The organism is Lentzea alba, assembly GCF_011067745.1.
Classification (GTDB): Bacteria; Actinomycetota; Actinomycetes; order Mycobacteriales; family Pseudonocardiaceae; genus Lentzea; species Lentzea alba.
In genome coordinates this window covers 628,873-686,543 of sequence record NZ_JAAMPJ010000004.1, presented here as the reverse complement: position 1 = coordinate 686,543, position 57,671 = coordinate 628,873, and the positions used below count along the sequence as shown (strand labels likewise).

The window sequence follows — 57,671 nt, the reverse complement described above, 5'->3', positions numbered from 1 at the left end:
AGCAGTGGCTGGAGGCCGGCGCCGAGTGGCTGCAGGACCCCGACGACTGGAAGAAGCTGCTCGCGGAGTACAAGGCGGGCAAGATCGGCTATTACCACCACGAGCTGTTCCTCCTCGCTCCTGATGACGAGGTGCGCCCCCTGCTCGCGGACTGGCAGCCGGTCTTCAGCTACGGCGTCGAGGAGTGGGGCAAGAACATCGCCGCGCGGTTCGGCGTCGACGCCGCGCCCGCGCTCCTGCGGCACGTCCAGAGCTCCCCCGGCGGCACCGGCGTGGTGCTGCTGCCCTTCGCCACGCCCGATGTGGCCGCCGTGATGGCCGACTGGTTCGCCCGGACCAAGCAGCCCCGCCGCTGGGGCGTCGAGTGGCTGGCGCGCCACCGCGACCACGCCGCCCGCCTGCTCATCCCCGCGGCCGCCAGCAAGCCGGGCATTCCTCGTCGCAACGCCGAGACGGCGCTGCGCCACCTCAAGAGCCTCGGCGTGGACGTGGCCGCCATCGCCGAGGAGTGCGGCGCGCGGGCGGCGATCGACGTCGTGCTGTCCGTCGACCCGCTCGACGTGCTGCCCGCGAAGCTGCCGGTGATCGGCGAGTGGGCCGACACCCGCCTGCTTCCCCAGGTCCTGCTGAAAGACCGCAAGCACGCCCTGTCCCCCGAGGCCACTGGTCACCTGCTGATGACGGCCGCGCTGTCCAAGCCCGGTGACGTCTACGCCGGCCTGCCGATCGTCCGCGAGGCGCTCGACCCCGCGTCACTGGCGGCGTTCGCGTGGGCCGTGTTCGAGCAGTGGCAGAAGGCGGGCGGCCCGTCGAAGGAGAACTGGGCGCTGACCGCGCTCGGCTGGTTCGGCAACGACGACACGGTCCGCGCGCTGGCCCCGGTGATCCGCAACTGGCCGGGCGAGAGCCAGCACGCCAGGGCGGTCACGGGCCTGGACGTGCTCGCGGACATCGGCACCGAGGTCGCGCTGTCCCACCTGAACAGCATCGCGGAGAAGGTGCCGTTCAAGGGCCTCAAGACCCGTGCCCAGGAGAAGGTCTCGCAGATCGCCGCGGAGCTGGGCCTGAGCCGCGACCAGCTGTCCGACCGCCTGGTCCCGCGCCTCGGCCTCGACGACGCCGCGACCCTGGTCATCGACTACGGCCCGCGCAAGTTCACCGTCGGCTTCGACGAGCAGCTCAAGCCGTTCGTCCTCGACCCAGACGGCAAGCGCCGCAAGGACCTCCCGAAGCCGGGCACGAAGGACGACCAGGAACTGGCCCCGCTGGAGCACAAGCGGTTCACGGGGCTGAAGAAGGACGTCCGCACCATCGCGTCCGACCAGATCCAGCGCCTCGAACGGGCCATGGTCGACCAGCGCACCTGGACGGCCGAGGAGTTCCATACCGTGTTGGCCGCGCACCCGTTGCTGTGGCACCTGGTCCGCCGCCTGGTATGGATCACGGCCGACGGCGAGTCGTTCCGCCTGGCCGAAGACCGCACGCTCGCAAGCGCCGAGGACGACGAGTTCACGTTGCCCGAGAGCGCAAGCGTTCGCGTCGCTCACCCGGTGGACCTCCAGGACGCCGCGCACGCCTGGGGTGAGGTGTTCGCGGACTACGAGATCCTGCAGCCCTTCCCGCAGCTGGGTCGCCCGGTGCACCTCGTGCCGACCGCGGATCTCCTTCCCCACCTGAAGAAGTACTGCGACATCGCCCACCCCATCGGCAAGATCCTCGGCCTCACCAAGAAGGGCTGGGTCCGCGGCGAACCGCAGGACGCCGGTGTCGAGTGCTGGATCACCCGCCCGTTCCCCGGCGGCGGCGCGCTCGTCGCGCGCCTCGACCCCGGCATCGCCGTCGGCGCGATCGACGTCTTCCCCGAGGTCAGCTTCACCGACGTGTGGTTCTCGCCCAGCGGCCACGGCGCGTGGTCCGCGCCCCAGAACGCGCCGAGCACCTTCGACGTCGACCCGATCACCGTCTCCGAGCTCCTTTCCGAACTGGAGTCCTTGCGGTCATGACCAGCACTCAGACCATGCAGCGCCCGCCCGCCGAGGTGCGCTACGCCGACGAGCTCGCCCGGCTGCGCGACGGCGACACCGCGCCCAAGCCGCCGGGCTGGGCGTTGAGCCTCGACGCCGCCCGCAGGTTCGTGGTGGGCGACGAGAAACGCGGTATCACCAAGAAGTTCGTGGGCGATCCGTCCCTTGTGGACAGAGCGCTGGTCACGCTGGCCACCAGCCGCGGCCTGATGCTCGTCGGCGAGCCCGGCACCGCGAAGTCCCTGCTGTCCGAACTGATCGCGGCGGCGGTCTGCGGCGAGTCGACGCTGACGATCCAGGGTGGCGCGGCGACCACCGAGGACCAGATCAAGTACTCGTGGAACTACGCGTTGCTGGTCGCGGAAGGGCCGTCGCCGCGGTCGCTCGTGCCGGCGCCGATGCTGCGGGGCATGGCCGAGGGCAAGATCGTGCGGTTCGAGGAGATCACCCGCTGTCCGCTGGAGGTGCAGGACTGCATGCTGTCGATGCTGTCCGACCGCGTGATGGCGATCGGGGAGCTGAACGGCCCGGACGGCATGGTGTTCGCGCAGGACGGGTTCAACGTGATCGCGACGGCGAACACGCGCGACCGCGGCGTCAACGAGATGAGTGCGGCGCTCAAGCGGCGGTTCAACTTCGAGACGGTGTTCCCGATCGCGGACTTCGACACCGAGCTCGCGCTGGTCGAGCAGGAGGCGGCGAAGCTGCTGGAACGCTCCGGGGTGGAGCTCGCCCCGAAGCGGGACGTGCTGGAGGTGCTCGTCAAGACGTTCCGCGATCTGCGGGAGGGCAACGACCGGCTCACCACCGTCATGAGCACGGCGGAGGCGGTGTCGGTGGCGCACGCGGTCGGGCTGCGCGGCTGGTTCCTGCGCGGCGAGGCGGGATCGGCCGCGGACGTCGTCGAGTGCCTGGCGGGCACGGCGGCCAAGGACAACGCCGAGGACCTGGCGCGGCTGCGCCGGTACCTGGAGCAGCACGCGCCGCGCCGCAAGGGGAAGCAGTGGCAGGAGCTGCACCGGGCCCGGCACCTGCTGCCCGGCTGATGGGGGCCGTGTTCGTCGGCGTCCGGCACCACAGTCCCGCCTGTGCCCGGCTGGTCGCCGACACCATCCAGACCCAACGGCCCGCGTACGTGCTGATCGAGGGGCCGGCCGACTTCAACGAGCGCATCGACGAGTTGCTGCTGGGCCACGAGCTGCCGGTGGCGTTGTTCAGCTACTCGGACGAGCACTCGTCGTGGTCGCCGTTCTGCGACTACTCGCCGGAGTGGGTGGCGATCACCGAGGCACGCCGGTGCGGGGCGGAGGTCAGGTTCATCGACCTGCCCGCGTGGCACGAGGCGTTCCGGGACGTCAGCAACCGCTACGCCGACGCGGAGCTGCGGTACGCCGAGGTCGTCGAGCGGTTGTGCCGGGAGTTCGCGGTCGACAACGTGGACGTGCTGTGGGATCACCTCTTCGAGTGCGAGGACGAGCCGAAGGGCATGGCCGAGTACTTCGACCTGCTGCGCGGCACGGCCACGGCCGACGACGGCGACTCGGCGCGCGAGGAGTACATGGCGCGCTGGGTGCGGGCGGCGGTGCGGCACGCGGGTGACCGGCCGGTGGTCGTGGTGACCGGCGGCTTCCACACGCCCGCGCTCAAGGCCAAGCTCGACGGCAGCACCGAATGGCCGGACGTACCGGAACGCGACAGGGGTGCGAGCTACCTCGTGCCGTACTCGCACGCACGGCTGGACGCGTTCACCGGCTACCAGTCGGGCATGCCGTCGCCCGGCTACTACCAGCAGGTCTGGGAGAACGGGGCGCGGCGCGCGGCGGACTGGCTGGTGGAGTCGGTCGCCACGAGGCTGCGCAGGCGGCAGCAGCCGGTGTCGACGGCGGACCTGATCGCGGCACACACCCAGGCCGGCGCGCTGGCGCGGTTGCGCGGGCACGAGAACCTGGCGCGCACCGACGTGCTGGACGGGCTGACCAGCGCGTTGATCTCCGAGGACCTGACGCAGCCACCGCCGTGGACGCGGCGTGGCACGCTGCAGCCCGGAGCGCATCCCGCGTTGATCGAGATGATCGGGGCGTTGCGGGGCGGCAAGGTCGGCCGGCTGCACCCGGACACGCCGGCACCACCGCTGGTCGGCGCCGTGCAGGAGCTGCTGCGGGCGCACGGGCTCGACCAGGAGGGCAAGGTCGCGCTCGACCTGACGGACGCGGAAGCGTTGGAGCGCAGCAGGATCCTGCACCGGCTGCGGGTGCTGCGGATCCCCGGCTTCGAGCGCACGAGCGGGCCGTCGGAGGGCGCCCAACCCCGGCTGGACGAGCAATGGGTGCTCCGCCCGACCGACGAACGGCTGGCGGCGTTGATCGAGGCCGCCGAGAACGGTGCCACGCTGGAGGAAGCGGCCGGGGTGGCGCTGGAACGCCGGTCGCGGGATGCCGACCTACGGCAGCTCGCCGGGATCCTGTTCGACGCGGTGCTCTGCGGGATCTCCACGCTGTCCGGCCGGGTCACGCTGTCGCTCACCGAGGGCGTCCGGGAGACCGGCGACCTCGCGGCGCTGGGTCACGTGCTCAGCGGGGCGCTGGGCCTGTGGCGGCACGACAGGTTGTTCGGCACGAAGAAGGATCCGTTGCTGGGCAGCGTGATCGACACGGGCACCGCCAGGGTGCTGTGGCTGGTCGAGGGCCTGCACGGCGGTCCGGCACCGGCTGATCCGCACCGGCTCAAGGCGATGGCGGCGACCAGGGACGCGGTGCTGCACGCGAAGTCCGCGCTGTCCCTGGACACGGCGGACGTCACGGGCGTGGCGACCCGCGTGAGCAACGACGTGCAGGCACCGCCGGATCTGCGCGGTGCCGCGCTCGGGCTTGCGTGGACGCTGGGCTCCCAGCCGGACGTGCGGAAGGTCCGCGGCATCGAGGCGCTCGGCGACTGGCTGGCCGGGTTGTTCGCGGTGGCGCGCGAAGAGGTGCTGGCGAGCCCCGGCCTGGTCGGGGTGCTGGACGAGCTGGTCAGCGCGATGACCGAGGACGAGTTCCTGGTGGCGCTGCCCGCGTTGCGGCTCGCCTTCAGCTACTTCCCGCCCAGGGAACGGGAGACCATCGCGGCCACAGTCCTCGACCACCGCGGCGTCGAGGGCGACGCGAGGGGTCTCACGAAGCTCGACGTTGATCCGATGATCGTGGCGGAGGCACTGGCTGTGGAACGACGCGTCGACGCGCTGCTCACCAAGGGCGGGCTGGCATGACGGATCCAGTGCCACGACCACCAACCATCGCCGCGTCTTCCGGCGCTCAGCAGGGCACCTCGCGGCACCCGTCTGAACGTCGAAATACGAGGCGAAGGCTGACGGACATGGAACGCTGGCGGCTGATCCTCGGCGAACCCGCGTCGCGGTGCGCCGGCGGCCTGCAGGGCGAGGCGGCGCGCCGGGACGCCGCGCTGGAGTGGCTCTACGGGCGCGATCCCGAGCTCGCCGAACGCGGTGTGCGCAAGGGCGGCAGCGAGGACTCGGTGCTGCAGACCGTGGACTGGCTGGACGAGGTGCACACCCTGTTCCCGAGGGAGACGATCGAACGGCTGGAGCGCGACGCGGTCGAGCGGTACGAGATCACCGACATCGTCACGGATCCCGATGTGCTGCAACGGATCGAGCCGAACCCGGCACTGCTGCGCGCGGTGCTGCGGACCAAGCACCTGATGAACCCGGACGTGCTCGCGATGGCCCGCAGGATCGTCGAGGCGGTGGTCAAGCAGCTGATGGAGAAGCTGAAAACCGAGGTGCGCACGGCGTTCAGCGGGACGCGGTCGCGGCGGCCGAGCATTCACAAGAACTCGCGCAACTTCGACTTCCGCGCCACGATCAGGGCGAACCTCCAGCGCTACCAACCGGAGGAGCGCAAGCTCGCGATCGAGCACCCGAAGTTCGTCTCGCGCACCAAGCGGCACGTCGAGCAGTGGCAGGTCGTGCTGCTGGTCGACCAGTCCGGGTCGATGACCAGCTCGGTGATCCACTCGGCGGTCACGGCGGCCTGCCTGTGGGGGTTGCCCGGCCTCAGGACGCACCTCGTCGCCTTCGACACCAACGTGGTCGACCTGACGTCCGACGTCACCGACCCGGTCGAGCTGTTGATGAAGGTGCAGCTCGGCGGTGGCACGGACATCGCGAAGGCCGTGGCGTACGGGGCCGGGCTCGTCGACAGTCCGCGCCGGGCGATCGTCGCGATCATCAGCGACTTCTACGAGGGCGGCAACGAGGCGCACCTCGTCCGCACGGTGAAGGGCATGTGCGAGCAGGGCACCCACGTCCTGTGCCTGGCGGCGCTGGACGACGAGGCGAACCCGGTCTACGACAAGGCACTCGGGCAACGCCTCGCGAACGTCGGCGCCCACGTCGGCGCGATGACCCCCGGCCAGCTCGCCGAATTCGTCGCGGAGAAGCTCAGATGACCAGACCCGACCTGCTGGCCCTCACCCCGGACGCGCTCGCGGCGCTGGCCAACCGCGGGCTGGTGAAGCGCGCCGCCAAGGAGCTCGACGCGGGTGTCGTCCCGGCGCTCGACACCGACCCGGCCGGTGCCGTTCAGGGCAAGTTCCCGGACGGCACCACGACCACGTTGCCGCCGAACACCACCCTCGACGCGGCGCGGTGCAGCTGTGGCGCGACTGGGGTGTGCCGGCATCGCATCGCGGTCGTCCTCGCGTACCAACGCACTCAGGAGACCACCGCACCGGCCGAGCTGTGGTCGCCGGGCGCCGTCACCGACGAGGACCTGACGGCGTTGATGGGCGAACGCACGCTGCGCCGCGCCCGCCGGGCGTTGCAGGCCGGCTACCGCGCGAAGCTCCGCCATCCGACCGCGGCAGACCAGACCGCCCAGGCCGAACTCCCGACGTGCACGGTGACGTTCCTGGTGCCCGGCGACCTGTCCTACGTCCACACCGACGCGGTGAACAAGGACGAGGCGACGGCGCTGGCGGTGTGGGCGTTCCGCGAAGCCGACGCTCAGAGCGGTGACACCAAGAACAGGGACACCGTGGACGTGGGTGGATCTCCCACCACCGCAACGGATCTGACCGCCGTCACCGATCTGCTCGACCAGTTGCTGCTCGACGGCGCGACCAACGCGAGCGAGGTGCTGGACGTCGCGTGGCAACGCCTGCACCGCGACCTCACCGCCCAGCGCCTGCACTGGCCGGCCGCGGTGATCACCGACCTGCTCGCCCAGTTGGCCGCCTATCGCCGACGCGGCGCGGACTACGAGGCAGAACACTTCGCCGCCCTGCTGACCGAACTGCACGCCCGCACCACGGCGACCGGAGCGCGCGCCGAGGTCCTCGGTCCGGACGAACCCGCGGAGACGCCGCTCAAACGGGTCCGCCTCACCGCGCTGGGCGCTCGGCTGCGCACCGCCACCACCGCCGACGTCTACTTCGCCTCCGGTGACGTCGTGCTGGTGCAACGCGACACCGCCGTGCGCACCGGTCAGCGCCTGGCCGCGTCGAACGTGGTCTCCGAGTCGGCGACCCGCAGCGCGAGCCGCGCGGTCACACTGAAGACCAGCCGGGTCGCCAAGACCTCGCTCACGCCGGTCGGCACGGCGTGGGACCACCTGCCGCAGGCGCTGGTCATCAGCGACTACGACGCGACCGCCGCACATCTGGCCGAACTGCCGCCACGGCAGGTGCGCGCGAGGGTCGAGGCGGAGCTGGTCCGCGCGGTCCGCGTCACCGAGGTGTCCGACCTGGCCTACGATCCCGCCGCCCAACGCCTGACAGCGACGCTGCACCACGCCGGCACCACGTGCGTTCTGGAAGCGACCCATCGGGCGGTGGCACCGAACGCGCTCGACGCGCTGGCGGCGGCGTTGCACGCCGGCCCGACGACGATCACCGGTGCGGTGCGACGGCATCGTGGCACGCTCGTCGTGGCACCGCTGGGCGTGCACACCTCCGCCGGAGTCGTGGTGCCGGACCTGGCGACGGACACGTCACCGCAGCCGTTGCCGCCGGGTGTCACGGCGACCGATCCGTTGAGCGCGGCGGTCGACAGCGCGGTGGCGGTGTTAGCCGAGGCCGTGCATCGAGGCCTGGACCACCTCCCGCACGGCCTGCTCGCCCGCACGCGCGAGGTCGCCGCGCGCCTGCACCGCACGGGGCTGCGTTCGGCGGCGGCCCAAGTCACGGCGTTCGCCGACGCCCCGGCCTCGACCACCTGGCTCAGCGCGTACCTGAGACTTCTGGTCACCGCCGATGCCCGGTAGCGCGACCGAGGACGTGGGGTCGATGCGTTGCGACAACACGTAGTCCTCGGCGGCCTCGGACACCCGTCCGAGCCGTTCCAACACGAACCCGCGGAGGTAAGCCGCTCGAGCCGCACCACAACCACCCAATGACACCCCACGGCCGTAGGCCTCCAGGGCGTCCTCCAGGTGTCCACTCGCCGCCAGCGCGTCGCCGAGCAGTGCCCACGTCCTGTCGTCACCGGGGCTGAGCTCGACGAGCTCGTCGGCGTACCCGACCGCGCGCTGTCCCAGGCCGACGGTCAGGTGGGTCCGCACGAGGAAGCAGTACAGGGCATAGGCCTCGTCGGCCCAGGCCAGCCGGTCAATCTCGGCGGAGCCCGGCGTGATCGCGGTCAGGCCGTCCAGCGCCCGCCCGAGCAACCGGTGTGTCTCCACGACGTCCCGCCGCACGAAGGGAACGGCGGCGATCGCCCGGTGCAGCCGCACCTGCTGGAGCGCTGCGGTGAACCCGGACGACGGCAGTTCCGACGCCGCCTTCATCGCGAGCGCGGCGGCGGCCTGCATCGACGTGGAGTCGGCACCGCGGGCGGCGTTGCGGAACACCACCAGCAACGCCAGATCCCGCCGGGTCTCGGCGGGAAGTCCGGACCGGGCGCCGCGCAACGCCATCGCCTCCACCGCGGAGGCCGGCAGATGGCACCGCAGCACCGCGAGCTCTTCCAGGGCGAGCTCGGGCGAGAGCACGTGCTTGCGCGGGTCGATCACCGACAGGCCGATCACCGTGGCGGCGCGCTGGGGATATCCCAGGCGCAGCAACAGATCACAGGCGACGCGGCGTTCGGCCGTGCGCAACGAACCGAGGGTGCGTTCGTGGACGCGCCACCACAGTTCGGAGGCCAGGTCGACGGGGAACGTCGTCATGTCGGCGCCGACGCCGTCGAGCCGGCCCCAGCTCGCCGCGGTGAGCAGCCGGAGCTGGGCGGACGGCGGGGGTTCGAAGCGCGGCACGCCCGCCGACGCGCCGACGACGAACGCCGACGCCATCGCGTGGGTGATCCGCGCGTGCAACGAGGAGGTGGGGCCAGGACTGGAAAGACCCGCGTAGACACCGCAGGCGACCGGGACCTGAGCGGTGCGCAGGGCGCGCAGCCGGGTGGCCAGCGCGCGGGGACTCGGGTCGGTGCGGTACCGCGGCATCGCGGTCATGCGGGCCTCCCAGGTTCAGTTCAGCAGTTCCCAGCCGCGTCTGGTCAGGCGGTGGCGGACCGACCTGCCGTTGCGGTGGGTGGAGACGAATCCCGCGGTGCGCAGGGCGGTCGCGTGCTGCGACGCCGTCGGCAGGCTGATGCCCACGTGCTTGGCGAGTTCGGTGGTGGTGCGTTCGGAGGTCAGCGCCCGCAGCACCAGCGTCCGGGTGCGCCCGAGGGCCAGTTCGAGGCTGGCCCCGCTCGGCTGCGGTGTCGCCACCGGGTAGAACAGCAGCGGCTGCGGTTCGGCGAACATCGACACCGCCGGGCGGGTCAGCCCGTTGAGCACCGGCACGATGAGCATCCCCGAGCCGCGCAACGAGATCTCGGTGTCCCAGCCCAGTTCGACGTGCAGCGCGGGCGAGGTCCACGAGATCGACGGGTGCAGGTGGCCGAGCAGGTCCCCCAGCCCGCGCGTCACCGCCTGCGACGACCGCAGCCGCACCTCGGCGTCGAACGCCTGGCGCGTCTGCGGCCAGTTGTTCCCGAGCAGGTCGCGGAAACCCGAGTTGAACGCCGACCGCAGGTCCTGGCGCGAGGTCGGGGTGCCGGCCGCGAACGACCGCAGCCACGGCGACGTCGTGCCCAGCATGCTCGCGATCTGGTCGCGCACCCGGTTCGAGGGCACGTCGAGCACCTGCCGCACGGCCTCGTCGAAGTCGGGGCGCGCGGAGTTGAAGAAGTCGGGAATGAACCGGCCCGGCCGGACCAGTTCGGCGAGCGGGCGGATCTGCGGCAGCAGCAGGCGGTCCCAGTTACCGCTGTGCACGGTGAACACCAGTTCGTACATCGGCAGCGGTGCCGACGCGAACCGGGTGCGCGCCAGATCTTCCAACTCGAAGAGAATCGTCAACCCGCGGCCCTTGGGCGCGGATTCGGACAACACGATCGGCATTTGCTTCCCCCCGGAGTGCAACCACTTCCGACGGTACGCAGATCTCGTTGTCCGGTGTCAGCGCTGTTCCACTTGACAACGTTCGGCGGACAAACTCAAACAACCGGCCCGGTCTGCTCGGTGAGCTTCAGCAGCAGGTCACGGGTCTGCGCGCGTTCTTCGGACGTCTCCTGGTCCCGCCACAGCAGATCGGCGAGCGTCACCCCGTCGAGTGCACGTGAAATGAGATCGGCACGCTGCGGATGCAACCCGTCGGAATCGGTTTGCTGCCGCCAGCGGGTCGCCGCGACGTCCAGCCGCTGCTGCAGTTCCGGGACGCCGAGCAGCGCCGTTACGACAGACGGGTGAGACCACAGACCGGCCGGTTCGAACGTCGCCCGGATGTGCGCGCGGGTCCACCGGCCGGGGGTGTCCTCCGGTTCCAGGAGTCGCGCGACGGTCGCGTCGTAGTGCTCGAACCACTCGTCGATCAGGCCGACGATCAACGCCTGCTTGCTGCGGAAGTGATGCAGCAGCCCGCCTTTGGACACGCCGGCTTCCTTGGCCACCGCGTCGAGGCTGACGGCGGGGCCGTGCGTGATCAACGCGCGCGCGGCCGCCTCGATCACTTCACGGCGGGTACGGGGTGCGTTGCGCTGTTCTCCGGGCACGCGATCAACCTATCCGTTTGCCTAACCGACCGTCTGGACGGTACGTTACTTTACGGACCAGATGGTCGGCAAAGGGAGAGTGCCATGCGGAAGTGGGCAGGACTGGGCGTGCTCGCACTCGCGTTGTTGTTGATCGCCGTCGACGGCACGGTGCTGGCTCTGGCGCTGCCCGCGCTGCAGCAGGACCTGGCGCCCTCCGCCGCGCAGGTGCTGTGGATCGGCGACATCTACTCGTTCGTGCTCGGCGGCCTGCTCGTCACGATGGGCACCCTGGGCGACCGCATCGGACGCAAGAAACTGCTGCTGACGGGCGCCGCGGGGTTCGGCGCGGCGTCACTGCTGGCCGCCTTCGCCCCGTCGGCCGAGTGGCTGATCGTCGCTCGCGCCCTGCTCGGCGTGGCGGGCGCGACGATCATGCCGTCGACGCTGTCGATCATCCGCAACCTGTTCACCGACCCGGTCGAGCGCACGCGCGCGGTGGCGGTGTGGGCGGCGATGGCCACGGCGGGCGCCGCGCTGGGCCCGTTGGTCGGCGGCGTGTTGCTGGAGCACTTCTGGTGGGGCTCGGTGTTCGTCATCAACCTGCCGGTGATGGCGCTGCTGCTCGTGTTCGGCGCGTGGTGGCTGCCGGAGTCGCGCGACCCGTCACCCGGACCGTTCGACCTGGTGTCGGCCCTGCTGTCGGCCGTAGGCGTGGTGCCGCTGGTGTACGCGATCAAGGAGGTCGCGCTGGTCGGTCCGACGTGGACCGCACTGTTGGCCGGGCTGGTGGGCGTGGCCGGGCTGTGGCTGTTCGTGCGACGGCAGCAGTCGTCCGCGCACCCGATGATCGACGTGGCGCTGTTTCGCAAGCCCGCGTTCAGCGGTGCCGTGGGCGCGACCATGATCGCGGTGTTCGCCCTGACCGGCCTGGTGTTCTTCCTGTCGCAGTACTTCCAGAACGTGCTGGGCTACTCGCCGCTGGAAGCCGGGCTGCGGGAACTCCCGCTCGGACTCGCCGGCATGGCCGTGATCGCGGTGATCGGCCCGGTGGTGCGGCTGCTCGGCACGGGTCGGGCGATCGCCGCCGGTCTGCTCGTCAGCGCCGGCGGGCTCACGATCGTCGGCTTCTCCGCGGGGTACGGCGCGATCGCGGTGGCGCTGGTGGTGCTGGGCGCCGGCGTCGGCCTCGCGTTGACGCTGACGACGGACGCGGTGGTGTCAGCAGTGCCCGCGGACAAGGCCGGTGCGGCGTCGGCGGTGTCGGAGACCGCCTACGAGCTGGGCGCGGCCCTGGGCATCGCGGTGCTCGGGACGGTGCTGTCGGCGTGGGCTCGCGCGGGCACGTTCACCGAGGCGATGCAGGGAACGTCGCTGGTGGCGGCCGCACTGCTGGCTCTCGCCTCGTTCGTCGCGTACCGGCTCATCCCGAGCTCCACCAGCCGGCCGATCAAGGTCGGGGTGAGCTGAGGACGTCGTCGCCGATCATGAGCACGGCCGCCGGCTCGATCCGGGCCAGGACGTCGAGCACCGGAGTCCACTTGCCGAGGCGCAGCACGGCGGCGATGAGCCTGCGCGCCTCGGACCACGGGCTCCGCGCCGCGATCCCTGCCAGCACTTGCGCGCTCAGTTCGGCGTCGTTGATCGTCCCGGCGATGGCTCGCGCCCGCGCCAGGTCCACCGCGGACGCCAGCCCCGCCAGTGCGCGGTCACGCCAGCGGGAGATCACGATCGTGCGCACCACCGCTTCGGCCTCGCTCAGGTCTCCAGATCGTGCCAACGCCGTCACGACCTCGGACAACGCGATCGCCTTCTGCTCGGTGAACGTGATCGCGCCGCAGCAGGTCAGGGCCGTCGTCGCGAACCGTCGCGCGACGGCACCTCGAGCAACCGCGGCCAGGTCGGCGAACGCCCTTGCGCACCAACGGGGATCGGCGATCTGTTCGATGATCGTTTCACCGCGTTCGACGTCACCGCGGCGGACCGCCGCCACACCGGCGGCGATCAGGGCCTGAGCACGACGCGATTCGCCGTTGACCGTCACGGCCACCGATTCGGCGCGATCCACGTGGCCGGTGGTCGCCAACGCCACGGCCAGGTCGGTCAACGCCTGGTCTCTCCAGTCGTCGTGGCCGATGGCGCGGGCGAACGACTCGGCGCCGGAAGCGTCGCCGAGCAGAGCCATGCCTGCCGGAACTCCCGCCCACACGGCCGCTTGCTCCCGTGAGGTGAGGACAGCACCGACCACGACCTGCAACGTCGCCAGGATCCTGGCGGCCGCCGCGCTGTCACCGGCCCGCGCCGTGGCGAGGTAGAGCGCGACGAGCGCGTTCGCCCGCCAGAACGGCTCGGCGATGGTGCCCGTGACCTCCTCCGCCCTCTCCGACTCGCCCCGTGCCGCCATCAGCGCGACCAGTCCCGTCAGCGCCCTGCCCTGTTCGCGGGCGTCCTCGACGACGTCGGCCAGCTGCCGTGCACGCGTGAGATCGCCGGCCACCGCAACCGCCTTGAGCAGTGCGATCAGGTCCTCCGCCTGGTACCGCACGGGACTGGCCAGCTGCGCGAGTTTCTCCGCTTCGGCCGCGAGAGCCTCCGCACGCGCTCGGTCGCCGGCCACGGCGATGGGGATGATCATCTCGGTGAGCGCGCGGGCTCGTTGGCGCGGGTTGAGAACGAAGCGGGCCACACGTTCGGCATCGGCGAGGTCGCCTTTGTCGATCAAGGCCCGCACCACTTGCCCCAGCGCCCTCCACTGTCGTGGCCCTCGTGGGATCGCCCGAGCGAGTCTTTCCGCATCGGCCAGCTTGTTCTCCGACAGAGCCTTCGTCACGTCGTCGCTCGAATGGTTGCTCGAACGCCCCGATGCTTTGTAGGACTGCAGCACTCGCTCGGTGCGTGCGACGTTGGTCAAGGTGCCGCTCTGAGGATTCGGAAGCTTGTGCGCGCTTGCGAACACCCTCGTCTCCGCGTCGGGGTGGTCGATGGTGCGCGCGATCCTCCTCGCCGTGGCGACATCACCGGCGGCCGCGACCGTCCGTGCCACGTCGATCAACGCACTCACGCGCTGAGCGGCGGCCGGTAGCGACCACGCCAGCGCCTCCGCCCTCGAGTGGTGCCCGAGATGGGCCCACGCCTGTGGAAGCTCTGGCGGGATGAACAAGCTCCGCTCGTGCAGTTCCGCGCGATAGATCACCAAACGCATCATCGGCAGCAGGTCAGGAGGGTCCTGGGCGTTCAAGACCTGCTGGACGGCCGCGATCTCGGTGATCGCCGCGCCGTTGCCGCCGGTCAGGTCCAGCATGCGGTGGTGACGGGGCCGGTCGAGCGCGCAGGCCAGCATCCGCGCGACGTCACCGGTTTCGTGCAGCAGCCGGAAGTAGCCGCGCTGCAGGTACTCGGGTGTCCCGATCGGCCAGCCCTGGTCGCGGAACCCGTCCGCCCAGGCGTGCAGTCGTTCCCGGTAGGCGTTCACCTGCGCGGGGCCCAGCATCCGGATCGCGTCCTGCTGGAGTTGTTCGTGCGCGAGCAGGAACACGGGCGGATCCGCGCGATGGCTGAACGTGCGGCCGGACACCGCTCGGAGGTGCTCCTCGACCTCCCACTCCGGCCATCCGGTGAGGTCCGCGAGGTCGTGGCCGCTCAAACCTCCGCCGGCGGCGGCCACGAGTCCGAGCAGGTCCCGTTCGGCGGGCGTGCCGCGCAGCAGGTGGTTGAGTTCCCGCTGGGCGTCGGCGCGCACCACTTCCGCGTGCCGCGACCGGTCCAGACGACGGACGATCCGGTTGTCGCGCAGAGGATGCCGGTCCGGCACGTCCGCGGGAATCGGCGGGTGCGGCCGCCCGGCGACGACGACTCGAAGTCCCTCGGCCGGACGGGCGGGCAACAGCGCGGCGATGCTGTGGGCATCCGGTCCGACGGTGACGCCGCGGTCTTCGTCCAGGCCGTCGACCACCAGTACGAGTCGCTCACCCTCGCGGTAGGTCACCGCTGCCGCCTGGGCGAGCAGGCCCAGCAAGTGCGCGTCACGGGTCGCGTCGGTGAGCAGCTCGGGCAACGGCTGGCCGAGCAGCTCGGCCAGCTGTTCGAGGACGACCTCGGCGAACGCGGTCTTGTGGTTCTGACTGGACAGCCGCGCGGTGACGAAGAACGACACCACGCGGACACCTGCTGGTGGGTGCAGCACGAACCACGACATCAGCGCGGACTTCCCCGTCCACGCCGGAGCTTGCCACCAGGTGTAGGTCTTGTCGTGTTCGTCGTCCAGGCACCAGGCCGCGAGCTCAGCCAGTTCGGCGTCCCGGTCGTAGAGGTCGTCCGGCGCGATCCGGCGCACCTGCTCCAGGTAGGCCGAGCGCGCTGCGGGCGTTTTGTGCAGGTGCACGTCGCCGTGGACGTCTCGTGCCTGGAACACCTGCCCGGCGGTTCCGCTGACCTGGTTGCGCACCTCCGCCGACTCGAACAGCCGCTGGTAGTGCAGGAGATCACCGAGCCGGCGCGGCACGGTTCGCGAGGTGGACGCGGCCTGGGTGAGACAGTCCTGGACGAACGTCTCGACGTCCTCCCACGACGTGCAGTCGGGCAGGTCCGCGCCGGACCGGCCGGCGAGCTCAGCCAGGTCTCGCAGCGCCAGGAGTAGCCGGCTCGTCGACGTCATCACCGCGATTGTCACACTCCGGGCGGCCGGAGCGTGATCAGTTCATCCGCATGTCGTACGCGTCATTCCGGCTGGTTCGAGGCCTCGGCCAGCCGCTGGTGCAGACGCTCCCTGACCTGGTCCGGGGTGTAGGCGGCGCGCCGGCGCTGGTTGCGGGCGACGACCACGCCGCTCGCCGCGACACCCGCGAAAGCGGCCAGACCGATCACCTTCCACAGCTTCATGTGCCTAGGCTAACGGGCTATGGCGACAACCCTGGACCAAGCCGTGGAGATGACCCGCACCGGTGACGTGTGGGTGTTCCGCGGCCGCAGCGCCGCGGACCGGGCGATCCAGGCCATGACCAACAGCCCGGTCAACCACGTGGGCATGGCGATCGTGCTGGACGACCTGCCGCCGTTGATGTGGCACGCCGAGCTCGGCAAGTCGCTCAAGGACATGTGGACCGGCACGCACCAGCGCGGCGCTCAACTGCACGACCTGCGCGACGCCGTGGTGACGTGGCACGACAAGTACCACCAGCGGGCGTGGCTGCGGCAGCTCGACCACGTCGTGACGCGTGAGATGGAGGACGCGGCGCTGAGGACCGTGGCGCGGCTGGACGGCACGCCGTTCCCGTCGACCGCCAAGCTGGCGTCGCGGTGGCTGCGCGGGCGGGTTCCGTTGCGGCCCAAGGCCGATGCCTCGCTGGAGAGCGCGTTCTGCGCGGAGATCGTGGCCGTGACGTACGAGGAGATGGGGCTGCTGCCCAAGCGCAGGCCCAACTGGTACGACCCCGGCCGGTTCTGGAGCGGGGACGACCTCGACCTGCTGGACGGCGCCAAGCTCCGCAAGGAGATCGAGATCGTCGTCATGTGAGCGACGCCCCGACCAGCACGAGCCGCAGCGTGCGTTCGGTGGCGTCGGTCAGCAGTTCCGCGGTCCTGGCGATCGCGGTGTCCAGTTCGACGGGCGCGGCGATGATGCTGGTGTAGGCGTCGATGCCGACGTCGTGGTTGACGCGGGCGTCGGCGCCGATCGTGCCGGCCAGCGCGATCACCGGTTTGCCGTGCTTCTTCGCCCTGCGCGCCACCTCGGCCGGCACCTTGCCGTGCGGGGTCTGGCCGTCGATCGCGCCCTCGGCGGTGATGACGAGGTCGGCGTACGGGAGGCGTGCGTCCAGATCGGAGTGATCGAGGATCACGTCGAACCGCGGTACGAGGGTCGCACCGAGCGCGTGCAGTCCGGCGCCGAGCCCGCCGGACGCACCGCCGCCGGGAATGGTCGCGACGTCTCCCCCGAGCAGGCCCGCCCAGTTGTCGAGGGCGGCGGCGAGTTGCTCGACCTGGCCCGGCGTGGCGCCTTTCTGCGGTCCGAACACCCTTGCCACACCGCGGTCGCCGCACAGGACGTTGTGCGGGTTGCACGCCACGGTGATCTCCGCCTTGTCCAGTCGCGGGTCCACTTCGGACAGATCGATCGCGCCGGCGCCGATCAGCGCCGCTCCCCCTCTGCTGATGTCACGCCCGTGTTCGTCGGTGATCCGCGCGCCCAGCGCCTGCAACGCGCCCGCGCCGCCGTCGGACGTGCCGGAGTCGCCGCAGCCGACGAGGATCCGGTCCACGCCGAGGTCGAGCGCTGCCTTGATCAGCTCGCCGACGCCGTACGTGGTGGTGCTCGCCGGGTCGCGGTGCCCCTTCGGCACGAGCCTGAGCCCGGCCGCCGCGGCCATCTCGACCACAGCGGTGCGCGGTCCGGGACCGCCGAGCAACGCGAAGTGCGACGGCACGGGTGCGCCGATCGGTCCGGTCACGAGGGCGGGGATCAGCGTGCCGCCGGTGGCTTCGGCGAGCGCCTTGGCCGAGCCCTCGCCACCGTCGACGAGTGGCACCTTGTCCACGACCGCACCGGGAACGACCCGGTGGATGCCCGCGGCGATCGCGTCGGCGACGGCGCAGGCGTCGAGCGACTCCTTGAAACCGCTGGGAGCAACGAGAAAACGCATGGTCGGCCTCATTTCAGTGGCAGGCCCAGGCTGGGCCAGAGGAAGACGGCCGCCGCGAACACGAGCAGGCCGGTGACCGGGGCAAGGACCGCGGACAGCTTGAGCAGGTCCTTCGGTTCGTAGGCGTCGGCGAAGAGCGCGACGGGTTTCGCCGACGACGTGAGCGTGTGGCAGAAACCGGCGGCCGCGGTGGAGGCGAAGGCGAGCGCGGCGGGGTTCAGCCCGGCGGCCGCGGCCAGCGGGATGACGATCGGGATGAGGACGCTCGAACGGGCCGAGCGGGACTGGATCACGAGGTGGGCGGCGAGGCTCACCGCGATCACCGTCGGGAGGAGGTGGGCCGGGCTGACCAGGCCCGCGACGAGGTTGGCCGCGCCTGACCTGATGAGGGCGGTGCCGAGCATCGTGGTGGCGGCCATGAACAGCAGGAGCGACCACGGGATGTCGGCGAACGCCTGCTTGATCGTCGTGGTGCCGAGGCGCGGGGCGGTGATCAGGAGGGCGCCGGTGAGAGCGGCGACTTCGGGGGCGATGCCGTGCCACGGTTCGCTGAGCCAGGTGAGGGAGACGGCGAGGACGATCGCCAGTGCGGTCCACTCCGGCCTGGTGAGGCGCTGGGTGGCGGCGGGCGCGGTTTGCTCGGGCGTGGTGAGGGGCTGGGTGGCGGCCGCCGAGATCGTGACCGGCGCGAGTTCGAGCGTCCGAAATTGTCGGTGCTGTCTGGGAGAATTAGAACAGGGGACCCCTAGCAGGGGACCCTCGCTCCGCGCTGCCACCACGGGCCGTTTGCGGTCCGCCCGAGTCGTGAACAACCACAACACGATCTCCGCCGTCACGTGCGCGCTCACCACCGCCAGCGGCACCCCGAGCGCCAGCCACCACCCGAACCCGATGCCCTGCCCGGTCGCGGCCTCCAGCAGCGAGTTCGTGATCAGGTGCGCCCCCGCGCCCACGACGGTGGCCACCGCGGTCAGCAGGATCACCGACGGGAACAGCACCCCGAACGCCCGCGCGACCCGCGAGTTCAGCCCGCCCCGCAGCTCCGCGTAGACCGGCAGGGTCAGCGCGGCGCGGCCCGACGTGGACGGCACGAAGAACGCCGTGATCAGCAGTGCGAGTGCCGTCAGGTGGGCCAGGCCGCGCACGGTTCTGGCACGGCCCAGCAGCCAGGTCGCCAGCCGGGCCGGCAGGCCGGACGCCGTCACGCCTGCCGCCAGCACGAACGCCGCGATGAGCAGCCAGGTCGTCGAGCTGCCGAGCGCCGCCAGTGACGACGCGGGCAGGACGCCGCAGAGCAGCAGCACCGCCACGGCCGCCAGTGCGACGAACGTGTCGTCCAGCGGCGTGCACACCCACAGGAGCACCGCCGCCGCGAAGACCACCAACGTCAGAATCACGTGAACCAGAGTGCTCACACACGCTGAGCCACACGTGAGACGACGATGAAGAAGCCTTCATCTAGACCAGCCGGTAACCCATTCCCCGCACGGTTTCCACGCGCGCAACACCGATTTTCCGGCGCAGCGAACGAACGTAGACGTCGACCACATTGGACCCGGGGTCGAAGTCGTAGCCCCACACGTGCGACAGGATCTGCTCACGCACCAGCACCTGACCCGGATGCCGCAGGAACAGCTCCAGCAGCGCGAACTCCCGCGCGGTCAGGTCGACCGGCCCGGACGGCACCACGGCCTGCCTGGTGCGCAGGTCCAGCGACAGCGTGCCGGACGTCAGCACGGTGGCCTCGGGAACACCGGGCGGGCGCAACCGCAGCCGCACGCGGGCGAGCAGCTCCTCGAAGCGGAACGGCTTGGTCATGTAGTCGTCGGCGCCACCCGACAACCCCGCCACGGTGTCGTGCACCGAGTCACGAGCGGTCAGGATGATCACGGGCGTCACCACTCCCTGCGAACGCATCGTTCGCAGCACCGAGAAGCCGTCGACGTCCGGCAGGCCCAGGTCCAGCACGATCAGGTCGAACGACCCGGCCCACGACAGGGCGTCCGCTCCGGACGACACGACCGACGTGGTGAAGCCGTTGGCTCGCAAGCCCTTTTCGACGAAGGACGCGATGCGTTCCTCGTCCTCGACGATCAGGATCCGGCCGGTCATCGCGGCACCTCCACCACAAAAGTCGCTCCCTCACCGGACACCGAACGCACGTGCACCGCACCTCCGTGGGCGAGAGCGATCGCCTTCACGATCGGCAGCCCCAGGCCGGTCGACCGGGAGAAGAGCAACGACTCGTCGCGCACGCCCGGCCCGGAGTCGGCCACCCAGAAGGACACCGCGGAGTCCACAGAGGACCCGAACCGGATGGTGGAGCCCTGTGAAGTGTGCCGGACCGCGTTCGAGGCGAGCTGTACGAGGGCCTGCGTGACGCGTTGCGGGTCGAGCACCGCCTCCCCTTCCGCGATCGACTCGAGCACCCACCGGCGGTCACCCAACGCGCGGAGCTTCGCGTCGATGTCGCTGGTCAGTTCGGGCAACGACACGGCGACGGGACGCAGGAAGTCCGGGCGTTCGGCCTTGACCAGCAGCAACAGGTCCTCCACCAGACGGGCCATGCGGTCCAGTTCGTCGGTGCACAGGCGGACGACCTCGGCACGCTCGGTCGGCGAGTCGCCCATCAGCTCCAGGTGGCCGCGGACGATGGTGATCGGGGTGCGCAGCTCGTGGGAGGCGTCGTCGAGGAACTGGCGCTGCAGCCGGAAGGAGCGTTCCAGGCGGTCGAGCATCGAGTTGAACTGCCGCGCGAGTGCGGCGACGTCGTCGTTGCCGGACACCGGGATGCGGCGGGTCAGGTCGTCCTCGGTGATCTCGGCGGCGGCCTGCCGGACCATTCGCACCGGCGCGAGGATCACGCCCGCCACGAACCACGCGATCAGCGCGGCGATCAGCAGGCCCGCCAGCGACACCAGCACCAGCACGCGCACCGTCGAGTGCACCGGGGCGTGCACGCCGTCCTCGAAGTAGCCGGTCACGAACCACATCTCGGAGGCACCGACCACGTGCACCTTCGCCCAGCGGAACGGGCCGGCGGGCGTGGCCACCACTCCCCAGGTCGCGCCGGACGACGTGATCACGCCCAGCACCGCGCGGTCGTTCTCCAGCGCGTACGTCACGTTCGAACGCTGCACCAGCACCTTGCCGGTGGCCGGCACCGCGAGGTGAGCCTCGTACTCGTCCGGGTACTGCAGGCGCAGGTGCGCCTCGGCCACCGCTCGCGCGTCGCCGGCGTGGGTTTCGGCGTAGGAGCTGAACTCCCCCGTCTCCTGTTCCAGGGCGCGGTTCATCCGGTCGTCGACGTCGACGAGCAGGAACCGCCACACCACGACCACGACGGTCGCGAGGACGAGCGTCATCAGGCCGAGGAGCCAGCACATGATCTTCACGCGTGCGGGCACGTCAGTCGTCCTCGTCGTCGTCTTCGACCGGCGGTGGCGGCGGCAGCACGGAACTCGGGGCGGGGGTGGGCGTGGGTGTGCTGGTCGGCACGGCCGAGCGTCCTATCTGGATCTCCGGCTTGCCGACCTGCGGTGGCACCGGCCGCACCAGGGTCAGCACCAGGAGCACGGCCGCGATCGCGCACGCCACGCTGAGCACGGCCACGAGGACCGTGCCGGTGCGGGCGGACGGCAGCATGCGACCGAGCCTGCCCCGCGAACCCTCGTCCTGCATGAGACCAAGATGAAGATCTCTTCATCTGTCCGCAAATCGACTGATAATCATCAGCCCCTTGACCGGGAACAGACGGCCCCGGCACGGTGGGAGCGGTCTCACCCTGGGAGCTGACAACGATGTCACGACTGCTCGCGATCGTGCTCGCCCTGCTGTTGCCCGCCGTGCCCGCCACCGCCGCACCCACCGGCTGGACCGTCACCGGACCTGGCCAGGTGACCGCCACCATCGCCCTGACCAGCGGAAATCTCACACTCGCGGTGTCCCGTCAAGGCAGAACCGTCCTGCAGCCCGCGCCGGTCGGCATCACGACGACAGCCGCCGATCTCACCGAGGACCTGACGTTCACCGGCCGCTCTGACCGCGTTGTCATCGAGCGCTACGCCATGCCGCACGGCAAACGGATGCAGCGCGCCACCCGGATGACCGAGACCAGACTCGGCTTCCGCAACGCCGCGGGCAGCTTCGACCTGGTCGTGCGCGCGGCACCGGACGGGATCGCCTACCGCTATGTCCTGCCCGGCCCGGCGACGGTCACCGCCGAGGCGTCCAGTTTCACCGTGCCCGCCGGCGCGAGGGCCTGGCTGCTCCCCTACAACGCCTGGTACGAGGCCAATCGGGTGCGCACCACCGCGGGCGAGGCCACCGGCGACTTCGGCTACCCCTCGCTGTTCCACACCGGCACCGACTTCGCGTTGCTCACCGAATCCGATGTGGACGGCCGGTACGCGGGCAGCAGGTTGCGCAAGAGCGGCGCGGGTTTCCAGGTCGTGCTGGCCGACGACCAGGTCGAGTCGACGGGAACGACGCCGTGGCGCACGGCGATCGTCGGTGATCTCAAGACGGTCAGCACGTCCACCCTCGTGGACGACCTGGCCGGTCCAGCGATCTTCAAGGACACGAGCTGGATCAAGCCCGGCAAGGTCGCGTGGTCGTGGCTGAGCGAGCACTCCAGCCCGAGCGACTTCGCCAGGCAGAAGCAGTACGTGGACTTCGCCGCCCGTCACGGCTGGGAGTACGCGCTGGTCGACGAGGGCTGGAGCGCGCAGTGGGTGCCGGAACTGATTCGCTACGCCCGCGCACAGGGCGTGGAGATCCTGCTCTGGCTGCGGTGGAGCGACCTCGACACGCCGCAGGAACGCGACACCGTGCTGCCCAGGATCAAGCGGTGGGGCGCCAAGGGCGTGAAGCTCGACTTCATGGAGTCCGACTCGCAGGACCGTTACCGCTGGTACGACGCGGTTCTGCGGAAGACGGCGGATCTCGAGCTGATGGTCAACTTCCACGGTTCCACCATCCCGCACGGCCTCGCCCGCACCTGGCCGCACGTGCTGACCATGGAGGCGGTGCGCGGTGCGGAGAACTATCCTCCCGCGGCCAACAACCCGGTGCAGTTCTTCACCCGCAACGTCGCTGGTTCGATGGACTACACGCCGGTGTCGCTGGAGGTCGGCACGAAGGAGGCGTCGATCGCGCACGAGACCGCGCTGCCGGTCGTGTACGAGTCGGGGTGGACGCACTTCGCCGACAAACCCGAGGCCTACGAACGGCATCCGCAGGCGTTGCGCTACCTCGACCAGCTGCCGACGGTCTGGGACGAGACCCGGTTGCTCGACGGCGACCCGGACACGCACGCCGTGGTCGCCCGGCGCAACGGCGACCGGTGGTTCGTCGGCGGAATCGCGGCTGATCAACGCACCTTCAAGGCACAGCTCGGGTTCCTCGGCGCAGGACAGTGGCTGGTCGAGACCGTCCGCGATCCCGCCGACCGCAGCGACGTCGTGCGGGACCGGCAGGTTCTGCGCGGCAACGACACCCTCGACGTGCCCGTGCGGCGCAACGGCGGGTTCGCGGCGATCATCTGCCGCAACCGGCCGGGTCTGCAGACGTGCGACCGGCCAATCCGCCAGGTCCCCAAGACCACGTTGACGGTCACGCCTACCGGCCCCGTCGACACCCCGTCGGGCTCGACGTTCGAGATCGCCGGCACGTTCACCAACGCAGACAAGGAGATCCGCGACGTCGCGTTGAAGGCCGTCGCTCCAGAGGGTTGGACGGTGTCCGGTCCGACCGTGCAGCGCCGAAAGCTCGCGCCGGGCGAGTCGATCAGTGGCAAGTGGCAGTTGCGCGTGGGAGGACCGACCGGCCTCGTGGACGTGCCGGTCGTCGCGACGTTCGGTGACGTGCACGTCGAGCAGGCGGTCAAGGCGTTCGTGCCGCCACCGGTGCCCGCGAACGGCGCGCAGATCAGCGATCTGCCGTTCATGAGCGAGACCAACGGGTGGGGTCCGGTCGAACGCGACCGCTCGAACGGTGAGAACTCCGGTGGCGACGGCGGACCGCTTTCCATCGGCGGAGTGAGCTACGCCAAGGGCATCGGTGCGCACGCGCCGTCCGACGTCTCGGTGTACCTCGGCCGTGGCTGCGAGAGGTTCGCCGCGAAGATCGGCCTCGACGACGAGACCAGGGAACCGGGCTCGGTGGTGTTCCAGCTGTTCGGCGACGACAAACCGTTGTACGACAGCGGTGTCGTCAAGGGCAAAGGCCCGGCGGTGCCGATCGACGTCGACGTCACCGGCGTCCGGATGCTCAGCCTGCGGGTCACCGACGGTGGCGACGGCCGCAACTTCGACCACGCCGACTGGGCGGAGGCGGCGCTGACGTGCTGATCAACCGCAGACAGTTCTTGTACGCCACGGGTTTGCTGGCGGTGGCACCCAACGTCTCGCTCGCGCAGGTCCGGGACACCTACTACGAAGTCCTGCTCAGACACACGCGGTGGGCCGAAACGCAGTACGACACCACAGCGGGTCGTTACCGGCGCACGGACTTCGGGTTCGCGGTCGTGCTCGGCAACGCCGTGCTGCTGACCCGCGGCAACTACGACCCGGCGCTGGCAGGCGTCGAGAAGGACGTGCTGCGCGAGCACACGCTGGCCACCATCAAGCACTTCGCCGCGAGCAACGTGCTGGCGGGCGGGAACGAGTGGGGCAAGACCCTGTTCTGGGACACCACGTTCCAGTCGTACTTCGTGCTGGCCGCCCGGTTGCTCTGGCCGGATCTGGACGCTGCCACCCACTTCCACGTCGAAGCGATCGCACGCGGCCAGGCCGACTACACGACGTCGCTCGGCACCGGCAACGATCCGCGATCGGGCAGCTGGACGCCGAACGGCCTGATCGGCGGCCATCACGGCGACACCAAACTGGAGGAGATGGGCGTCTACGCCCAGTCGCTCGCACCCGGACTGGCCTGGCACGGCGACGGGCCGGGCTGGCGCGAGGCGTTCGGGAGGTGGAGCCGCAACGAGGCCGGGCTGCCCGCCGCCGACCTCGCCAATCCCTCCACAGTGGACGGAAAGCCGATCTCCGCCAACACCGCCACGAACCTCCACGACACGTTCATCGTGGAGAACCACGGCTCGTTCGGACCGCACTACCAGTCCGAACTGTGGCGCACCTCGGGTCGCAACGCCGTGCACTTCCTGCTCGCGGGGCGGCCGCTGCCCGAGGTCCTGACGCGTCAACCCAACGGAGAACTCCTGTGGCGCACCATCCTCGCCACGATGAGCGACGCCGGCGAACCGTTGATGCCGATGGTCAACGACCGGGAACACCTGTACGGCCGGGACGTCATCCCGCTCGCGTTCCGGTCCACCGTGCTGCGCGACCCGATGGCGGCGTGGGCCGAGGTGGCGCTCGCGTCCCGGCTGCTCGCCTACCAGGCACATCCGCCGGTGCACCGGCTCGCGAAGTTCTCCGGTGAGGCCAAGTACGAACCGGAGGCCCGCGCGGAGCTCGCGATCAGCTACCTCCTGCACGAACTGCGCCCACCGGTGGCGCCGGCGCCGGACTTCTTCTCCCGGGCGGCGCTGGCGATCGATCACGGCGCCGAGCCCGGCCTGCTGGCCCATCAGTCCGCGGCGGCGTGGGCGGGCACGGTGACCAAGCCGGGGTTCACCAAGTTCGCCTGGCAGCCCGCGCACGACGACTGGCTGTTCAAGATCAGCGGTGCGACCCCGATGCTGCTGCCGCCCTCTGCCGTTACCAGCCGCAAGACTGTTGTGTACCAACGGGTTCGTGACGGGTTCGACGGCACGGCGTGCCTGCTGGAGTTCGCGGACGGGTTCGCCGGCACGGCCACGCTGCCGACCGGCACGATCGTGTGCGCGCTCCCCCGGCCCGGGCGGGTCGACGTCCACAACCTGGCGATGCCGGGCATGCCCGGCCTCATCGGATCTCGCACCTACACAGGTGCCGCGGGGCGGGTGGTCGTGAAAGCCCGCGAGGGGTTCCGGGTCGACGAGCTGTCGTTCCCGGCTGTGTCCGCGCGCCACGTCCGCATGGTCGGCGTGCAACCACATCCCACCTACGGCTATTCGCTGTTCGACTTCGAGGTCACCGACTCACGCGGCAAACCCACCACGGCGTCGTCGTTCGACCCCGGTTACGATCCCGCGAAGGCGACGGACGGCGATCCGGCCACCCGCTGGGCGGTCGCACGCTCCGAACGCGGCCGCGCCGACAGCTGGCTCGCCGTCGATCTGGGCACCGCCACGACGATCACCCGCGTGCGGTTGCGGTGGGAGACAGCGGCCGCGGGCGCGTACCGGATCGAGACCTCGACGGACGGGACCGCGTGGACCGCGGTGGCGTCGTACCCGCGTCCCGATCTCAGCACTCCGGGCTGGCTCGACGTGGACGGACGGGCGGGGTTCGTCGCGCGGTCGGCCGCACCGATCACCGTCCAGGGCGACACGATCGTCCTGCCGGCGGGGATCGTCGAGGGCTATGTGCGGGCTGATCTGCGGACGATAGCTGCCTCGGCAGCTCCGGAGTGTCCACCGTCGGTGCTGGCCGGCACCGCGGACGGGTATCTCAGTCTGTTCAACCTGTCCGATGCCGCCGTGACCGGCACCGTCCGGCTACCGAGCACCTGGCTGTACCGAGGCACCCAACGCACCACTCGCGACGGCACGGAGTACGCGCTCGACCTGCCTGCGGCCAGCGCACGGGTCGAGGCTCCCTGGTTCACGGCGCGAGGCATCCCCGCCGGCATCACGGCCGTGGTGCACGACGCGCGGCGGGTCACGTTCCGCGGTGGTCCGGCCAGGTTCACGCTGACCCACCGCGACGGTCTCACCATGGCGATCGTGCTCGGGCGGGCGGAGCGCACAGTGACCGTGCCTGGCGTGCAACCCTTCCCGCTCGATGACCTCGCGCTGGGCCGCGTGACGTTCCCGTGTTCCGTCCTGCCGCCCGGGATGACTGATCCGGCCGCGGCGGTCGACGGCGAGCAGCACACCGCGTGGACGCCGGGCCGTGACGGTCGCATGGTCGTCGACCTCGGTGCGGTGTACCGCGTCCGGGTTCGTCTGAAGTGGACGAATGGACCGACACCACCGCACACCGTCACGTACAGCGTGGACGGAAGGACCTACGGAGAGGTCGGCAATGCCCGTTATGTGGCCGTTTCGACCGGATGGCGGCCAGGACACGCAGTGCTCAAAAGCCTTTCCGTGAACGAGCTGTTTTAACCGTCGAAAAGTCGGCAAACCCAAGGCATGTTCGACGGATTGCGTTCCACCGCACGGGAAAGCATCGTCCGAGCACTCTGGGACGTGCCGAAGCTGCTGCGCCACCGGGTCTGGCTTGACGCCGATCCCGGTCAGGGCAACGGCTTGGGCGTCGTGCTCGCACCCGGTTTCGGCGCCGGCGACACGAGCCTGCTGCCCGCCGCCTCGTGGCTGCGCGCCCGCGGCTACCTGCCGACGAGCGCGGGCGTCGGGTTCACCGTGGGATGCACCAAAGACCTGCTCGCGAAGCTGTTGCGCAGCACCGAGAAACACGCCGAGCGCACCGGTCGTCCGGTGGTGCTGCTCGGTCAAAGCCGTGGCGGCGGCCTCGCACGTCTCGCCGCCGCCCGGCGCCCCGACCTGGTGCACGGCCTGGTGATGCTCGGCAGTCCCGTGCTCGACCCGATGGGCGCACACCCGAACGTCATGCGCATCGCGAGGTTCCTGGCCCGGCTGGCTTCCGCCGGCGTACCAGGGCTGCTGAACGACGACTGCATGCAAGGCCCCTGCTTCGACGAGCACGTGAAGACGCTCGCCGCGCCGTTGCGGGTGCCCGCGATCTCGATCTTTTCCCGTTTGGACGGCATCGTGCCGTGGCAGCTGTGCCAGGACCCGTACGCCGAGTGCCTTGAGGTGCACAGCACTCACACCGGCATGGGGTTCGACCCGTTGGTCTACGAGGTGCTCGGCCCGCGGCTCGCATCTTGGGCGACCGGCACGGTCCGCGCGTCCAGCAGGACACCGTCCACCACGTCCAGCAGGCCGATCGTGCCGGTGGGCTGACGCCGCTTGTCCGTGGGCGAGCCGGGGTTGAACACGCGAAACCCGGCTTCCTCCTCGTCCCACGGAATGTGCGAGTGCCCGAACACCACGAGCCTGGCATCGGGGAACCGGCGGCGCATCCGAGCCAACCGGCCGGTCTTCTGACCGCTGTCGTGGATCATCGCGACCGGCAGCCCGTCGATGTCGAACTCCACGGTCTCGGGCGCGCCCCAGGCCACCACGTCCGGGCCGTCGTTGTTTCCGCACACCGCCACAACGGGCGCGTACTGCGCCAGTTCGTCCAGCACAGGCGCGACGCACACGTCACCGCCGTGCAGGATCAGATCGGCGGAGCGCAGGTGCTCGGCCACGGAGGCTGGGCACCGCTTCCAGAACCGCGGTGCGTGGGTGTCGGACAGCACGACCACTCTCACGCCTGCGACCGTAGCGGGGTTGCGGCTGCTCGACGAGCAACCGCACCCGTCACCGGGTCAGTACGGCCCGCAGTCGTTCTCGTACGGCAGGTTCGCGCGCTCGTCGCCCTTGAAGTAGATCGCGCTGGCCAGATAGCGGCCACCGCTGTTCATGCTCACCATGATCCAGATGTTGTTGTAGATGCCGTGGTCGTAGACGGTCTGACCGCGAGTCCAGCAGATGCCGATGGTGCTCACGCCCGCGGGGATCACGCGTTCCACCGGACACGACAGCGCCTCGCAGGTGCGGACTTCCGCGTCCGCCCACGTCGTCACCAGCGGATAGGGCCCGGACGGCGGATCAGCCAGTGCCACCCCGGATCCCGCGAACAGGGCGACCGCGGAGAGCAGGATCCCCAGTACGACTCGCATGCACTTCCTCCCAGTGATTGGTCGATCTTCAGGAGGAAACGCGGCCATGTCGTTCGGGGTTGCACGACCCGCACGGTTCGATCACGGCCGAAGCGGGTACCTCACCGGCATGGCGCGTGCGATCTGGAGCGGGTCGGTCAGTTTCGGGCTGGTGAGCATCCCGGTGGAGCTGTACAGCGCCACCGAGGACCACACGGTGCACTTCAACCAGTTCCAGCGCGGGACGTCCGACCGCATCCGGTACAAGCGGGTCAACGAGCGCACCGGCCGTGAGGTGCCCTACGACAAGATCGTGAAGGGCCACGAGGTCGACAGCGGCGAGTACGTGGTCGTGGAGCCCGAGGAACTGGACGACATCGCGCCGGGCCGGTCGCGCACGCTCGACATCGAGGCGTTCGTGGACCTCGACGAGATCGACCCCGTGTTCTTCCAGAAGACCTACTGGCTGGGGCCGGCCAAGGCCGAGTTCTCCCGTCCGTACCTGCTGCTCGCCCAGGCGATGAAGAAGACGAACCGGGCGGGCATCGCGATGTTCGTCATGCGCGGCAAGCAGTACCTGACCGCGATGAAGGAGGACAACGGCATCCTCGCCGTGCACACGCTCTTCTTCGCCGACGAGATCAGGAAGCCGAAGGACGTGCTGGGGGTCGCGCCGGAAGGTCGTGCGCCGCGCGGCAAGGAGCTCGACATGGCGGTGTCGCTGGTCGAGTCCATGGCCGACGACTGGCGGCCGAAGGACTACCGCGACACCTACACCGAGCGGGTCACCAAGCTGATCAAGGCCAAGGAGAAGGGCCGCGAGGTCGTCACCGAGGCCGAGCCTCCCGAGGCCACGGGGGTCGTGGACCTCATGGAGGCGTTGCAGCGCAGCGTCGAGGCGAGCAAGAAGAAGCGGGGCAAGAGGAAGGCCGGCTAACTCACGACGAGAGCCGTCGCGTTGTCCGTGCCACCCGCGTACAACGCCGCCCGCACCAACCGGTCGGCCGACACGTGCCCGGCCAGGATTGCCTCGATCCCGTTGTGTCCCAACGGCCCGTACACGCCGTCGGACGCGAGCACGAGCCGGGACGCACGTGTTGCCGCCCGCCCGATGTTCTCACGCGTGGCATGCCGGACCGTGTTGGTCACGATGTGCTCCAACCGCGGTTGTGGCACTACGCCGCGTTCGCGGAAGTACTCGGCCACGGTGTGGTCGGTCGTGAGCTGCACGAGGTCTTCACCGTCGGAGGCGTACGCACGGGCGTCACCGGCCCACGCCACGTCGAAGCCTCCGTCCGGACGGGCGACGGCGACCACGATCACCGCGTCACCCGAGTGCACCTGGACGGCGTCACGGGCGGCGAGGATCGCGGCGACCGGGTCGGTGAGCAGAGAAGCGGCCTGCGCGGCGGCGTGAGCGGCTTCGACTGCCGAAACGGAGTCGCCCACGCCGTCGGCGACGACGAAGGTGCGACGGCCGTTGGTGGCGTACGCGTCGGCGTTGTGCGTGCGCGGTCCACGGTCCGACGCGTAGGTCACGGTTAACGCGGTGCCCAGTGGCATGGTGCGATCGATCAGCATGGCGGACCTCCCTCACTCCACTAAGCCGCGCGTGCCTAGGAGTCTGCTGTCAGCACCCTGAGAAAAGCTCTAGAATTTCGCCGCCCGGCGAAACCGTTCCGCCGCCCGAACCAGCGCAACGGACAATTCCGGCGGCGAGACGACCTCGAAGTCGACGGTGATGCTCGCGAGCATGAACACCACGTCGTCCATCGTCTCGCCACCGACCCGAACGTGGCACGACGTTTCGTCCACAGCCAAAACCTCGCCGTAGCTGTGCCACTCCACGGCCTCCTCGGCGGGCACGCTCAGTCGCACGACGCCCTGCACCGGCCACCGATCGGCGACCCGCGCGGCCACGAACGCCCCCGCGTCGCCGCCGGGAATCTCACGAGGCGTGAACCGCGCACCGAACGGGGTCCGCACGCTCATCCGATCGAGCCGAAATGTGCGCCAGTCGTCCCGCTGCACGTCCCACGCGACCAAATACCAACGCCTGCCCCACGTGACCAACCTGTGCGGCTCGGCCTCCCGCCGCGACTCCACACCCGAGTGGCCGGTGTAGCCGAACCGGATCCGCTGCCGGTCGCGGCAGGCCGTGCCGACCAACGTCAGCAACGACGCGTCCACCAGCGCGGCCGACCCGGTGTGCGGGACGGTCGAGATGTCCAGGGCGGCCACCTGGTGCCGCAACGCGGACGGCAGCACCTGCTCGACCTTCAACAACGCGCGCACGGCCGTCTCGCCGATGTTCTCGATGCCGCTCGCGGTCCGCAGTCCGACCGCCACCGCCACCGCCTCGTCGTCGTCCAGCAGCAACGGCGGCAGCCGCGCGCCCGAACCGAGCCGGTAACCGCCGCCGGACGTGCCCATCGAAGCGTGCACCGGGTAGTCGAGCGCCCGGAGCTTGTCGATGTCCCGCCGGACCGTGCGCGCGGTGACGCCCAGCCGGTCCGCGAGCTCACTTCCCGGCCACTCGCGACGCGACTGCAACAGCCCGAGCAACTTCAGCAACCGAGCAGAAGACACTGTAGGACCATATCTGTCCTACAGTCCTCGTAGCGTCACGATCATGAAGCCGTTCGAGATCAACATCCCCCAGTCCGACATCGACGACCTGCACCGCCGCCTCGACCAGACCCGCTGGCCGGACTCCCCCGCCGGAGCGTCCTGGGCACAGGGCACGCCGCTGGAGCACCTGCGCGAGCTTGCCGGGCACTGGCGGGCCTTCGACTGGCGGGAGCAGGAGCGGCGGCTCAACAAGGTCCCGCAGTTCCGCACCGAGATCGACGGGACGCCGCTGCACTTCATCCACGTCCGCAGCGCCAAGGACAACGCCGAACCGCTGCTGCTCACGCACGGCTGGCCGACGACGTGCTTCGCGTTCGCGGAGATGATCGAGCCGCTGAGCCGCGACTTCCACCTGGTGATCCCGTCGGTGCCCGGCTTCGGGTTCTCCGGTCCGACGCACGAACTCGGCTGGACCATCCCCCGCGTGGCCAGCCTGTTCGCCGAGCTGATGCGCCGCCTGGGCTACGACCGGTTCGTCGCGCACGGCTTCGACTTCGGCGCCAAGCTCACGCGCGAGCTCGGGATGCGCGACGAGGTCCGGGCGATCCACGTCAACCAGATTTTCTCCGCCGGTGTCACCCAGGAGACGGCGGACATGACCGTCGAGGCCGAGCGGAGGTCCGTGGAGAAGGCGTACAAGTACGAGTTCGAGCAGTTCGGGTACGTGGCGATGCAGAGCACCCGGCCGCAGTCGGTCGCCTACGCGCTCACCGACTCGCCGGTCGCGCAGCTCGAGTGGATCGAATGGGCGTTCCACACGTGGAGCGACCCGGAGATCGGGGTACCCCTCGACGCGGTGCTGACGAACGCGTCGATCTTCTGGTTCACCCGGACCGCGGGCTCGTCGGCGCGCTACTACCAGGAGGGGGACGAGACGTGGGGCGAACTTGAACCCGAATCGCCGACGCCGACGTCGGTGGCGGTCTTCCCGCACGACCTGAGCGTGCCGATCCGGCGGATGGCCGAACGCAACCACAACATCGTGCGGTGGACCGAAATGCAACGGGGTGGGCACTTCGCGGCGTTGGAGGTGCCAGAGCTGATGATCAGTGAACTGCGAAAGGTCTTTCTTTTGTGAATGACGCTACGGTGATCACCGTGCGGTTCACGGTGTTCGGCGGGGTCACGGCGGCGGTGGACGGCCGCTCGACCGAGTTCGGTCCCACGCGACTGGGAGCCCTGCTGGGCGTGCTGCTCGTCGACGCCGGCCGGGTGGTCGGCGCCGACGAGCTGGTCGAGCGCGTGCTGGGGGACGCGCCACCGCCCCGCGCCCGCGCGATGATGCAGACCTGGCTGACCCGGCTGCGGCACACGTTGCCGGGCCTGATCCAGCGCGAGGGCAACGGATACGCGGTGCGGGTCGATCCACTCGAGATCGATCTGCACCTGTTCCGGCACCTCGTGCGCACCGGCCGGACCGCGCAGGCGCTGGCGCTCGCCGAGGACGAGCTGCTGTCCACACTGGACACCCCGTGGGCCCGGCACGTCCGCGCGGAGTTCGCGGACGAGCTGCTCGCCGCCCGGCTCGACCACGTCGACGCGCGGCTGAACTCCGGTGAGCACACCGAGTTGGTGCCGGAGCTGCAGGCCCTGGCCGCCGAACGGCCGTTGGACGAACGGATCGCCGCCCAGCTGATCGAGGCGTTGCACGGCAGCGGGCGCACGGCGGAAGCATTGCGGCACTTCGAGATCGTGCGGGCCCGCCTGGCCGACGAGCTGGGCGCCGAACCGTCCCGGCCGCTGCTGACCTCGCACCGGCGCCTGCAGGCCGCCTCCGCGCCCCGGCAGTTGCCCGCGCCGCCCAAGCCGTTCACCGGCCGGGCGCTGGAGCTGGCGGAGCTGGACCAGGCCCCGAACGGCGTCGTGGTGATCACCGGTACGGGCGGGGTCGGCAAGACCTCGCTCGCGGTGCACTGGGCGCACCGGGCGGCCGAACGGTTCCCGGACGGGCAGCTCTACGTGAACCTGCACGGGTTCGGGCCGAGCGGTGCGGCGGTGAGCCCCGGCGACGCCCTGCTGCGGTTCCTCTCGGCGCTCGACGTGCCGCGCACCCAGGTGCCGCACGACCTGGCCGGGCAGGCGGCGTTGCTGCGGGACGCGCTCGCCGGCAAGCGGGTGCTCATGGTGCTGGACAACGCCACCGACGCGGACCAGGTCGAGCCGTTGCTGCCGCGCACGCCGGACACCCACGTGGTGATCACCAGCCGGACCGCTCTGCGGCCCGCGCACGCGCATTCGTTGCCGCTGGGCCTGTTGCCGCCCGACGACGCCCGCGAACTGCTGGCGGCCCGGATCGGCCACGACCGCGCGCACGCCGAGCCGGACGCGGTCGACACCGTGGTCCGCCGCTGCGCCAGGCTTCCCCTCGCCCTCGCGGTGGCCGGAGCACGGGCGGCGACGCAGCCGGAGTTCCCGCTGGCCACGCTGGCGGACGAGCTGGCCGACCTGGACGCGTTCGCCGACGACGATGACGTCACCGCGGACCTGCGCTCGGTGTTCTCCCACTCCTGCAAGGCACTCAGCCCGGCGGGGCTGCGGTTGTTCAGGCTGCTGGGACTGATGCCGGGCCCGGACATCAGCCTGGCGGGCGCGGCGTCGCTGGCGGGGCTTCCCGTGCCGGAGACCTCGACGTTGCTGGAGGAGCTGGCCAGGGCGAACCTGATCGACGAGCCGGAACCGGGCCGGTTCACGTGCCACGACCTGCTGCGCGACTACGCGGCCGAGCTGGCACTACCCGGTGAACGCGACGAGGCGCTGCACCGGTTGCTCGACCACCTCGCGCTGACGAGCGTCGAGGCGGGCCTCGCGTTCACCCCGACCCGCTACCGCCCGGCCACCCCGGAGCCCACCGCCGGTGTCGTGGTCACGTCGTTCGGCACGCGCGACGAAGCGTTGGTGTGGCTGATGGCCGAGCATCCGACGTTGATGGCGGCCATGCCGCACGGCACGCCGACGCAGACGTGGCTGATGGGCTGGTCGCTCGCCGACGTCCTCGACCGCCAGGCGCACCACCGCGATCTGCTGACGTCCCAGCAACTCGCCGTCGCCGCGCTGGAGCAACTCGACGACGCCGACGGCCTGGGCCGCACGCTGATCAACCTGGGCCGCGGCTTCGGCCGGCTGAAACGGCTCGACGAGGCCATGGTGGCGCTGGAGCGGGCGTTCGAGGTCTACGAGGGCAACCCGGCGGGGCAGGCCGCGGTGCTGCTGAACATCGCCATGCTGTGCCCGGACGACAAGGTGGCCGAGGCGATGGAGTACACCCGGCGCGGGCTCGCGTTGTTCGAGGAGTGCGGCGACCGCTACGGGCAGGCCAACGCCCTGACGGGACTGGCGTGGGGTTACGTCAAACTCGGCGAGCACGCCAGGTCCGTCGAGTACGCCGAGCGCGTGATGCCGATGTGGCAGGCGATGGACCATCTCATCGGCCAGGCCGAGACGTGGGACAGCCTCGGCAGCGCGCGGCTCGGCCTGGGCGATCACGCGGGCGCCGTCGAGGCTTTCACCCAGTCCGCCGAGTACTTCCGGCGCGGCGGCGACCTCCCGCTCGAAGCGGCCGCTCACGAACAGCTCGGCGACGCCCACGCAGCCGTGGGTGACGCCGAGCTGGCTCGTGCGGCCTGGCAACGATCTCTCGAGCTGCGCACCGTGGCCGGCCTGGCCGCGGACGGCGTCCGCGCGAAGCTACAAGCCGAACGCGAGTAGCACGGAACCGTTGGGGTTCACCCAGTCCGAGTGGTAACCGGACTGGACGTAGACCATCCCGTCCGACACCACCGCGCCCGTGCCCGGCCCGGCCATGACGCCGCCGCGTCCGGTCAGCCCGTTGACCCCGCGCACGTCCTGCACGGTGTCGTAGGACCAGAGGATCTTGCCGGTCCTGGCGTGGTACGCGCGGAACTTGCCGTCCTGCGCGCCCAGCCACACCACACCGGGCGAGCTGGACACCGGCACGCCGTGCGCCCGCGCGCACCCCGGCTGCCCGGCCGCACCACCCGTGGAGCAACCGTCCTCAGGTGCCGGCGTCTCCCACAGGACGTCGCCGGTGGCGGGATCCACCGCGAACAGCTTGCCGGGATCGGCGTAGTAGGTCGCGATGTAGAGCCGTTTGCCGTCATAGCTCGACCCCCACTGGATGCCCGAGATGCCGGCGCTGGGCAACGGCACGCCCAGCTGACGACGCCACACGACCTGCCCCGTCGTGGCGTCGAACACGTGGTACACGCCGGACTTCTGACCGACACCGACGAGCTGCCTGCCACCCACGGAGAACAGGTTCGGTGTCGCACCGATGTCGTAGTCGAGGTTGGTGTTGTCCTTCAACCCCGGGCAGTAGCCCTCGGGGTCGGGTTCGTTGCACGCCCACCGCCACGTGTCGGCGTCGGTGACCTGGTTGGTCCACTTCACCGCGCCGGTGCGGGCGTTCAAAGCGAGCAGCGAGTCGAACTCGCCGCCCTTGCCGCTGTAGTTCTGACCGGTGCCGACGTAGAGCGTGCCGGTCCTGCGGTCGATCACCGGCGAGCTCCACACGCCGACGCCGGACGGCTCGAACCGCTTGGCGCCGTTGGGCCACGTGCCGACCTCGACCGGTTCCGGCACCGTGTAGTGACGCCAGACCAGCGCGCCGGTGTCGATGTCGTAGGCGTCCATGTGGCCGCGGAAGGTGCAGCACGGGTAGTCGCGCGGCAGCATGTTCTCGCCGCTGGACGTGCCGACGTACACCAGTCCGCCGTGGACGATCGGCGAGCTGGTCGTCTGCGAGGCGATGGTGTCGTCCATCTGCGTCTGCCAGCGCTTCTGGCCGGTTCGCTGGTCGAGCGCGAACAACCGGCCCGCGCTGTCGCCGAAGAACACCTTGCCGTTGCTGACGGTCGGCCCGTCGGAGTTGTACGCGTACCGGGTGGCGGGCGGGAGCGTGAACTCCCACTTCGCGTTGCCGGTCCGCTTGTCGCGGGCGTAGAACTTGCCGTCGGGGCCACCGAAGTAGATGGTGTCGCCGACGACGGCCGGCTGGCTGCGGACGGCGTTGAACTCGCCCTTGGGATAGGCGAACGCCCACTTCAGCTTGAGCTTGCCCGCGTTGTTCTGGTCGAGGCGCCATTCCGCGGCGTTGTGCCGGGAACCGTTGGGATCCTTCTGCCAACCGGCCCAGTCACCGCTCGGGTGCGCGGTGGCGGGTAACGCAGTCAGCACTACTAGCGCTGCCGTGAGCAGCGCTGTGGTTCTGAGCATGGAATTTCCCCCTTCCGCTGCCAACCCTGGCAGCAGCGGAAGGGGGAACGCGACCCCATAAAGTCTCGTTGAGGTCTAACCGATCGGTTGATGCGTAACGACGTCAACGCCCGGATAGCCCCGGCTGACGATCGGGTTCGACTGGCCGTGCAGGTACTGGCGGAAGAACGCGGGGATGTAGGTGGTCGCGATCCTCCGCTGTTGTTCAGGGGTGAGCGCGGTGTCGGGGCAGCTGCTGTCGTTGTCGTAGGACCATTCGGTGTTGAAGTAGTTGTGGTTGGCGTGTTGCGGGGTCACGGCGTGGATGGGGACGAGGTTGCGGCCCTTCGCGTTGTCGACGTACGTACCACCGTTGACCGCGCCGTCGCAGCTGCCGGTCATGACCGCGAACGGGATCTTCGTGATCCGGTAGTCGAGGTTCTCCGGTGCTTCCGGGTCCGGCGCGTAGTAGTCGGCTGGCGCGAGCGGCAGCACGGCCTTGATTCGCACCCTGGCCGGCAGCTCGGTCACGTGCTTGTCCGACGCCTGGTAGACCGCGCCTCGCCCACCGCGTGAGTGACCGAGCGTGCCGACGTTGGCGAGGTCGACGTGCCCGCGGAATCCTTGAAGTTTCTGGGCGAGCGGGCCTTTGCCGTCGTCGAGGTCGCGCCACATCTCCAGGTGCTTGCTCATGAGGCCTGCCCTGGCGACGTCGGCGATCTGCCCCATCTCGCCCGCGTTGACGCCGTTCACGCTCACCGACACGACCACGAAACCCTGCCGCGCCAGCTCTTCCGCCAGGTAGTCGTACCCGCGGTAGCTCGGGAACGCGTCCCCTGCCGGACACGGCCAGACCCACTGGTCGTTGGCGCACGGTTTCCAGTAACCGTGCGCGAGCAGCACCAACGGCCGTTTGCCGACGAGCGTGCGCGGGGCGTGCACGACCGCGGTGAGTTCGAGATCCGCGACGGGGCCACCCGGTTCGGTGTGAAAGCCGGGCACCTGAAACGCCCGATCACCGAGCGAGTACTCGACCCTTCTGACTCCGGAGCCGTACCCGTCGGGTGCGGCGGTAGTGGTCGGGGCGGTCAGCGCCATCGCCATCACGACGGCGGCCGCAGCTTTTCCGATTGCCATGGGGTGATCTCATCGATCACTTGTGGGCGTCTTGTGAGGACCGTGTCACGGTTCTGCCACAGCGAAGTGGCCGGCGAACCCGGCGAACCGTTCCGCCAGCGGACCGGTGTCCGCGTGCAGGTCGCGCCACAGCTCCAGATGCCTGGTCAGGACAGCGGCGTCGCTCACCAGCACCACGATGAACCCCCGCCGCGCCAACGTCTGCGCGCGGTTGTCGTCCGTGCGGTAGTCGAACACGATCGGCCGCTCGCCGACGAGGGTGCGCGGTGCGTGCACCACCCCGGTCACCGTGCCGACGGTGTACTCCATCCGCATGATCGCGGGCCGGTACACCTGCGACGACGTCGAGGCTGCCGTGCTCGGCGCGGTCAGGACCAGCGCGCACGCGACAGCCAACATGAGTCTGCCGATTGCCATGAGCACGATCTCATCGATCTCATGTGCGCCGGACGTCCGGGAATTGTCACGGTTTTGCCACAGCGCCCTCGACGCCGTCCAGCAACACCCGCAGTCCGCTGCGGAAGTTCTCGACGGCGTCGTTCTCCAGGTACGGCAGTTCCGGATCTGCCAGGTCGGATGTGGCTGGCTCTCTATCGTTTTCCAGAACGTGCAGCATGGGGAACTTCTTTTCGAGGTCGGGCTCGATCTCCAGCAGCACGGCCGACCGGGCGTACCACCACTCCTCGTCGGCCTCACCGGTCGCGCCACCCGCGGCGCGCGCCTCGGCGACGGTCTGGGCGGCGCCGCGCACGAAGTAGTTGATGGCGCCGACGATGCCGCGCAGCTCGCGTCCGGGCAGGCCGGTCGACACCAGGATCGCGGCCAGGGCCTCGATCACCGCGAACTCGTGCGGGCCGAGCACCGGACGTGCCTGCGACACCTGCAGCACCCACGGGTGACGGCTGTAGCACTCCCACATGTCGTGCGCCCACTGCGTGACGGCCGGGCGCCAGCCGTCGTCGAGGGAGTAGCTGGTCGGCAGCTCGGCCATGGTGCGGTCGTACATGAGGTCGACGAGCTCGTTCTTGCCCGGCACGTACGTGTAGAGGGCCATGGCGGTGCGGCCGAGGCGCTCCCCCACCGCGCGCATCGAGAACGCCATGCCCTGCTCGTCGGCGACCGCGATGCCGGCGTCGACGATCGAGTCCACGCTCAGTCCGGGCTTCGGGCCGGACCGTTTCTCCGCGACCGTCCCGCGCCAGAGCAGTTCGATGGACCGGCGCGGATCGCCCTGACCTGCGTAGACGACCACGGTTGCGACTCCTTACGACGTAAAGTAACCTCGTTGGTCGATACTTTATCGCATAAAGAATCATTCCAGGGGGAACCAGCTGTGAATGCTGTCGCCGACAGCCATGACGTGATCCAGGTCCGCGGGGCCAGGGAGAACAACCTCGCGAACGTGTCGCTCGACGTCCCCAAGCGCCGCCTGACCGTCTTCACCGGCGTGTCCGGTTCCGGCAAGTCCTCGCTGGTCTTCGGCACGATCGCGGCCGAGTCGCAGCGCATGATCAACGAGACCTACACCGCGTTCCTGCAGTCCTTCATGCCGTCGATCGGACGCCCGGACGTCGACGCGCTGCACAACCTGAGCGCGGCGATCATCGTCGACCAGGAGCGGATGGGGGCGAGCTCCCGTTCCACCGTCGGCACCGCGACCGACGCGCACACGATGCTCCGGATCGTGTTCAGCCGGCTCGGTGAGCCGCACGTCGGCACGTCAGGCGCGTTCAGCTTCAACCTGCCCGAGGGCATGTGCCCGGCCTGCGAGGGTCTGGGCAAGGTCACCACCATCGACGTGGACGCGATCGTCGACCGCTCGAAGTCCTTGAACGAGGGCGCGATCGACGCGCCGAACTACGGCGTCGGCACCTGGTACTGGCAGGTGCTCGCGAACTCCGGGCTCTACTCCCCCGACAAACCGATCGCGCAGTTCACCGAGCAGGAACTGCACGACTTCCTGTACAAACCGACGACGAAGCTCAACATCGGCGGCACCAACGTCACCTACGACGGCCTGATCCCGAAGCTGCAGCGCACGATCCTGTCCAAGGACCGCGAGTCGATGCAGCCGCACGTCCGGGCGTTCGTCGATCGTGCCGTCACGTTCACGACCTGCGGTGACTGCCACGGCGCCCGGCTCAACCAGGCCGCGCTCGCCGCGAAGATCCGCGGGGTGAACATCGCCGACTGCTGCGCCATGCAGATCAGCGACCTGGCGCAGTTCGTGCACGGCATCGACGACCCGTCGGTCGCGCCGCTGCTGGCGACACTGCGCAACACGCTGGACTCGCTCGTGGAGATCGGCCTCGGCTACCTGTCGCTCGACCGCGAGTCCGCGACGCTCTCCGGCGGCGAGTCGCAGCGCGTGAAGATGGTGCGGCACCTCGGCTCGTCGCTGACCGACATCACCTACGTGTTCGACGAACCGACCGTCGGCCTGCACCCGCACGACATCCAGCGGATGAACAACCTGCTGCTGCGGTTGCGCGACAAGGGGAACACCGTGCTCGTCGTCGAGCACAAGCCCGAGACCATCGAGATCGCCGATCACGTCGTCGACCTCGGGCCCGGCGCGGGCGTCAACGGTGGACACCTCTGCTACTCCGGCGACGTGGCCGGGCTGCGGACGTCCGGCACGCTGACCGGGCGGCACCTCGGCCACCGCGCCAAGCTGCGGACGGAGTTCCGCTCCCCGCAAGGGTTTCTGACGATCAGCGGCGCGCGGACGAACAACCTGAAGGACGTGTCGGTCGACCTCCCGCTCGGGGTGCTGACCGTCGTCACCGGGGTGGCGGGCTCGGGCAAGTCGTCGCTGATCCACGGCTCGTTGCGCAAGCGGCCGGACGTGGTGACGGTCGACCAGTCACCGATCCGCGGTTCGCGCCGGTCCAACCCCGCCACCTACACCGGGCTGCTCGACTCGATCAGGACCGCCTTCGCCAAGGCCAACGGCGTCAAAGCGGCGTTGTTCAGCGCGAACTCCGAAGGAGCCTGCGAGAACTGCAAGGGCATCGGGCTCGTCTACACCGACCTGGCGATGATGGCCGGCGTCGCGACGGTGTGTGAGAAGTGCGAGGGCAAGCGGTTCACGCCCGAGGTGCTGCGCTACACGTTGCGGGGCAAGAACATCAGCGAGGTGCTCGGCATGTCCGTGGCCGAGGCGCACGAGTTCTTCCCGTCCGGCCAGGCGCACGCGGTGCTGGGGCGGCTGAACGACGTCGGCCTGTCGTACCTGTCGCTCGGTCAGCCGCTGACCACGCTGTCCGGCGGCGAGCGGCAACGGTTGAAGCTCGCGATCCACATGGCGGAGAAGGCCTCCACCTACGTGCTGGACGAACCCACGTCCGGCCTGCACCTCGCAGACGTCGACCAGCTCCTCGGGCTGCTCGACCAGCTGATCGACGCCGGCAACACGGTGATCGTGATCGAACACCACCTCGCCGTGATGGCGCACGCGGACTGGATCGTCGACATGGGTCCCGGCGCCGGTCACGACGGCGGCCAGGTCGTCTTCACCGGCACGCCCGGTGATCTCGTCACCGGCTCGGACACGCTGACCGCCCAGCATCTGAAGGAGTACCTGTCGTGAGCCTGCTGACGGTCACCTCGGTCCGGCCGTTGACGCCCCGCATGGTGCGGATGACGTTCACCGGCGACGGTCTCGTCGACATCGGCACCTGGCCGGACCAGCAGCTGAAGCTGTTGTTCCCCAAGCCGGGCGGGTCGGCGCTGGTGTCGGAGTCGCCTGACGTAAGCGTTTGGTACCAGGCGTATCTGGCCATGCCCGAGTCCGAACGGCCGTGGATGCGCAGCTTCACCGTGCGTTCGTTGGCCGACGGCGTGCTGACCGTGGACTTCGTGCTGCACGGCGACAACGGCCCCGCGTCGGCGTGGGCCGCGGTGGCCAAGCCGGGTGACGTCATCGGGCGGTTCGGGCCGTCCGCCGACTACGCCCGGCCGCTCGGCACCGCGGATCTGCTGGTGTTCGCGGGCGACGAGACGGCGTTGCCCGCGATCTCGTCGTTGCTGGAAGTGCTGCCTGACTCGCAGCGGTTCCTCGCGTTCGTCGAGGTCGCGGATCCGTTGGAGGAGCAGGACGTCCCCGGCGTGCGGTGGGTGCACCGCAGCGCCGGGGACGACCTGGTCTCGGTGGTGCCAAGAGTGGTATCAGCGGTGGAGGTGCCGTCGTCGGTGTGGGTCTGGCTCGGTGGCGAGGCCGCCGCGGTTCGCGCCTTGCGCAGGCATTTCGTCGGCCTCGGTGTGTCCAAGAAGGACATCGAGTTCGCCGGCTACTGGCGGCGCGCCCTGACCCAGGACGACGCCCCGACCACCGAGGACCTCGCCGAGGCCCAGGAACGGATCGCCGCGTTCAGCGAGTGACCACCAGCACGGCGCTGTTGGCCGGCACGTCGACCGTGGTCGTCGTGCCGGCCACCCGCACGTTCTTCGGGCGCGGGGTGAACTTCGCGTTCTTCTCCACCTTCGAGCCCGCGATGGTGATCGCCGTGGAGTCCAGCGCCGGTGCCGTCAGCACGTAAACGCTGGCGTGCCGGGCCTTCTCGGGCAACGTGATCGTCGCGGTGACGCTGGTCGTGTTCTTGTTGTTGACGAACGCGTTGTTGCCGATCCCCCACGCCGTGACCTCGTCGGCACCTGTCACGCTCGCCGCGTGGTACGCACCGGGCCCGGCCAGCTTCCACAGCAGCTCGCCGTAGTAAACCCCTTGCACCCCAACAGGGTTGAGCCCGTCGTACTTGATCGGCGAATAGTGCAGCGGGAACTGGACGCTCGTGCCGCCGTGAAAGTTGATGCCCGAACCCTGCTGCTGCGCCACACCGGACAGGTAGTCCAACGACCACAACGCCGCCGCCTGCACGTCACTCACACCCGCCGCGCCGCCGTGGTAGTAGTTGTTGGCCTCGGTGACCCGCCACTGCGCGATCCCGGTGGCCTCCCGGGCATTCCGCATCGCCGCCGAAGCGGTGGGCAGCCGTCCGGACTTGTTCGACGCGAGCATGTCCGGGATCGAGGCCTTGTCGTTGCGCGCGATGTACTGGTGCGTGGACAGGATCGTCGCGCCGCGGTCCTTCTGCGTGCGGCCGAAGTCCAGCGCCCACGCCGTCTTGTTGGCCTCACCGGGCCCGTCGAACCGCGCCTGCGGCACCCTGGCCCTGATCGCGTCGGCGAACTTCGTGAACAGCGCCTCGTACTCCGGCCACGTCTTGACGTAGACGTTCGGCTCGTTGCCGACCTCGAACGCCACCAGGTCCCTGCCGAGCTGTTTCGCCGCTTCTTCAGCCTCCTCGGCTGCCTTCTCCGGCGTGTTCGTCTTGAGGTTGATGCCGTAGACGACCTTCCACCCGGTCGCCTTGGCGAAGATCGCGAGCTCGCGGATGTCCGCCGGCGTGACCTCGGTGGGCACACCGCCGGTGCCCACCGGGTTCCAGGTGGTCATGTCGACGAGGTTGCCGCCGATCCGCAGCAGGCTCGGCCCGAGCAGCCGGAAGAGCCGGACCAGGTCGGTGTTGCGGGCGTTGAACATCCGCGCGCCGACCCGGTCCTTCTCGTAGCTGAAGCCGGCGAAGTCCCTGCCGACCTGACTGCTGCTCGCCGGGTCCACCCGCACGGTGACAGGCGGCGCGGCCTGCGCTGGTGAAGCACTCGCCACGATCAACAGGGCCGCTATGACCGCTGCACGACGCATCAGGAGTCCCTTCGTCCGTGCGGCGGCCCTTCGACCTTAGATCGGATGTTTCCTAAATTCGAGCAAACTGCGCCCGTTGGTCACCTCAGTTACCGATTCCAGCACCAAACCGTGCGCTGAGGCCAACTTCTTGAAGTCGCCGAGCCTGCGGTCCCGGCCTCCGAAGTGCACGAGCATGACCAGGTCGAACCACGTTCCGCCGCCAACACCTCCGAGGGATTCGACGACGAGGACCCGGCCGTCGGCAGGCGTGACCTCGACGCACCGGGCGAGGATCCGGTGCGCCTGCTCGTCGTCCCAGTCGTGCAGGACGTCGAACAACAGGTAGGCGTCTCCCCCGGCGGGCAGCGGGTCGAAGAAGCTGCCCCCGGTCACCTCGGCACGATCACCGAACCGGCGCAGCAGCCCGCGCGCACCGGCGGCGGTCTCCTCCAGGTCGACCAGATGGCCGCGCACCCCCGGATGCGTGTCGAGGATCGCCGCCAGCAGGCTGCCGTGGCCGCCGCCGACGTCGACCAAGGTGCCGAACCGCGACCAGTCGAACCCCGCCACGACCTGCGGGATCCAGCCGCTCATCCGGTCGTTCATCTGCCGGTCGAACGCGGCGCGCAGGTGCGGCTGCTCGGCCAGGTCGGTCCAGAAGTCCTGGCCGTAGCGCACGGGATAGGCGGGCTCGCCGGTGCGGACGCTGTGGATCAGATCGACGAACGCCAGGTCGGCGCGCCCGGCGGCGGTGTCGTGGTGCAGCAGGTTGTGCAGTCCGTTGCCCGCGTCGGCGCGGAGGTGCACGCCGAACTCGGTCGTGCGGTAGCCGGTTTCTGTTCGTTCGACCACACCGAGGGTCGTCAGGTGGGCCAGGAGCAGGTCGAGCGCGAGCGGATCGACCCCGAGTTCGGAGGCGAGTGCGCGGGCGGTGGCGGGCTCGTCGCCCAGCCGCTCCGGCAGGCCCAGGGTCACCGCGACCCTCAGCGTCATGGGCGTGACCAGGTCGGACATTCCTCGAAGCTTGTGCACGTCGGTTTCCACGAGGATCCACGTTGCCACCGTCGGCAACCTGATTTCTGTCCACACTGAAGCAATAGCGCCCAACAGTCTCATCTGCTGGACGCGGCAGACGCGATCAGCCGATCGGCCTACTGTGCGGCCGACAGATCAACACACGCGAAGAAGCAGGTCACGCAGTTGTCCACTCCCGTCGCGCGGTCGGTGCCCGCCGCGATCCGATCGGTGCTCGCCCGTGACCGCTGGGCGCTCGCCGGCACGGTCACCGTGGTGGTGATCGGGCTGGTCGCGATCTTCGCGGACGTCCTCACCGCCATCGAGGGCCACGACCCGTACACCTACGACTCGACCGCGCTCGACCCGGCGACCGGCCTGCCCGCGGGGGTGCTCGGCGGGGTGAGCGGGGAGCACTGGTTCGGGGTCGAGCCGCTGACCGGACGGGACCTGTTCGCGATCGTGGTGCACGGCGCGCGCACGTCGTTCCTGATCGGGCTGGCGGCCACGCTGGTGTCGATCGGTCTCGGGGTGCTGATCGGCGCGGCCGCCGGCTACCTCGGCGGCTGGGTCGACCGGGTGATCACCTGGAGCGCCGACGTGTTCCTGGGCTTCCCGTACCTGGTGTTCATGATCGCGCTCGGCGCGGTGGTGCCGGTCGAGTTCCCGCGGGCGCTGCTGCTGATCGTGGTGATCGGGTTCTTCGGGTGGCCGTCGACCGCCCGGATCGTGCGAGCGCAGGTGCTCACGTTGAAGGAGCGCAACTTCGTGAAGGCGGCGCGGACGCTGGGGGCGTCGCCGTGGCAGGTGTTCCGCGCCGAGCTGCTGCCGAACCTCTGGGGTCCGGTCCTGGTCATGGCAACGTTGTCAGTGCCCGGCAAGGTCGGCCTGGAGGCGGCGCTGTCGTTCCTCGGCGTCGGCGTGCTGCCGCCGACGCCTAGCTGGGGCCGGTCGATCAGCTCGGCGATCGAGTGGGTCGCGGTGGACCCGGCGTACCTGCTGTTCCCCGGCCTCGCGCTGTTCGCGGTCACCTGGGGCTTCAACGCCCTGGGCGACGGGCTGCGCGATGCGCTCGACCCGAGGTTGGGGGCGAAGCGGTGAGGTACTTCGCAACTCGTCTCGGCGGTATGGCGCTCGTGCTGCTCGTGGTGGCCTTCTGCACGTTCGTCGTGTTCTACCTGGTGCCGTCCGACCCGGCGCTGCTGGCGTGCGGCAAGCCGTGCACGCCGGAGAACCTGGCGCTGGCACGGGAGTTCATGGGCTTCGACGAGCCGTGGTGGCAGCAGTTCGTCACGTTCCTGACCGGCATCTTCACCGGCAGGACGTTCGGCACCGGCGCGACCGCGATCCACTGCGCGGCACCGTGTTTCGGTTACTCGTTCCAGCAGAACGCCGACGTGCTGGAGCTGATCGGCGCCCGGCTGCCGGTGACGTTCTCGCTCGCCGTCGGCTCGGCCGTGCTGTGGGTCGTCGTGGGTGTGGCGGTCGGCGTGTACGCCGCACTGCACAAGGACACCTGGTTCGACCGGGCGGCGCTGGCCGGGTCGGTGATCGGAGTGTCCGCGCCGGTGTACCTGGTGGGGCTGCTCGGGATCCTCGTGCTCGGGTTCCAGCTCGACGTCGTCCCGGTCGGCAACTACACCGAGTTCTCCGAGGATCCGGTGCGGTGGGCGTGGGGGCTGGTCCTGCCGTGGTGCGTGCTGGCGTTCGCGCACGGCGCCCACTACGTGAAGCTCACCCGCACGCAGATGCTCGAGACGATGAGCGAGGACTACATCCGCACCGCGCGGGCCAAGGGCGTCCCGGAGCGGGCCGTCGTCGGGAAACACGCACTGCGCAACGTGTTGCTGCCCGTCGTGACGCTGACCGGCATCGAGTTCGGCGCGCTGCTCGGCGGCGCGGTGATCACCGAGCGGGTGTTCAGCCTGCCCGGCCTGGGCGGTCTGCTGATCGACGCGGTGCACTCCCGCGACCTGCCGACGTTGCTCGGCTGCACGTTGTTCGCCGGTTTTCTCGTGGTCGTCGCCAACGCCGTCGTCGATCTGTCCTACGGCGTGCTCGATCCGCGAGCACGGCTCACCTGAGGGAGGAAAGTCCGTTGTACCGCAAGAAACTTCTTGCCGTCGTGCTGATCGGTGCCCTGGGGGTGTCGGCCTGCGGTGCGAACGACCAGAAACCCGCGGGTGACGCCGCCAAGCCGGAGAAGGGCGGCACGCTGCGCATCCTGTCGGAGTCGCGCACGCTCAACCTCGACCCCGCCAAGTCGCAGAGTCTCGCGATCACCACGCTCGGCCTGGTGCACCGCAGACTGACCGGCTGGCAGAACGCCGTCGGGCAGCACGCCTTGGTCGTGCCCGACCTCGCGGACACCGGCAAGACCAGCGACGGCGGCAAGACGTGGACCTTCGTGCTGCAGGACGGGCTGAAGTTCAACGACGGCACGCCGATCACCTCCGCCGACGTGAAGTGGGGCGTCGAGCGGTCGTTCGCGCCGGCGTTCGGTGGCGGCCTCGGCTACCACAAGGACCTGCTGGGCGGCGGTGACTACCAAGGTCCGTTCGAGGGCAAGGAACTCGACTCCATCAAGACCCCGGACGCGAGGACCATCGTCTTCACCCTGACCCGCCCCTACGGCGACTGGCCCTGGATCGCGTCGACGCCCGCGTTCGCGCCGGTGCCGAAGGGCAAGGGCGCCGAGGCGGACTACCAGGAGCACGCCGTCGCGTCCGGTCCGTACCAGATCGCCAAGTACCAGAAGGGCGTCCAGGTCGAGCTCTCCCGCAACCCGAACTGGGAGCCCGCCAAGGACCAGGTACGCGCGGGCCTGCCGGACTCCGTCGTGTTCCAGCTCGGCCAGGAGGCCTCGGTCGTCTCGCAGCGCCTCGCCGCCGACTCCGGTGACGACAGGTTCGCGTTCGCCTCGTCGTTCGTCTCCCCCGCCCAGCTCGCGCAGCTGCAGCAGAACCCGTCGGCGAAGTCCCGCGTCGTGACGTCTAAGTCGGGTGCGGTCGCGTACCTCGCGCTGAACACGCAGAAGGCGCCGCTGAACAACGTCAAGGTGCGCCAGGCGTTCCAGTACGCGGTGAACAAGGCCGCCTACCAGGTGGCGTCGGCGGGCACCGCGGCGCTGGCCGGCGACACGGCCTCGACGCTGATCACCCAGGGCATCGAGGGCCGCGAGCAGTTCGACCTCTACCCGAGCAAGCCGGAGGGCGACCCGGACAAGGCCAAGGCGCTGCTCGCCGAGGCCGGTTTCCCGAACGGCCTGGACGGACTGCAGCTGGTGCTCAACAAGTCCAACAACCAGACCGACAAGGGCGAGGCCGTCCAAGCCGCGCTGGCCAGGGCGAACATCAAGGTGACCATCCGGTCGCTGGAGGCGGACGCGTTCGAGACCGAGACGAACCTCGCCGACAACCCGACCTACGACCTGATCCTGGGCTCGTGGCAGCCGGACTTCCCCAGCGCGAACTCGAACATCCAGCCGCTGTTCGCCTCCTCGGAGATCGGCAAGGGCGGCTACAACACCTCGCGGTACTCGAACCCCGAGGTGGACAAGTTGATCGAGCAGGCGCAGTCCACCGTGGACCCGGCAGAGGCCGGGAAGAAGTGGGCCGCGATCGACAAGCGGATCCTGCAGGACTCGCCGGTCGTGCCGCTGATCTACACGCGCAACTCGTTCATCCACGGCTCGAAGGTCGGCAACTTCTTCATCGCCGACTTCCCCGCCTACCCGAACTACCTCCAGGTTGGTATCTCGAAGTGAGTGACGTGCTGCTGTCCGTCGAGGACGTCTCGGTGGACTTCGGCTCCGGCTCCCCCGCGGTCAGCGAGGTCTCGTTCTCGCTGACCGCCGGGGAGGTCCTCGCCGTGGTCGGCGAGTCGGGCTCCGGCAAGACCGTGACCGCGATGTCGTTGCTGGGACTGCTGCCGTCGTCCGCCTCGGTGACCGGACGGGCGCTCCTGGGTGGACGGGACCTGTACTCGTTGTCCCTCAACGAGTTGCGCGAGGTTCGGGGCAACGAGGTCGGCATGGTGTTCCAGGAGCCCATGAGCGCGTTGAATCCCGTCCTCACGATCGGCAGCCAGATCGTCGAGGCCGTGCGCGTGCACTGTTCGGTCTCACGCGCCGAGGCTCGGGCACGGGCGTTGGAGCTGCTGCGGCTCGTCGGGCTGCCGGTAGAACGGTTCAAGGCCTATCCGCACGAGATGTCCGGCGGGCAGCTCCAGCGCGTGGTGATCGCGATGGCGGTGGCGAACGAGCCGTCGCTGCTGATCGCCGACGAACCGACGACCGCGCTGGACGTGACCGTGCAGGCCGAGATCCTCGGCCTGCTGCGGGACCTGCGCGACCGGCTCGGTGTCGCGATCCTGCTGATCACGCACGACATGGGCGTGGTCGCCGACCTCGCCGACCGGGTGATCGTGATGAACGCGGGCAGGGTCGTGGAGACCGGCACCGTGCGGCAGGTCTTCCAGAAGCCCGCGCAGCCCTACACCCGGACGCTGCTCGACTCGGTGCTGTCGCTGGACTCCCGTGAGCTCCCTGCCCGCGCTCCCGCGGCACCGGTGCTGCGGCTGTCCGGCGTCTCGATCTCGTACGGGAAGTTCCGCGCGGTGTCGGACGTGTCGCTGGAGATCGGACGCGGCGAGGTGCTGGGACTGGTCGGCGAGTCCGGGTCCGGCAAGTCTTCGATCGCCGCCGCGGTCACCGGGCTCGTGCGGTACAGCGGGGGGATCACGGTGGCGGGCAAGGAGGTCTGCGCCCTGCGCAAGGCCGACCGCGGCCGGATCGGGCTGGTGTTCCAGGACCCGCTGTCGTCGTTGAACCCGCGGGCGACGGTCGGCCGGTCGATCGCCCAGCCGCTGTTGCTGCACACGTCGCTGCGCGGCGCGGAGCTGACCGCGAAGGTCGACTCGCTGCTGGACGCGGTGCAGCTGTCCGTCTCGTTGCGCGACCGGTATCCGCACGAACTCTCCGGCGGGCAACGCCAGCGAGTCGGCATCGCCCGCGCCATCGCACTGGACCCGGACCTGCTGATCGCCGACGAACCGACGTCCGCACTGGACGTGACGGTGCAGGCGCGGGTGCTGGACCTGTTCCGCTCGCTGCAGCGCGATCTGCGGTTCGCGTGCCTGTTCATCAGCCACGACCTGGCCGTCGTGCAGCACCTCTCCGACCGGGTGGCCATCCTGCACCAGGGCCGGGTCGTGGAGGAGGGCGCCTCGGTGTTCGCCGCGCCGCAGGACCCCTACACGCAACGCTTGCTCGCCTCGGCCCTTACCGTGTCCGTATGAAGACCAACTGGGCGGGCAACGTCACGTTCACCGCGGCTCAGGCCGTGACGCCGACCTCGGCCGACGACCTGCGCGCGATCGTCCGCGGATCGTCCGCGGTGCACGTCGTCGGGTCCGGGCACTCGTTCAGCCCCGTCGCCGACACGACGGGCACCCTGGTGTCGCTGGCGGGCATGCCCGAGGTCTTCGAGGTGTCGGGCCGCAGCGTCCGGGTCAGCGCGGGCATGACCCTCGCCCAGCTGGCGCCGAGGCTGTTCGACGCGGGCCTGGCCCTGCACACGCTGCCGTCGTTGCCGCACATCACCATCGCCGGCGCGATCGCCACCGCCACCCACGGCTCCGGCGGCTGCTCGCTGGCCGGAGCGGTCACCGCCGTCGAGGTGATGCGCGCGGACGGGTCTGTCGTCGAGCTGACGTCCGCGGGCGCCCCGGTGTCGCTCGGCGGCCTGGGCGTGATCACGACGGTGACGCTGGACGTGGTGCCGTCGTTCGAGGTGGCCCAGACCGTCTACGAGGACGTCGCCTGGACGACGCTGCTCGTCCAGGCGGAACAGATCTTCGACGGCGCCTACAGCGTGAGCGCGTTCATCGACTGGCAGGGCGGCGCGACGCTGTGGGTGAAGCACCGCGTGGGCGACGAGCCGTTCACCTTCCCCGGCAGGCCTGCCGACGGCCCGCGGCACCCGGTCGTCGGACAGCCGCCCTCGCGCTGCACGCTGCAGGGTGGCGTGCCCGGACCGTGGCACGAGCGGCTCCCCCACTTCCGCGCCGAGTTCACGCCGTCGGTAGGGCAGGAGCTGCAGACCGAGTACTTCGTCCCGCGCACCCGCGCGGTCACGGCGTTGCGGGCGCTGGCCGAGATGTCCACTGTGATCTCGCCGCTGGTGCAGGCCTGCGAGATCCGCACGGTGTCGGCCGAGCCGCAGTGGCTCAGCCCGGCCTACGACCGCGACAGCCTCGCGATCCACTTCACGTGGGTGCCGAACACTCCTGCTGTGCTCGCCCTGCTGCCTCGGTTGGAGGAGGCGATCGCGCCGCGGCCGCACTGGGGCAAGCTGTTCACCGTGCCGCCGATGCTGCTGTCCGCTCGGTACCCGCAGTGGGACGCCTTCCGCGCGCTGATCAACGAACACGACCCGAAAGGCGTGTTCCGCAACGACTTCCTGACCCGCTACTTCGGCTCGATCGCGTCCAGCTGACGCCGCAACAGATCAGCTTCGGGCCCGCGCAACCGCGTTAGCAACCGCCACGCCTCGCTCCAACTTCTCTGGGCGAGGGTGATCTCGATGAAACGCAGAGCCATGGTCAGGCCGATCAACGCGCGCACCTGCCCCGCTCGATCGTCGAGGCGGCGGAACACGTCATAGGCATCGCTGAACGCCTCTCTAGCCTGTTCCGGCCGACCCACGTCGAGATGGAGATTGCCCAGCGCTTCCAGCAGCCTCGCCATCGCGACGAGATTGTCGGGATCGAGCGCCTGGAGGGCGGTCGTGACCTCCTGGATCCCGTCGAGATCGCCCTGCAGCCGAGCGAGCTCGATGACGATGTCGGCCTTGTCCTCAGGCTGCACCGCCTCGTCATAGGCGCGCCGCAGGTAGTCCGTGGCCCCGAGCCGTCTCCCGGCAACGCTCTCCAGATACGAGAGCTGACGCAACGCGGTGACCTGGTCGGCGACCGGCAACGAGTTCCGCTCGACCGCGTCGACCAACTGCCGACCAGCCGCCTCGAAGTCGCCGCTGTCGACCAGCAACGTGCCCAGCTCGAACGCAAGCTGCGCCTCCAGCAAGAGGTCGCCGGCGGCCTTCATCCGCGCTTCCTCCAGATGCCGCAGCGCGAGGTTGGTGTCCCCGGTCCGCAGCTCCATCCGCGCGAGTTCGCGGTGCACGAGCGCATGCTCCCGATCGCTGCCGCCGGCCTCCAGCACCGCATCGAAGTGGTCGATCGCCGACCCGATGTCGCCCCTGTCCCGGTGGATCTCGCCTAGCAACCGGTGTGCGCGCTGCGCTTCGACTGAGTCCGACGGCAAGGTGTTCAGCACGCGGTCCAGGACGGTTTCCGCCTCCCGCAGCAGGCCGAGGTCCTTCGCCAGCTCTCCGCGCAGCAGCGACGCCCGAATCGGCGTCTGCATGGCCTCCACCGCTCGAACGGCCAGCGCGTGGGCACCAACAAGATCACTCTGGGACTGGAGCACGCGGGCGGCCGAGACGAGCACGTCTCCCCAATGCTGTCCCATGTTCTCGGCGGGCACCGCGCTCACCACGTCAACGGCCGACCCGCTGATCGGGTGTGCCGACGAGAGCTGTTTCGACACCTCTCCGACCACCATCACCAGCCGGCCGGGGTCGAGCTGCACCTGGTCCAGAATCTCCTGGATCCCGGCCGATGCCCGCGCCGGCGGGTCGACGATCACGAAGTGCCACACCATCGACACCTCCGCCAGCCGTCCCCGCACCGCCCGCACCCCGAGTTCCACCAGGTCGTTGTGCAGCTCCACGGCCCGCTCGGAGGTGCCGTGCACCAGGACGTCGTAGCGGAAACCCTGGCCGGACTCACGCTGACCGCGTTCCCGAGCCGCCGAGACATAGGTGTCGCGGCTGCTCACCAGCACATCGGCGTCCGCGAGCCGGTGCGCGAGCAATGCAGCGATGTTGTCCATGTAGTACGACACGGTGTCGGGGCTGCCGCTGCGTTCGTCGACGACCGCGATTTCCTCGCCGAAACTCCAGTACGGCAGGTACGGCACCGTGGTGCGCTCGACCAGCCCCAACTCGGCCTGGTCGTCACCCTGGTCAGCAGGCAGCCAGCTCGCGTACAACGGCGCGAACTGCTCCGCCATCGTCGTCCGCCACGCCCGCGCCCGTTCGTACTCCTCCTTGCTGTCGAACCGCGACACCACCGGCAGGTACAGCAACCCGGCTCGGTCGTAGGGCAGCCGATCGCGCGCTTCCGCCGCGCGGCGGGCGACGTCCAGCGTGCCGGCGAGGTTCTGTCGGTTCGGCGCGGCGCACAACACCAAGATGTCCGGCAGTTGCGCGGTGCAGATGCCACCGATGTCGGTGATACCGGTGCGGCTGTCGATCAGGACGTAGTCGAACTCCTCTTCCCACTCCGCGCGGATCTTCTCGAACCGCCAGCCCAGGTCGTGGTCGGCGAACAGCTCCGGCCACGACAACGCTTGCGCACGGTCGGGGTAGGAGGAGTTCATCGCGCCCGCTGTCAGCAGCGACAGGTTGTCGGCGTCCGGCACGGAGACGGGCTCCACGACGTCGGTCCAGTCGGCATCGCCGGTGATGACCTCGACCAAGCCACCGTCGTGCAACGACGAGATGTACGGCTTGAAGTATTCGTGCAGGCCGGGCGCGTCGAGGTCGAAGTCCACGCACAGCACGCGGTTGCCCCAGCGCGCGAGCTGCACGGCGACGTTGGCCAGGCAGAAGGAGCGGCCAACGCCGCCCTTGTACGAGTAGAACGTGACGATCACGGCAGCCTCACAGCCTCGGCAACGGACCGGGCGGCACCGTCGTCAGATCCAGCGGGGGCCGCACCACCTGCCACGCCGGATCCCACGGTGGCGCTTCCTCGATCCGCTCCGCCACCTCTTTCGCCAGCTCCTGCACGGCGGTCAGGAAGTGCTCGTAGTTGGCCGAGCGGCTGTAGACCTCGTAGGCGAGAGGCAGGTTCCACGACGTGAAGTCCCGTTGTTGGGTGGCGTGTGCCTCAGGCGGGTAGTGCCGGCCATCGGCATAACGGACGGGCAGCACCAGCTGCCGCGGCTGGTCCGCGGTGCCGTAGCCGAGCACGCGGTGACGTTCGAGCATGCTCTCCCACTCGGCACGGCACCACGGCGAGCGGAAGTACGGCGGTGAGAAGACGGCGACCATCACCTTCGAACGCAACAACGCGCGTTCCAGGTTCTCGGGCCACGCCACCCCGGTCTCCTGGCCCCAGTCCACGAAGATCCGCGGGTCGAAGCCCATCTCGTTGCCGAGCCAGTCCTTCAGAGCACGGTGGAAGTGCTCCCGCACCCACATCTCACCGCCGCCGCGGCGGGTGTAGCTCAGGAAGACGTCGTACTCGTAGCCCACGCCATCACATCGTGATCATGGCTTCAGCTATTACGAGGCGTCACCCTTCTGGCGCAACGCCTCAAGCTCGTCGTCGGAGAACCCGTAGGTCGTCACGACGGTCATCTTCGGGCAGGTGACCAGCAATCCGGGGCCCCACTCCTCGATCACCTGGCCGCTCTGGTTGGCCGCGGAGAAGAACGGCTTGCCCGACACGCCGAGATCGACCTGAGCCGGCCAGAACAGCGTGCGGCGGGCCTCACCGGGGTGGAACTCGTGCGCGAACTTGAGCTGGTGCAGGAAGGTGATCCAGCCCTCGGTGATGTCGTCGTAGTAGTCGTCCCATTCGGGCGAGGTGCCCTTGGGCGCGCGGGTGAGCACGACGCGGGTGCCCTCGGGGACCGGCGTCAGCGCGAACGTGTCGTGGCCGTGGACGATCAGCGTGGTGCCGTCCTCCTCGGCGTTCTGGAAGTAGATGTGGTCGATCTCGGCGTCGAGCTCGGGGATGTCCCAACCGTGCCAGTGCCGGATCTTCTGCTTGTCGCGGAACGACTGCCACACCTCGTCGACCGGCGCGGCCACCGTGATCTCGATCCGCACGCCCTCGTCATCCATCTGCGACTCCCGGATGGCCCATCGCGACCACCCGGTACGGGCGGCCTGACTCGGTGTCGTACTTCAAGGCGATCTGCCGCACCGCTTCGGCCAGGTCGCTGGTGAACTCGTGGATGGCACCGGGCGCGCCGAAGCGGACCGTCGTCTCCACGGTGAACGTGAGCAAACGCTTTCCCGCGTCCGCCGCGGCACCCGACATCCGCGAGACCTCGCGTGCCGTGTCCTCGGCGACGGACACCAGGTGCGTCGCGGCGAACTGATCCTGGACGTCGGCGGCGATCTCGCGGCCGGGCCGGGCGCGCAGGACTCGTTCGACGCAGCCGCGGCGCTGGCGCTCCTCGACCAGCTCGACCAGTCCTGCCTGCTCCAGGGCTCGCACGTGGTAGTTGACCCGTTGCCGGGGCAGGTCGAGGGCCGCCGCGAGCTGGGTCGCCGAGGCGGGCGACTTCAGCAGCTCCAGCAGCGACCTGCGCAACGGTGACAGCTCCACGCCCAGCACGGTCTCATTTGACAAAATCATTTGTCAATACCGGAACCCGACCGGAAACAGTTAGGTTCGTTGACGGTTGCAACAAACCGCCCCCACCCTGGCACCCGTGAGAATCCCCCTGCTGGTGGCAGCGTTGGCGGCAGCAGCGATCGTTCCGGTGTGGACGGTCGCGGCGCAGGCCGACGTGGTGCCCGGAACCGCTTATCAGGTGACGAACGTCGGCAGCGGAAAGTGCGTGGAGTCGCAGGGAACGGCGAACGGCGCACAACTCCGCCAACAGAGCTGCACTGGACAGACCTGGAAGTTCACGCCCACGAGCGACGGTTACTTCACCGTCGGCGAGGGCTCGGTCTGGGACGTTTCCAACGTCTCCACCGCGGACAACGCGGCGATCCACATGTGGCAGAACTTCAGCGCCAACAACCAGCAATGGCGTCCCGAGCAGGTCGGCACGGACACCTACCGGTTCGTCAGCCGCCACAGCGGGAAGTGCCTGGACGTGCCGGGTGCCTCCACCGGTGACGTCCAGCTGGTCCAGTACACCTGCAACGGCACGAACGCCCAGGCGTTCCGGCTCGGCACCCCTGCGCCGCCGGACCCCGAGGCGCCCGACTTCGGCCCGAACGTGCTGATCTTCGACCCGTCGATGTCCGCGAGCACCATCCAAACGCGCCTCAACGACGTCTTCCGGCAGCAGGAAGAGGGTCAGTACGACGCGCGCCGGTTCGCGATCTTCTTCAAGCCGGGCACCTACAACGTCGACGTGAACATCGGCTTCTTCACCCAGGTGCTCGGGCTCGGCCTGAACCCGGACCAGGTGACGATCAACGGCCAGGTGCACGTCGAGGCCGACTGGTTCGAGGGCAACGCGACCCACAACTTCTGGCGTGGCGCGGAGAACCTCGCGATCCGCCCGCCGGGCGGCACCAACACGTGGGCCGTCTCGCAGGCGTCCGCGATGCGCCGCACGCACGTCTACGGCAACATGCAGCTCGACGACAACGGCTGGTCCAGCGGCGGTTTCCTGGCCGACTCCGTGGTGACGGGCCAGGTCCGCTCTGGCAGTCAGCAGCAGTGGCTGTCGCGCAACACCGAGTGGGGTTCGTGGACCGGCGAGAACTGGAACATGGTCTTCGTCGGCGCCCGCAACGCCCCGCAGAACACGTTCCCCGAGCCGCCGTACACCACCGTCGCGCAAACCCCTGTCGTGCGTGAGAAGCCGTTCCTGAACATCGACGGCGCCGGCAAGTACAACGTCTTCGTCCCCGCGCTGCGCAGCAACTCCAGCGGCACCACGTGGGCGAGCGGCAACCAGCAGGGCACCAACATCCCGATCTCGCAGTTCTACGTGGTCAAGCCGGGCACGTCGGCGGCGACGATCAACCAGCAGCTCGCGGCGGGCAAGAACCTGCTGTTCCAGCCCGGCATCCACCAGGTCAGCGAGCCGATCCGGGTCACTCGCCCGGACACCGTCGTGATGGGTCTAGGTCTCGCGACCATCATGCCCACCAACGGGAACATGGCGCTCGACGTGGCCGATGTGGACGGTGTGAAGGTCGCCGGCCTGCTCATCGACGCGGCCCCGACCAACTCGCCGCTGCTGATGCAGATCGGCGCCCCCGGCAGCACGGCACGCCACCAGGCCAACCCGACGTCGGTGCACGACCTGTACGTGCGCATCGGCGGTTCGGCCGTCGGGCGGGCCACGACGTCGTTGGTGGTCAACAGCTACGACGTGATCGGCGACCACCTCTGGCTGTGGCGCGGCGACCACTCCATCGGTGTCGGCTGGGACGTCAACAGGGCCGACACCGGCCTGATCGTCAACGGCAACAACGTGACGATGTACGGCCTGTTCGTCGAGCACTACCAGAAGTACCAGACCATCTGGAACGGCCAGGGCGGCCGGACGTACTTCTACCAGAACGAAATGCCGTACGAGGTGCCCAACCAGGCGGCGTGGATGAACGGCTCGACGCGCGGCTACGCGGCGTACAAGGTGTCCAACAACGTCACAACGCACGAGGCGTGGGGCCTCGGCAGTTATATCTTCGCCAACGCCAACCCAAGCGTGGTGGCCGATCGGGCGTTCGAGGTGCCGAACACTCCGGGTGTGAGGTTCCACAGCATGGTGACGATCTCGTTGGGCGGCAAGGGCACCATCGAGCGCATCATCAACAACTCGGGCGGCCGGGTGACCGCTGGTTCTACCGAGGCCTATCTGGCGAATTACCCGTGATGTTCCGCTGAGCGGTTTTCGACTGCGCATCCCCGTGCTCTGGTCCGCATAGACTGGAGCATGGGGATGTTCACTGAGCAGTTGCAGCTGATCGAAGCCCTGAACCCGGTGTACAACGCGTTGACCACGGTGTTCGACGTGCCGGACGAGGCAGTCGGCCCGCTCGCCGGAGTCACGTTCTCGGTCAAGGCCAACATCGACGTCGCGGGCGCCGCCACCACGCACGGCCTGAAGTCGTTGACGGGCAACGTGAAGTCGTCCGACGCGCCGATCGTCGCCCGGCTGCGGGCGGCGGGGGCGACACCGATCGGGCACGCGAACATGCCGACGCTGAACGCCCGTGGCATGCACACGTACAGCGAACTGGCCGGGCACACCATCAACCCGTGGGACGCCTCGAAGTCACCCGGTGGCAGCTCCGGCGGCGACGCGGTGGCCGTCGCCACGGGCATGGTGCGCATCGGGATCGGCAACGACGGAGGCGGCTCGCTGCGCCTGCCGGCCTTCCTGAACGGCATCTGCGCGCTGAAGCCCAGCTACGGCCGCTATCCGCAAGGCACCATCTACGGCCAGCCCGACCCGTCGTTCCCCACCCAGGTCATGACGGTCGAGGGCCCGCTCGCCCGCACCGTCGCCGACCTGCGGCTGGTGCACTCGCTCCTGTGCGGCGCCGATCCGGCCGACCCCCGCGCGGTCCCCGTGCCCGCCCACGGCTCACCCGCACCGAGGATCGCCGGTTTCGTGCCGGGTGACCCGGTGGTCG

45 protein-coding genes and 1 pseudogene (2 of these 46 only partly in view) are annotated in these 57,671 nt (G+C 69.6%); 22 read left to right on the top strand and 24 right to left on the bottom strand.

Annotated features, from left to right (window positions below; genetic code table 11):
- From G7043_RS49390 to G7043_RS18875, 5 genes are all read left to right on the top strand, one after another.
- A protein-coding gene (locus tag G7043_RS49390) for a DUF4132 domain-containing protein (RefSeq protein ID WP_166046958.1) crosses the window boundary here: on the top strand, window positions 1–2,003 show its 3' portion. It extends 1,462 nt beyond the left edge of the window; only the last 2,003 of its 3,465 coding nucleotides appear in the window; the start codon falls outside the window, past its left edge; its stop codon occupies window positions 2,001–2,003.
- On the top strand, window positions 2,000–3,070 hold the full coding sequence (locus tag G7043_RS18890) for an ATP-binding protein (protein ID WP_207311301.1): 1,071 nt from the start codon (window positions 2,000–2,002) through the stop codon (window positions 3,068–3,070). The genes G7043_RS49390 and G7043_RS18890 overlap by 4 nt, the downstream gene beginning before the upstream one ends.
- Window positions 3,028–5,271, top strand: a complete 2,244-nt coding sequence (locus G7043_RS18885) for a DUF5682 family protein (protein ID WP_313887957.1) — start codon at window positions 3,028–3,030, stop codon at window positions 5,269–5,271. Before G7043_RS18890 ends, G7043_RS18885 begins: the two co-directional genes overlap by 43 nt.
- A 107-nt stretch (window positions 5,272–5,378) precedes the next feature.
- Window positions 5,379–6,473: a VWA domain-containing protein gene (locus tag G7043_RS18880; RefSeq protein WP_207311300.1), complete on the top strand. Its 1,095-nt coding sequence runs from the start codon at window positions 5,379–5,381 to the stop codon at window positions 6,471–6,473.
- Window positions 6,470–8,287, top strand: a complete 1,818-nt coding sequence (locus tag G7043_RS18875) for a hypothetical protein (protein ID WP_166046956.1) — start codon at window positions 6,470–6,472, stop codon at window positions 8,285–8,287. The genes G7043_RS18880 and G7043_RS18875 overlap by 4 nt, the downstream gene beginning before the upstream one ends.
- A 147-nt stretch (window positions 8,288–8,434) precedes the next feature.
- Here G7043_RS18875 and G7043_RS48345 read toward each other — a convergent pair.
- The 3 genes and pseudogenes from G7043_RS48345 to G7043_RS18860 form a co-directional block, all read right to left on the bottom strand.
- Window positions 8,435–8,809, bottom strand: a pseudogene (locus G7043_RS48345) (BTAD domain-containing putative transcriptional regulator); the annotation flags it as partial.
- Between the two features lie 681 nt (window positions 8,810–9,490).
- Window positions 9,491–10,411 (bottom strand): ArsR/SmtB family transcription factor, encoded by a 921-nt coding sequence (locus G7043_RS18865; RefSeq protein ID WP_166046952.1) that lies wholly within the window; start codon window positions 10,409–10,411, stop codon window positions 9,491–9,493.
- A 95-nt stretch (window positions 10,412–10,506) separates the two neighbouring features.
- Window positions 10,507–11,061 (bottom strand): TetR/AcrR family transcriptional regulator, encoded by a 555-nt coding sequence (locus tag G7043_RS18860; protein WP_166046951.1) that lies wholly within the window; start codon window positions 11,059–11,061, stop codon window positions 10,507–10,509.
- 84 nt (window positions 11,062–11,145) lie between these two features.
- Between G7043_RS18860 and G7043_RS18855 the strand changes: the two genes are divergently transcribed.
- A complete protein-coding gene (locus tag G7043_RS18855; RefSeq protein ID WP_166046949.1) occupies window positions 11,146–12,510 on the top strand; it encodes an MFS transporter in 1,365 nt (454 codons plus the stop codon).
- Here the strand turns inward: G7043_RS18855 and G7043_RS18850 are convergent.
- Both G7043_RS18850 and G7043_RS18845 read right to left on the bottom strand, forming a co-directional pair.
- Window positions 12,491–15,694: a hypothetical protein gene (locus tag G7043_RS18850; RefSeq protein ID WP_166046947.1), complete on the bottom strand. Its 3,204-nt coding sequence runs from the start codon at window positions 15,692–15,694 to the stop codon at window positions 12,491–12,493. The genes G7043_RS18855 and G7043_RS18850 overlap by 20 nt on opposite strands.
- A 62-nt stretch (window positions 15,695–15,756) precedes the next feature.
- Window positions 15,757–15,918 carry a hypothetical protein gene (locus G7043_RS18845; RefSeq protein ID WP_166046945.1) on the bottom strand — a complete coding sequence of 54 codons (162 nt, stop codon included), beginning with the start codon at window positions 15,916–15,918 and terminating at the stop codon, window positions 15,757–15,759.
- Window positions 15,919–15,937: 19 nt separating this feature from the next.
- Between G7043_RS18845 and G7043_RS18840 the strand changes: the two genes are divergently transcribed.
- Window positions 15,938–16,552 (top strand): hypothetical protein, encoded by a 615-nt coding sequence (locus tag G7043_RS18840; protein ID WP_166046943.1) that lies wholly within the window; start codon window positions 15,938–15,940, stop codon window positions 16,550–16,552.
- Here G7043_RS18840 and G7043_RS18835 read toward each other — a convergent pair.
- From G7043_RS18835 to G7043_RS18815, 5 genes are all read right to left on the bottom strand, one after another.
- On the bottom strand, window positions 16,545–17,678 hold the full coding sequence (locus G7043_RS18835) for a glycerate kinase family protein (protein ID WP_166046941.1): 1,134 nt from the start codon (window positions 17,676–17,678) through the stop codon (window positions 16,545–16,547). The two genes, G7043_RS18840 and G7043_RS18835, sit on opposite strands and share 8 nt — an antisense overlap.
- An 8-nt stretch (window positions 17,679–17,686) precedes the next feature.
- Entirely contained in the window at window positions 17,687–19,075 is a 1,389-nt protein-coding gene (locus tag G7043_RS18830) for an SLC13 family permease (protein ID WP_166046940.1), read from the bottom strand.
- A 61-nt stretch (window positions 19,076–19,136) separates the two neighbouring features.
- On the bottom strand, window positions 19,137–19,790 hold the full coding sequence (locus tag G7043_RS18825) for a response regulator transcription factor (protein WP_166046939.1): 654 nt from the start codon (window positions 19,788–19,790) through the stop codon (window positions 19,137–19,139).
- Window positions 19,787–21,085, bottom strand: coding sequence for a sensor histidine kinase (locus tag G7043_RS18820; RefSeq protein WP_313887956.1), 1,299 nt, complete (start codon window positions 21,083–21,085; stop codon window positions 19,787–19,789). The genes G7043_RS18825 and G7043_RS18820 overlap by 4 nt, the downstream gene beginning before the upstream one ends.
- 1 nt (window position 21,086) lies before the next feature.
- Complete coding sequence (locus G7043_RS18815; RefSeq protein ID WP_166046938.1) at window positions 21,087–21,359, bottom strand: small hydrophilic protein; 273 nt, start codon at window positions 21,357–21,359, stop codon at window positions 21,087–21,089.
- A 119-nt stretch (window positions 21,360–21,478) separates the two neighbouring features.
- On the opposite strand from G7043_RS18815, the gene G7043_RS18810 reads away from it, so the two are divergent.
- From G7043_RS18810 to G7043_RS18800, 3 genes are read left to right on the top strand one after another with little or no spacing between them, the layout of a single operon-like run.
- Entirely contained in the window at window positions 21,479–24,028 is a 2,550-nt protein-coding gene (locus tag G7043_RS18810) for a glycoside hydrolase family 97 catalytic domain-containing protein (RefSeq protein ID WP_166046937.1), read from the top strand.
- On the top strand, window positions 24,022–26,895 hold the full coding sequence (locus G7043_RS18805) for a discoidin domain-containing protein (protein ID WP_313887955.1): 2,874 nt from the start codon (window positions 24,022–24,024) through the stop codon (window positions 26,893–26,895). Before G7043_RS18810 ends, G7043_RS18805 begins: the two co-directional genes overlap by 7 nt.
- Window positions 26,896–26,922: 27 nt before the next feature.
- Window positions 26,923–27,717: an alpha/beta fold hydrolase gene (locus G7043_RS18800; RefSeq protein WP_166046936.1), complete on the top strand. Its 795-nt coding sequence runs from the start codon at window positions 26,923–26,925 to the stop codon at window positions 27,715–27,717.
- On the opposite strand, the gene G7043_RS18795 is transcribed toward G7043_RS18800, so the two are convergent.
- Both G7043_RS18795 and G7043_RS18790 read right to left on the bottom strand, forming a co-directional pair.
- A complete protein-coding gene (locus tag G7043_RS18795; protein ID WP_166046935.1) occupies window positions 27,609–28,130 on the bottom strand; it encodes a metallophosphoesterase family protein in 522 nt (173 codons plus the stop codon). The genes G7043_RS18800 and G7043_RS18795 overlap by 109 nt on opposite strands.
- A 57-nt stretch (window positions 28,131–28,187) precedes the next feature.
- Complete coding sequence (locus G7043_RS18790) at window positions 28,188–28,541, bottom strand: hypothetical protein (RefSeq protein WP_166046934.1); 354 nt, start codon at window positions 28,539–28,541, stop codon at window positions 28,188–28,190.
- A 109-nt stretch (window positions 28,542–28,650) separates the two neighbouring features.
- Here G7043_RS18790 and ku point away from each other — a divergent pair, with 109 nt between their 5' ends.
- Complete coding sequence (gene ku / locus G7043_RS18785; protein ID WP_166046933.1) at window positions 28,651–29,457, top strand: non-homologous end joining protein Ku; 807 nt, start codon at window positions 28,651–28,653, stop codon at window positions 29,455–29,457.
- On the opposite strand, the gene G7043_RS18780 is transcribed toward ku, so the two are convergent.
- Both G7043_RS18780 and G7043_RS18775 read right to left on the bottom strand, forming a co-directional pair.
- Window positions 29,454–30,101 carry a PP2C family protein-serine/threonine phosphatase gene (locus G7043_RS18780; protein ID WP_242642375.1) on the bottom strand — a complete coding sequence of 216 codons (648 nt, stop codon included), beginning with the start codon at window positions 30,099–30,101 and terminating at the stop codon, window positions 29,454–29,456. The two genes, ku and G7043_RS18780, sit on opposite strands and share 4 nt — an antisense overlap.
- A gap of 69 nt (window positions 30,102–30,170) precedes the next feature.
- Complete coding sequence (locus tag G7043_RS18775) at window positions 30,171–31,109, bottom strand: helix-turn-helix transcriptional regulator (protein ID WP_166046932.1); 939 nt, start codon at window positions 31,107–31,109, stop codon at window positions 30,171–30,173.
- Window positions 31,110–31,152: 43 nt separating this feature from the next.
- On the opposite strand from G7043_RS18775, the gene G7043_RS18770 reads away from it, so the two are divergent.
- Together G7043_RS18770 and G7043_RS18765 are read left to right on the top strand one after the other, a co-directional pair.
- On the top strand, window positions 31,153–32,229 hold the full coding sequence (locus G7043_RS18770; RefSeq protein WP_166046931.1) for an epoxide hydrolase family protein: 1,077 nt from the start codon (window positions 31,153–31,155) through the stop codon (window positions 32,227–32,229).
- A gap of 20 nt (window positions 32,230–32,249) precedes the next feature.
- Window positions 32,250–34,856 carry an AfsR/SARP family transcriptional regulator gene (locus tag G7043_RS18765; RefSeq protein ID WP_166046930.1) on the top strand — a complete coding sequence of 869 codons (2,607 nt, stop codon included), beginning with the start codon at window positions 32,250–32,252 and terminating at the stop codon, window positions 34,854–34,856.
- On the opposite strand, the gene G7043_RS18760 is transcribed toward G7043_RS18765, so the two are convergent.
- The 4 genes from G7043_RS18760 to G7043_RS18745 all read right to left on the bottom strand — a co-directional run bounded on the left by G7043_RS18760 (window position 34,836) and on the right by G7043_RS18745 (window position 38,751).
- Window positions 34,836–36,383, bottom strand: a complete 1,548-nt coding sequence (locus tag G7043_RS18760) for an outer membrane protein assembly factor BamB family protein (RefSeq protein ID WP_166046929.1) — start codon at window positions 36,381–36,383, stop codon at window positions 34,836–34,838. The genes G7043_RS18765 and G7043_RS18760 overlap by 21 nt on opposite strands.
- Window positions 36,384–36,458: 75 nt before the next feature.
- Window positions 36,459–37,499 (bottom strand): hypothetical protein, encoded by a 1,041-nt coding sequence (locus G7043_RS18755; protein WP_166046928.1) that lies wholly within the window; start codon window positions 37,497–37,499, stop codon window positions 36,459–36,461.
- 45 nt (window positions 37,500–37,544) lie between these two features.
- Complete coding sequence (locus tag G7043_RS18750; protein ID WP_166046927.1) at window positions 37,545–37,916, bottom strand: hypothetical protein; 372 nt, start codon at window positions 37,914–37,916, stop codon at window positions 37,545–37,547.
- A gap of 46 nt (window positions 37,917–37,962) precedes the next feature.
- Window positions 37,963–38,751 (bottom strand): TetR/AcrR family transcriptional regulator C-terminal domain-containing protein, encoded by a 789-nt coding sequence (locus tag G7043_RS18745; RefSeq protein WP_166046926.1) that lies wholly within the window; start codon window positions 38,749–38,751, stop codon window positions 37,963–37,965.
- Window positions 38,752–38,832: 81 nt separating this feature from the next.
- On the opposite strand from G7043_RS18745, the gene G7043_RS18740 reads away from it, so the two are divergent.
- Together G7043_RS18740 and G7043_RS18735 are read left to right on the top strand one after the other, a co-directional pair.
- Window positions 38,833–41,091, top strand: coding sequence for an ATP-binding cassette domain-containing protein (locus G7043_RS18740; protein WP_166046925.1), 2,259 nt, complete (start codon window positions 38,833–38,835; stop codon window positions 41,089–41,091).
- The gene (locus G7043_RS18735) at window positions 41,088–41,882 is read left to right on the top strand and encodes a siderophore-interacting protein (RefSeq protein ID WP_313887954.1); all 795 of its coding nucleotides are present in this window, start codon (window positions 41,088–41,090) and stop codon (window positions 41,880–41,882) included. The genes G7043_RS18740 and G7043_RS18735 overlap by 4 nt, the downstream gene beginning before the upstream one ends.
- Here the strand turns inward: G7043_RS18735 and G7043_RS18730 are convergent.
- Window positions 41,872–43,206 carry a glycosyl hydrolase family protein gene (locus tag G7043_RS18730; RefSeq protein ID WP_166046924.1) on the bottom strand — a complete coding sequence of 445 codons (1,335 nt, stop codon included), beginning with the start codon at window positions 43,204–43,206 and terminating at the stop codon, window positions 41,872–41,874. The two genes, G7043_RS18735 and G7043_RS18730, sit on opposite strands and share 11 nt — an antisense overlap.
- Window positions 43,207–43,242: 36 nt before the next feature.
- Window positions 43,243–44,250, bottom strand: coding sequence for a methyltransferase (locus G7043_RS18725; protein ID WP_313887953.1), 1,008 nt, complete (start codon window positions 44,248–44,250; stop codon window positions 43,243–43,245).
- Between the two features lie 138 nt (window positions 44,251–44,388).
- On the opposite strand from G7043_RS18725, the gene G7043_RS18720 reads away from it, so the two are divergent.
- The 5 genes from G7043_RS18720 to G7043_RS18700 are packed head-to-tail and all read left to right on the top strand — an operon-like array spanning window position 44,389 to window position 50,699.
- On the top strand, window positions 44,389–45,303 hold the full coding sequence (locus G7043_RS18720) for an ABC transporter permease (protein WP_207311298.1): 915 nt from the start codon (window positions 44,389–44,391) through the stop codon (window positions 45,301–45,303).
- Window positions 45,304–45,329: 26 nt separating this feature from the next.
- The gene (locus G7043_RS18715; RefSeq protein WP_166047116.1) at window positions 45,330–46,286 is read left to right on the top strand and encodes an ABC transporter permease; all 957 of its coding nucleotides are present in this window, start codon (window positions 45,330–45,332) and stop codon (window positions 46,284–46,286) included.
- A gap of 14 nt (window positions 46,287–46,300) precedes the next feature.
- Window positions 46,301–47,968, top strand: a complete 1,668-nt coding sequence (locus G7043_RS18710) for an ABC transporter substrate-binding protein (RefSeq protein ID WP_166046923.1) — start codon at window positions 46,301–46,303, stop codon at window positions 47,966–47,968.
- The gene (locus tag G7043_RS18705) at window positions 47,965–49,500 is read left to right on the top strand and encodes a dipeptide ABC transporter ATP-binding protein (protein WP_166046922.1); all 1,536 of its coding nucleotides are present in this window, start codon (window positions 47,965–47,967) and stop codon (window positions 49,498–49,500) included. Before G7043_RS18710 ends, G7043_RS18705 begins: the two co-directional genes overlap by 4 nt.
- Window positions 49,497–50,699 (top strand): FAD-binding protein, encoded by a 1,203-nt coding sequence (locus G7043_RS18700; protein WP_166046921.1) that lies wholly within the window; start codon window positions 49,497–49,499, stop codon window positions 50,697–50,699. The genes G7043_RS18705 and G7043_RS18700 overlap by 4 nt, the downstream gene beginning before the upstream one ends.
- Here the strand turns inward: G7043_RS18700 and G7043_RS49905 are convergent.
- The 4 genes from G7043_RS49905 to G7043_RS18680 are packed head-to-tail and all read right to left on the bottom strand — an operon-like array spanning window position 50,672 to window position 54,699.
- Window positions 50,672–52,981 carry a KGGVGR-motif variant AAA ATPase gene (locus G7043_RS49905; protein WP_166046920.1) on the bottom strand — a complete coding sequence of 770 codons (2,310 nt, stop codon included), beginning with the start codon at window positions 52,979–52,981 and terminating at the stop codon, window positions 50,672–50,674. The two genes, G7043_RS18700 and G7043_RS49905, sit on opposite strands and share 28 nt — an antisense overlap.
- A gap of 7 nt (window positions 52,982–52,988) precedes the next feature.
- Window positions 52,989–53,585, bottom strand: coding sequence for a toll/interleukin-1 receptor domain-containing protein (locus tag G7043_RS18690; RefSeq protein ID WP_166046919.1), 597 nt, complete (start codon window positions 53,583–53,585; stop codon window positions 52,989–52,991).
- A 30-nt stretch (window positions 53,586–53,615) separates the two neighbouring features.
- The gene (locus G7043_RS18685) at window positions 53,616–54,179 is read right to left on the bottom strand and encodes an SRPBCC family protein (protein WP_166046918.1); all 564 of its coding nucleotides are present in this window, start codon (window positions 54,177–54,179) and stop codon (window positions 53,616–53,618) included.
- Complete coding sequence (locus G7043_RS18680) at window positions 54,172–54,699, bottom strand: ArsR/SmtB family transcription factor (protein ID WP_166046917.1); 528 nt, start codon at window positions 54,697–54,699, stop codon at window positions 54,172–54,174. The genes G7043_RS18685 and G7043_RS18680 overlap by 8 nt, the downstream gene beginning before the upstream one ends.
- 76 nt (window positions 54,700–54,775) lie before the next feature.
- Here G7043_RS18680 and G7043_RS18675 point away from each other — a divergent pair, with 76 nt between their 5' ends.
- Both G7043_RS18675 and G7043_RS18670 read left to right on the top strand, forming a co-directional pair.
- A complete protein-coding gene (locus tag G7043_RS18675) occupies window positions 54,776–56,908 on the top strand; it encodes an RICIN domain-containing protein (protein ID WP_449279968.1) in 2,133 nt (710 codons plus the stop codon).
- Window positions 56,909–56,968: 60 nt separating this feature from the next.
- Window positions 56,969–57,671 carry the 5' portion of an amidase family protein gene (locus G7043_RS18670; protein ID WP_166046916.1) on the top strand. 548 nt of this gene lie beyond the right edge of the window, so only the first 703 of its 1,251 coding nucleotides appear in the window; its start codon is at window positions 56,969–56,971; its stop codon lies beyond the right edge, outside the window.

What these genes read in the sequence shown, in the direction of transcription:
- G7043_RS18755 (WP_166046928.1), bottom strand. Translation starts at nt 37,499, where the DNA reads ATGGCAATCGGAAAAGCTGCGGCCGCCGTCGTGATGGCGATGGCGCTG.
- G7043_RS18715 (WP_166047116.1), top strand. Translation starts at nt 45,330, where the DNA reads ATGGCGCTCGTGCTGCTCGTGGTGGCCTTCTGCACGTTCGTCGTGTTC.
- G7043_RS18760 (WP_166046929.1), bottom strand. Translation starts at nt 36,383, where the DNA reads ATGCTCAGAACCACAGCGCTGCTCACGGCAGCGCTAGTAGTGCTGACT.
- G7043_RS18825 (WP_166046939.1), bottom strand. Translation starts at nt 19,790, where the DNA reads ATGACCGGCCGGATCCTGATCGTCGAGGACGAGGAACGCATCGCGTCC.
- G7043_RS18850 (WP_166046947.1), bottom strand. Translation starts at nt 15,694, where the DNA reads ATGACGTCGACGAGCCGGCTACTCCTGGCGCTGCGAGACCTGGCTGAG.
- G7043_RS18875 (WP_166046956.1), top strand. Translation starts at nt 6,470, where the DNA reads ATGACCAGACCCGACCTGCTGGCCCTCACCCCGGACGCGCTCGCGGCG.
- G7043_RS18730 (WP_166046924.1), bottom strand. Translation starts at nt 43,206, where the DNA reads ATGCGTCGTGCAGCGGTCATAGCGGCCCTGTTGATCGTGGCGAGTGCT.
- G7043_RS18770 (WP_166046931.1), top strand. Translation starts at nt 31,153, where the DNA reads ATGAAGCCGTTCGAGATCAACATCCCCCAGTCCGACATCGACGACCTG.
- G7043_RS18680 (WP_166046917.1), bottom strand. Translation starts at nt 54,699, where the DNA reads ATGATTTTGTCAAATGAGACCGTGCTGGGCGTGGAGCTGTCACCGTTG.
- G7043_RS18700 (WP_166046921.1), top strand. Translation starts at nt 49,497, where the DNA reads ATGAAGACCAACTGGGCGGGCAACGTCACGTTCACCGCGGCTCAGGCC.
- G7043_RS18685 (WP_166046918.1), bottom strand. Translation starts at nt 54,179, where the DNA reads ATGGATGACGAGGGCGTGCGGATCGAGATCACGGTGGCCGCGCCGGTC.
- G7043_RS18855 (WP_166046949.1), top strand. Translation starts at nt 11,146, where the DNA reads ATGCGGAAGTGGGCAGGACTGGGCGTGCTCGCACTCGCGTTGTTGTTG.
- G7043_RS18810 (WP_166046937.1), top strand. Translation starts at nt 21,479, where the DNA reads ATGTCACGACTGCTCGCGATCGTGCTCGCCCTGCTGTTGCCCGCCGTG.
- G7043_RS18845 (WP_166046945.1), bottom strand. Translation starts at nt 15,918, where the DNA reads ATGAAGCTGTGGAAGGTGATCGGTCTGGCCGCTTTCGCGGGTGTCGCG.
- G7043_RS18815 (WP_166046938.1), bottom strand. Translation starts at nt 21,359, where the DNA reads ATGCAGGACGAGGGTTCGCGGGGCAGGCTCGGTCGCATGCTGCCGTCC.
- G7043_RS18880 (WP_207311300.1), top strand. Translation starts at nt 5,379, where the DNA reads ATGGAACGCTGGCGGCTGATCCTCGGCGAACCCGCGTCGCGGTGCGCC.
- G7043_RS18865 (WP_166046952.1), bottom strand. Translation starts at nt 10,411, where the DNA reads ATGCCGATCGTGTTGTCCGAATCCGCGCCCAAGGGCCGCGGGTTGACG.
- G7043_RS18840 (WP_166046943.1), top strand. Translation starts at nt 15,938, where the DNA reads ATGGCGACAACCCTGGACCAAGCCGTGGAGATGACCCGCACCGGTGAC.
- G7043_RS18800 (WP_166046936.1), top strand. Translation starts at nt 26,923, where the DNA reads ATGTTCGACGGATTGCGTTCCACCGCACGGGAAAGCATCGTCCGAGCA.
- G7043_RS18750 (WP_166046927.1), bottom strand. Translation starts at nt 37,916, where the DNA reads ATGGCAATCGGCAGACTCATGTTGGCTGTCGCGTGCGCGCTGGTCCTG.
- G7043_RS18890 (WP_207311301.1), top strand. Translation starts at nt 2,000, where the DNA reads ATGACCAGCACTCAGACCATGCAGCGCCCGCCCGCCGAGGTGCGCTAC.
- G7043_RS18835 (WP_166046941.1), bottom strand. Translation starts at nt 17,678, where the DNA reads ATGCGTTTTCTCGTTGCTCCCAGCGGTTTCAAGGAGTCGCTCGACGCC.
- G7043_RS18790 (WP_166046934.1), bottom strand. Translation starts at nt 28,541, where the DNA reads ATGCGAGTCGTACTGGGGATCCTGCTCTCCGCGGTCGCCCTGTTCGCG.
- ku (WP_166046933.1), top strand. Translation starts at nt 28,651, where the DNA reads ATGGCGCGTGCGATCTGGAGCGGGTCGGTCAGTTTCGGGCTGGTGAGC.
- G7043_RS18780 (WP_242642375.1), bottom strand. Translation starts at nt 30,101, where the DNA reads ATGCTGATCGATCGCACCATGCCACTGGGCACCGCGTTAACCGTGACC.